The 57,207-nt window shown below is 40.2% G+C and carries 63 protein-coding genes (1 of these 63 running past the window's edge); 52 read left to right on the forward strand and 11 right to left on the reverse strand.

Annotated elements, in window-relative coordinates:
* The 3 genes from C1A12_RS08910 to C1A12_RS08920 all read left to right on the forward strand — a co-directional run.
* Positions 1–552: the 3' portion of an alkaline phosphatase gene (locus tag C1A12_RS08910; protein ID WP_101843528.1), read on the forward strand. Its footprint begins 936 nt before the window's first position; the window shows 552 of its 1,488 coding nt (coding positions 937–1,488); its start codon lies off the left edge, out of view; the stop codon is at positions 550–552.
* A 114-nt stretch (positions 553–666) separates the two neighbouring features.
* Complete coding sequence (locus tag C1A12_RS08915) at positions 667–1,350, forward strand: hypothetical protein (RefSeq protein WP_101843529.1); 684 nt, start codon at positions 667–669, stop codon at positions 1,348–1,350.
* A 75-nt stretch (positions 1,351–1,425) separates the two neighbouring features.
* The gene (locus C1A12_RS08920; RefSeq protein WP_101843530.1) at positions 1,426–2,034 is read left to right on the forward strand and encodes a DedA family protein; all 609 of its coding nucleotides are present in this window, start codon (positions 1,426–1,428) and stop codon (positions 2,032–2,034) included.
* Positions 2,035–2,540: 506 nt separating this feature from the next.
* Here the strand turns inward: C1A12_RS08920 and C1A12_RS08930 are convergent.
* Positions 2,541–3,494, reverse strand: a complete 954-nt coding sequence (locus C1A12_RS08930; RefSeq protein ID WP_101843532.1) for a ribose-phosphate diphosphokinase — start codon at positions 3,492–3,494, stop codon at positions 2,541–2,543.
* 383 nt (positions 3,495–3,877) lie between these two features.
* Positions 3,878–4,045 (reverse strand): aspartyl-phosphate phosphatase Spo0E family protein, encoded by a 168-nt coding sequence (locus tag C1A12_RS08935; protein WP_101843533.1) that lies wholly within the window; start codon positions 4,043–4,045, stop codon positions 3,878–3,880.
* Between the two features lie 587 nt (positions 4,046–4,632).
* Between C1A12_RS08935 and C1A12_RS08940 the strand changes: the two genes are divergently transcribed.
* From C1A12_RS08940 to C1A12_RS08960, 5 genes are all read left to right on the forward strand, one after another.
* Positions 4,633–5,475, forward strand: a complete 843-nt coding sequence (locus C1A12_RS08940; RefSeq protein ID WP_101843534.1) for an STAS domain-containing protein — start codon at positions 4,633–4,635, stop codon at positions 5,473–5,475.
* Positions 5,475–6,083: a hypothetical protein gene (locus tag C1A12_RS08945; RefSeq protein WP_101843535.1), complete on the forward strand. Its 609-nt coding sequence runs from the start codon at positions 5,475–5,477 to the stop codon at positions 6,081–6,083. The genes C1A12_RS08940 and C1A12_RS08945 overlap by 1 nt, the downstream gene beginning before the upstream one ends.
* A 143-nt stretch (positions 6,084–6,226) precedes the next feature.
* Positions 6,227–7,099, forward strand: coding sequence for an AraC family transcriptional regulator (locus C1A12_RS08950; protein ID WP_101843536.1), 873 nt, complete (start codon positions 6,227–6,229; stop codon positions 7,097–7,099).
* 393 nt (positions 7,100–7,492) lie between these two features.
* Complete coding sequence (locus tag C1A12_RS08955) at positions 7,493–8,119, forward strand: FMN-dependent NADH-azoreductase (RefSeq protein WP_101843537.1); 627 nt, start codon at positions 7,493–7,495, stop codon at positions 8,117–8,119.
* Between the two features lie 88 nt (positions 8,120–8,207).
* Positions 8,208–8,792 carry a cell wall hydrolase gene (locus tag C1A12_RS08960; protein WP_235001576.1) on the forward strand — a complete coding sequence of 195 codons (585 nt, stop codon included), beginning with the start codon at positions 8,208–8,210 and terminating at the stop codon, positions 8,790–8,792.
* A gap of 236 nt (positions 8,793–9,028) precedes the next feature.
* Here C1A12_RS08960 and metA read toward each other — a convergent pair whose 3' ends face one another.
* Positions 9,029–9,937: a homoserine O-succinyltransferase gene (gene metA / locus C1A12_RS08965; RefSeq protein ID WP_101843538.1), complete on the reverse strand. Its 909-nt coding sequence runs from the start codon at positions 9,935–9,937 to the stop codon at positions 9,029–9,031.
* Between the two features lie 246 nt (positions 9,938–10,183).
* Here metA and C1A12_RS08970 point away from each other — a divergent pair, with 246 nt between their 5' ends.
* Both C1A12_RS08970 and C1A12_RS08975 read left to right on the forward strand, forming a co-directional pair.
* Positions 10,184–10,657 carry a GNAT family N-acetyltransferase gene (locus tag C1A12_RS08970; RefSeq protein ID WP_101843539.1) on the forward strand — a complete coding sequence of 158 codons (474 nt, stop codon included), beginning with the start codon at positions 10,184–10,186 and terminating at the stop codon, positions 10,655–10,657.
* Between the two features lie 19 nt (positions 10,658–10,676).
* On the forward strand, positions 10,677–11,213 hold the full coding sequence (locus C1A12_RS08975) for a DUF1572 family protein (protein ID WP_101843540.1): 537 nt from the start codon (positions 10,677–10,679) through the stop codon (positions 11,211–11,213).
* Between the two features lie 54 nt (positions 11,214–11,267).
* Here the strand turns inward: C1A12_RS08975 and C1A12_RS08980 are convergent, their stop codons facing one another.
* Positions 11,268–11,927 (reverse strand): GntR family transcriptional regulator, encoded by a 660-nt coding sequence (locus C1A12_RS08980; protein WP_101843541.1) that lies wholly within the window; start codon positions 11,925–11,927, stop codon positions 11,268–11,270.
* Positions 11,928–12,202: 275 nt separating this feature from the next.
* On the opposite strand from C1A12_RS08980, the gene C1A12_RS08985 reads away from it, so the two are divergent.
* From C1A12_RS08985 to C1A12_RS09020, 8 genes are all read left to right on the forward strand, one after another.
* Entirely contained in the window at positions 12,203–13,399 is a 1,197-nt protein-coding gene (locus C1A12_RS08985; protein ID WP_101843542.1) for a CaiB/BaiF CoA-transferase family protein, read from the forward strand.
* A gap of 15 nt (positions 13,400–13,414) precedes the next feature.
* Complete coding sequence (locus C1A12_RS08990; protein ID WP_101843543.1) at positions 13,415–14,323, forward strand: hydroxymethylglutaryl-CoA lyase; 909 nt, start codon at positions 13,415–13,417, stop codon at positions 14,321–14,323.
* A gap of 32 nt (positions 14,324–14,355) precedes the next feature.
* Complete coding sequence (locus C1A12_RS08995) at positions 14,356–14,607, forward strand: hypothetical protein (RefSeq protein WP_101843544.1); 252 nt, start codon at positions 14,356–14,358, stop codon at positions 14,605–14,607.
* Positions 14,608–14,610: 3 nt separating this feature from the next.
* A complete protein-coding gene (locus tag C1A12_RS09000; protein WP_235001577.1) occupies positions 14,611–16,104 on the forward strand; it encodes a sodium:solute symporter in 1,494 nt (497 codons plus the stop codon).
* 58 nt (positions 16,105–16,162) lie between these two features.
* A complete protein-coding gene (locus C1A12_RS09005) occupies positions 16,163–17,422 on the forward strand; it encodes an MFS transporter (protein ID WP_235001578.1) in 1,260 nt (419 codons plus the stop codon).
* A gap of 17 nt (positions 17,423–17,439) precedes the next feature.
* A complete protein-coding gene (locus C1A12_RS09010; protein WP_101843545.1) occupies positions 17,440–18,048 on the forward strand; it encodes a flavin reductase family protein in 609 nt (202 codons plus the stop codon).
* An 886-nt stretch (positions 18,049–18,934) separates the two neighbouring features.
* Positions 18,935–19,222 carry a hypothetical protein gene (locus tag C1A12_RS09015; RefSeq protein WP_101843546.1) on the forward strand — a complete coding sequence of 96 codons (288 nt, stop codon included), beginning with the start codon at positions 18,935–18,937 and terminating at the stop codon, positions 19,220–19,222.
* 23 nt (positions 19,223–19,245) lie between these two features.
* The gene (locus tag C1A12_RS09020) at positions 19,246–20,052 is read left to right on the forward strand and encodes an AraC family transcriptional regulator (protein WP_159462171.1); all 807 of its coding nucleotides are present in this window, start codon (positions 19,246–19,248) and stop codon (positions 20,050–20,052) included.
* Here the strand turns inward: C1A12_RS09020 and C1A12_RS09025 are convergent.
* The gene (locus C1A12_RS09025; RefSeq protein ID WP_101843548.1) at positions 19,990–21,228 is read right to left on the reverse strand and encodes an MFS transporter; all 1,239 of its coding nucleotides are present in this window, start codon (positions 21,226–21,228) and stop codon (positions 19,990–19,992) included. The two genes, C1A12_RS09020 and C1A12_RS09025, sit on opposite strands and share 63 nt — an antisense overlap.
* A 216-nt stretch (positions 21,229–21,444) precedes the next feature.
* Between C1A12_RS09025 and C1A12_RS09030 the strand changes: the two genes are divergently transcribed.
* The 4 genes from C1A12_RS09030 (at position 21,445) to C1A12_RS09040 (ending at position 23,054) form a co-directional block, all read left to right on the forward strand.
* Positions 21,445–21,798 (forward strand): hypothetical protein, encoded by a 354-nt coding sequence (locus tag C1A12_RS09030; RefSeq protein ID WP_101843549.1) that lies wholly within the window; start codon positions 21,445–21,447, stop codon positions 21,796–21,798.
* A gap of 139 nt (positions 21,799–21,937) precedes the next feature.
* Positions 21,938–22,519, forward strand: coding sequence for a hypothetical protein (locus C1A12_RS09035; protein WP_101843550.1), 582 nt, complete (start codon positions 21,938–21,940; stop codon positions 22,517–22,519).
* A 99-nt stretch (positions 22,520–22,618) separates the two neighbouring features.
* A complete protein-coding gene (locus C1A12_RS21085) occupies positions 22,619–22,792 on the forward strand; it encodes a hypothetical protein (protein ID WP_159462172.1) in 174 nt (57 codons plus the stop codon).
* A gap of 37 nt (positions 22,793–22,829) precedes the next feature.
* Positions 22,830–23,054, forward strand: a complete 225-nt coding sequence (locus C1A12_RS09040) for a hypothetical protein (protein WP_101843551.1) — start codon at positions 22,830–22,832, stop codon at positions 23,052–23,054.
* Between the two features lie 521 nt (positions 23,055–23,575).
* Here C1A12_RS09040 and C1A12_RS09050 read toward each other — a convergent pair.
* Entirely contained in the window at positions 23,576–24,952 is a 1,377-nt protein-coding gene (locus tag C1A12_RS09050; protein ID WP_101843553.1) for an N-acetylmuramoyl-L-alanine amidase, read from the reverse strand.
* A 189-nt stretch (positions 24,953–25,141) separates the two neighbouring features.
* Here C1A12_RS09050 and C1A12_RS09055 point away from each other — a divergent pair, with 189 nt between their 5' ends.
* Entirely contained in the window at positions 25,142–25,888 is a 747-nt protein-coding gene (locus tag C1A12_RS09055) for a GNAT family N-acetyltransferase (RefSeq protein WP_101843554.1), read from the forward strand.
* A 76-nt stretch (positions 25,889–25,964) separates the two neighbouring features.
* Here C1A12_RS09055 and C1A12_RS09060 read toward each other — a convergent pair whose 3' ends face one another.
* Positions 25,965–26,114: a YjcZ family sporulation protein gene (locus tag C1A12_RS09060; RefSeq protein ID WP_101843555.1), complete on the reverse strand. Its 150-nt coding sequence runs from the start codon at positions 26,112–26,114 to the stop codon at positions 25,965–25,967.
* 306 nt (positions 26,115–26,420) lie between these two features.
* Here C1A12_RS09060 and hisC point away from each other — a divergent pair, with 306 nt between their 5' ends.
* The 9 genes from hisC to C1A12_RS09105 all read left to right on the forward strand — a co-directional run bounded on the left by hisC (position 26,421) and on the right by C1A12_RS09105 (position 35,170).
* A complete protein-coding gene (gene hisC, locus C1A12_RS09065; RefSeq protein WP_101843556.1) occupies positions 26,421–27,539 on the forward strand; it encodes a histidinol-phosphate transaminase in 1,119 nt (372 codons plus the stop codon).
* 2 nt (positions 27,540–27,541) lie between these two features.
* Complete coding sequence (gene pdhA / locus C1A12_RS09070) at positions 27,542–28,606, forward strand: pyruvate dehydrogenase (acetyl-transferring) E1 component subunit alpha (RefSeq protein ID WP_101844837.1); 1,065 nt, start codon at positions 27,542–27,544, stop codon at positions 28,604–28,606.
* A complete protein-coding gene (locus C1A12_RS09075; RefSeq protein ID WP_101843557.1) occupies positions 28,603–29,604 on the forward strand; it encodes an alpha-ketoacid dehydrogenase subunit beta in 1,002 nt (333 codons plus the stop codon). Before pdhA ends, C1A12_RS09075 begins: the two co-directional genes overlap by 4 nt.
* A gap of 16 nt (positions 29,605–29,620) precedes the next feature.
* Complete coding sequence (locus tag C1A12_RS09080; protein ID WP_101843558.1) at positions 29,621–30,823, forward strand: dihydrolipoamide acetyltransferase family protein; 1,203 nt, start codon at positions 29,621–29,623, stop codon at positions 30,821–30,823.
* A gap of 33 nt (positions 30,824–30,856) precedes the next feature.
* Positions 30,857–32,275: a Na+/H+ antiporter NhaC gene (nhaC, locus tag C1A12_RS09085; protein ID WP_101843559.1), complete on the forward strand. Its 1,419-nt coding sequence runs from the start codon at positions 30,857–30,859 to the stop codon at positions 32,273–32,275.
* Between the two features lie 15 nt (positions 32,276–32,290).
* Positions 32,291–33,145 carry a PHB depolymerase family esterase gene (locus tag C1A12_RS09090; RefSeq protein WP_159462173.1) on the forward strand — a complete coding sequence of 285 codons (855 nt, stop codon included), beginning with the start codon at positions 32,291–32,293 and terminating at the stop codon, positions 33,143–33,145.
* 139 nt (positions 33,146–33,284) lie between these two features.
* Entirely contained in the window at positions 33,285–34,046 is a 762-nt protein-coding gene (locus tag C1A12_RS09095; RefSeq protein WP_101843561.1) for a fumarylacetoacetate hydrolase family protein, read from the forward strand.
* A complete protein-coding gene (locus C1A12_RS09100) occupies positions 34,043–34,777 on the forward strand; it encodes a fumarylacetoacetate hydrolase family protein (RefSeq protein ID WP_101843562.1) in 735 nt (244 codons plus the stop codon). The genes C1A12_RS09095 and C1A12_RS09100 overlap by 4 nt, the downstream gene beginning before the upstream one ends.
* A gap of 12 nt (positions 34,778–34,789) precedes the next feature.
* Positions 34,790–35,170, forward strand: a complete 381-nt coding sequence (locus C1A12_RS09105; protein WP_101843563.1) for a 5-carboxymethyl-2-hydroxymuconate Delta-isomerase — start codon at positions 34,790–34,792, stop codon at positions 35,168–35,170.
* A 220-nt stretch (positions 35,171–35,390) separates the two neighbouring features.
* Here the strand turns inward: C1A12_RS09105 and C1A12_RS09110 are convergent, their stop codons facing one another.
* Positions 35,391–36,287, reverse strand: a complete 897-nt coding sequence (locus C1A12_RS09110) for a LysR family transcriptional regulator (protein WP_200816577.1) — start codon at positions 36,285–36,287, stop codon at positions 35,391–35,393.
* A gap of 205 nt (positions 36,288–36,492) precedes the next feature.
* Here C1A12_RS09110 and hpaE point away from each other — a divergent pair, with 205 nt between their 5' ends.
* The 6 genes from hpaE to C1A12_RS09140 all read left to right on the forward strand — a co-directional run bounded on the left by hpaE (position 36,493) and on the right by C1A12_RS09140 (position 42,816).
* Positions 36,493–38,001, forward strand: a complete 1,509-nt coding sequence (hpaE, locus tag C1A12_RS09115; RefSeq protein WP_101844839.1) for a 5-carboxymethyl-2-hydroxymuconate semialdehyde dehydrogenase — start codon at positions 36,493–36,495, stop codon at positions 37,999–38,001.
* A gap of 14 nt (positions 38,002–38,015) precedes the next feature.
* Entirely contained in the window at positions 38,016–39,485 is a 1,470-nt protein-coding gene (gene hpaB / locus C1A12_RS09120; RefSeq protein WP_101843565.1) for a 4-hydroxyphenylacetate 3-monooxygenase, oxygenase component, read from the forward strand.
* 11 nt (positions 39,486–39,496) lie between these two features.
* Positions 39,497–40,471: a 3,4-dihydroxyphenylacetate 2,3-dioxygenase gene (gene hpaD / locus C1A12_RS09125; protein ID WP_101843566.1), complete on the forward strand. Its 975-nt coding sequence runs from the start codon at positions 39,497–39,499 to the stop codon at positions 40,469–40,471.
* A 22-nt stretch (positions 40,472–40,493) separates the two neighbouring features.
* Positions 40,494–40,952: a flavin reductase family protein gene (locus C1A12_RS09130; RefSeq protein ID WP_101843567.1), complete on the forward strand. Its 459-nt coding sequence runs from the start codon at positions 40,494–40,496 to the stop codon at positions 40,950–40,952.
* 62 nt (positions 40,953–41,014) lie between these two features.
* The gene (gene hpaI / locus C1A12_RS09135; protein WP_101843568.1) at positions 41,015–41,935 is read left to right on the forward strand and encodes a 2,4-dihydroxyhept-2-ene-1,7-dioic acid aldolase; all 921 of its coding nucleotides are present in this window, start codon (positions 41,015–41,017) and stop codon (positions 41,933–41,935) included.
* 89 nt (positions 41,936–42,024) lie between these two features.
* Positions 42,025–42,816: an SDR family oxidoreductase gene (locus tag C1A12_RS09140; protein WP_101843569.1), complete on the forward strand. Its 792-nt coding sequence runs from the start codon at positions 42,025–42,027 to the stop codon at positions 42,814–42,816.
* Positions 42,817–42,864: 48 nt separating this feature from the next.
* Here C1A12_RS09140 and C1A12_RS09145 read toward each other — a convergent pair whose 3' ends face one another.
* Positions 42,865–43,059, reverse strand: coding sequence for a hypothetical protein (locus C1A12_RS09145; protein WP_101843570.1), 195 nt, complete (start codon positions 43,057–43,059; stop codon positions 42,865–42,867).
* 279 nt (positions 43,060–43,338) lie between these two features.
* Between C1A12_RS09145 and C1A12_RS09150 the strand changes: the two genes are divergently transcribed.
* The 6 genes from C1A12_RS09150 to C1A12_RS09175 all read left to right on the forward strand — a co-directional run bounded on the left by C1A12_RS09150 (position 43,339) and on the right by C1A12_RS09175 (position 50,065).
* Positions 43,339–45,402: a cation:proton antiporter gene (locus C1A12_RS09150; RefSeq protein WP_101843571.1), complete on the forward strand. Its 2,064-nt coding sequence runs from the start codon at positions 43,339–43,341 to the stop codon at positions 45,400–45,402.
* A gap of 289 nt (positions 45,403–45,691) precedes the next feature.
* The gene (locus C1A12_RS09155; RefSeq protein WP_101843572.1) at positions 45,692–47,194 is read left to right on the forward strand and encodes a potassium/proton antiporter; all 1,503 of its coding nucleotides are present in this window, start codon (positions 45,692–45,694) and stop codon (positions 47,192–47,194) included.
* Between the two features lie 333 nt (positions 47,195–47,527).
* The gene (locus tag C1A12_RS09160) at positions 47,528–47,725 is read left to right on the forward strand and encodes a hypothetical protein (RefSeq protein ID WP_101843573.1); all 198 of its coding nucleotides are present in this window, start codon (positions 47,528–47,530) and stop codon (positions 47,723–47,725) included.
* Positions 47,726–48,000: 275 nt separating this feature from the next.
* Complete coding sequence (locus C1A12_RS09165; RefSeq protein WP_101843574.1) at positions 48,001–48,189, forward strand: hypothetical protein; 189 nt, start codon at positions 48,001–48,003, stop codon at positions 48,187–48,189.
* Between the two features lie 41 nt (positions 48,190–48,230).
* Positions 48,231–48,428 (forward strand): hypothetical protein, encoded by a 198-nt coding sequence (locus tag C1A12_RS09170; RefSeq protein ID WP_101843575.1) that lies wholly within the window; start codon positions 48,231–48,233, stop codon positions 48,426–48,428.
* A gap of 437 nt (positions 48,429–48,865) precedes the next feature.
* Complete coding sequence (locus C1A12_RS09175; protein WP_101843576.1) at positions 48,866–50,065, forward strand: S8 family peptidase; 1,200 nt, start codon at positions 48,866–48,868, stop codon at positions 50,063–50,065.
* A 71-nt stretch (positions 50,066–50,136) separates the two neighbouring features.
* On the opposite strand, the gene C1A12_RS21240 is transcribed toward C1A12_RS09175, so the two are convergent.
* A complete protein-coding gene (locus C1A12_RS21240; protein WP_200816578.1) occupies positions 50,137–50,307 on the reverse strand; it encodes a hypothetical protein in 171 nt (56 codons plus the stop codon).
* A 391-nt stretch (positions 50,308–50,698) separates the two neighbouring features.
* On the opposite strand from C1A12_RS21240, the gene thpD reads away from it, so the two are divergent.
* From thpD to C1A12_RS09190, 3 genes are all read left to right on the forward strand, one after another.
* Positions 50,699–51,598, forward strand: a complete 900-nt coding sequence (gene thpD / locus C1A12_RS09180) for an ectoine hydroxylase (RefSeq protein WP_101843577.1) — start codon at positions 50,699–50,701, stop codon at positions 51,596–51,598.
* Positions 51,599–51,772: 174 nt separating this feature from the next.
* Entirely contained in the window at positions 51,773–52,174 is a 402-nt protein-coding gene (locus C1A12_RS09185) for a DUF4181 domain-containing protein (protein WP_101843578.1), read from the forward strand.
* Positions 52,175–52,258: 84 nt separating this feature from the next.
* Positions 52,259–52,666, forward strand: a complete 408-nt coding sequence (locus tag C1A12_RS09190; RefSeq protein WP_101843579.1) for an NUDIX hydrolase — start codon at positions 52,259–52,261, stop codon at positions 52,664–52,666.
* 49 nt (positions 52,667–52,715) lie between these two features.
* On the opposite strand, the gene C1A12_RS09195 is transcribed toward C1A12_RS09190, so the two are convergent.
* Positions 52,716–53,438 (reverse strand): 3-ketoacyl-ACP reductase, encoded by a 723-nt coding sequence (locus C1A12_RS09195; protein WP_101843580.1) that lies wholly within the window; start codon positions 53,436–53,438, stop codon positions 52,716–52,718.
* 192 nt (positions 53,439–53,630) lie between these two features.
* Here C1A12_RS09195 and C1A12_RS09200 point away from each other — a divergent pair, with 192 nt between their 5' ends.
* The 5 genes from C1A12_RS09200 to C1A12_RS09220 all read left to right on the forward strand — a co-directional run bounded on the left by C1A12_RS09200 (position 53,631) and on the right by C1A12_RS09220 (position 57,078).
* On the forward strand, positions 53,631–55,073 hold the full coding sequence (locus tag C1A12_RS09200; RefSeq protein ID WP_101843581.1) for an MDR family MFS transporter: 1,443 nt from the start codon (positions 53,631–53,633) through the stop codon (positions 55,071–55,073).
* A gap of 394 nt (positions 55,074–55,467) precedes the next feature.
* Positions 55,468–56,100 carry a DUF3267 domain-containing protein gene (locus C1A12_RS09205; RefSeq protein WP_101843582.1) on the forward strand — a complete coding sequence of 211 codons (633 nt, stop codon included), beginning with the start codon at positions 55,468–55,470 and terminating at the stop codon, positions 56,098–56,100.
* Positions 56,101–56,124: 24 nt separating this feature from the next.
* Positions 56,125–56,361 carry a hypothetical protein gene (locus C1A12_RS09210; RefSeq protein WP_101843583.1) on the forward strand — a complete coding sequence of 79 codons (237 nt, stop codon included), beginning with the start codon at positions 56,125–56,127 and terminating at the stop codon, positions 56,359–56,361.
* Between the two features lie 22 nt (positions 56,362–56,383).
* Entirely contained in the window at positions 56,384–56,551 is a 168-nt protein-coding gene (locus C1A12_RS09215) for a DUF3976 domain-containing protein (RefSeq protein WP_101843584.1), read from the forward strand.
* A gap of 11 nt (positions 56,552–56,562) precedes the next feature.
* Entirely contained in the window at positions 56,563–57,078 is a 516-nt protein-coding gene (locus tag C1A12_RS09220; RefSeq protein WP_101843585.1) for a GNAT family N-acetyltransferase, read from the forward strand.
* The last annotated feature ends 129 nt before the right edge of the window (positions 57,079–57,207 follow it).

The following is a 57,207-nucleotide window of genomic DNA, read 5'->3' on the forward strand; positions in this document are numbered from 1 at the left end:
GAAGATCGTGACGATACGATGGTAGTAGTACTAGCTGACCACGAAACGATGGGGATGTCTGCTACGGAACCAATGGATATAGAAGGATTAAAAGATATAGAAGTGTCACCTGAATATATGGCTCAGCAGCTGGCAACTGATGAAGAAACAGGCACTTTCTCTGTTGAAAGTGTAAAACAAGTATTTCAGGAATATGCCAATATAGACCTTACGGATCAAGAAGTAGATCAATTTCTAACAAAAATAGAAGACAATGATGGAGAAGTGTATGCAGCCTATCGAGTGGGATGGGAAATAGGTTCTGTGATAGCTGACCATTATAAAGTCGGAGCTTTAGATACAGATATCCGAGCTGAAAGCGGTACGGGCGGCCATACAGGAAATATGGTTCCCGTCTTTGCTACCGGTGCTGGAAGTGAAGACTTTGAAGGTGTAATGGATAATACAGATATCATTGAGCTAATTGCAAATTCAGCAAAAGACAATAATGGAAAAGGTCCTGAGAATAGTAATGGCAAAGGAAAAGACAAAGGAAAAGGTCCAAATAAGTAATGAATGTTAATAAAAAAACTGCCTTTTGAAGCAAAGGCAGTTTTTTTATGTTTTGTAAAACAATGGTTGTATTGGTAATATGAATGTAATAAAAAATTATGATCAGGAGGCACAATGGCCAAGATAGTTATTTTATTTACTTTAAGCGGTCTACTCGTTGCCTGTAGTCATAACCATAATAATGAGGCTAAGGAAACCCCATATGCTCACTATGAAGACGATGAAATGGTAGGCACCGTTTCAAAAATTGATAAGGATAATAACTTATTAGAGGTAGATATCTCTGAATGGGAAAAGCGTGATCGGTCAGGGCCAGATGCTGCAACAGATGAAGGGTATAGTTATGAAGCGGTTTATTCGGAACAAACAGAAATTCGTAAAGAGGACGGAGTTTCAGTAAATATTAATGATCTGAACCTTGGCCAAAAGATCTTAGTTAATCCGCCAAGAGACGATAAAGAGTTTAATGGAGAAACTGAAGAGATAGTTTTACTTGAAATGTCTGATGAAGAAAAATATTCAGAGGTCCTTTCTCATAGGGGAGATAAGTTCGATGTGGTTGTTATATATAATAGAACGATTCCGGATGAGCTGGATGAGAGTCTGCTAGAAGATTTGGATTCAAGCCCTGTAGGTTCGTGGATTAAATATGAAAAGAATTATGTAGTAGATTATAAGGATGAATTTGAAATTGAGAACTTCCCGGTGCTGTTAGTTTTTAACGATGAGAAGATGGTTTATAAAACCTATGATGCTGCTGATTTAAAGAAGTTTTTTAGAGATCATGCGGAAGAATAAAAGTTTCTGGTATTACTAACCCAAGACTTATTGGTGTCTTCTACTTGAAATTAAAGGGAATACAAGGGGCTGTCTATGGAAAATTGGCTGATCAATATAATTAACGAATATGGATACCTGGGGATTTTACTGTTAATTGCAGTAGAAAATGTATTTCCTCCCGTACCGTCTGAAGTAATCTTAACCTTTGGCGGATTTATAACTCATTCTTCCAGGCTGACTATTACGGGTGTTGTGATTGCTTCTACTGCCGGTTCAGTTATTGGAGCGGTCTTTCTTTATGGGATTGGCCTGCAAATCGATGTTTCTCGGCTGGAAAGTATAGTGGACAAGTGGGGCTCCTTTTTAAGGTTAACTAAAAAAGATATTTATCGAGCAGATGCTTGGTTTGATAAATATGGACCCTGGACTGTGTTTTTCTGTCGTTTCGTACCATTAATTCGAAGCTTAATTTCAATTCCAGCCGGCATGTCGAATATGAATCTACAGTTGTTTTTGGCGCTTACAACATTCGGCACGCTCATATGGAATGTAGTGTTGGTGAATTTAGGGGCGTCTGTTGGTTCTTCATGGGAAGATATTGTTCACTATATGGATCTGTATTCCAGAGTTATTTATGTGTTATTGGGTATCTTACTGATTTTACTTTTCGTGTTAATTGCGAAGAGAAGAAGAGGGAAATGAATTTTGAAAAAGGAAATCCAAAGAATGTAGTTAATGAGAGGAGAAGCTTCTTCTACCTTCGTAAGTTTCAGTTCAGTAATTGGGAGGGATAACAAGTTATTTACGAACCAACAAAAATGGCAATTCTAGTCGGGTTGCATTTGATCATTTCTATAATTTCTTTTATTGTCTCTAACAGCTATGAGAAATCTATCATTACCGACAAAGTGAACAAATACATTTTCGTTGGGATAAGCCTCTTGTATAGTATAATTGCTCCCTATATTATAGTCGGGAGTCTTCTAATGATAGAGCAACTAACCGCTGCAGCTTATCGATTGATGATTAGCGGCATGTTGTTGTTATTTTTATTTATCCAGGTGCTGGTATATAAATGCCTGAATACATTCGAAGCGGAATAGTTTATGGTTAGCAGCTATAATACACATGTGCTGTCTGGCAATACATCCTAATCTTGTAACCTAAAAAGCCGCCCTCCCCTGAAGAGGGGAGGACGGCTCTTATCATTAATCAAACAAAGGACTGACAGGCTCTTCGTTATGCACGCGCTTGATAGCTTCGCTTATAAGGGGTGCGATAGTCAATTGGGTCAGTTTGTCCATTTGTTTTTCTTCAGTGAGAGGGATGCTGTTCGTCACAATCAGCTCTTTCACTGGGGAGGCTTTAATCTTCTCAACGGCAGGTCCCGATAAGACAGGATGGGTACTGCACGCATAAACCTCTTTAGCTCCTCTTTCTAATAGAGCTTTCGTACCGCTGGTAATCCTTGTCCCTGTATCAACAATATCATCCATTAGGATAGCAGTTTTCCCTTCAATATCCCCCACGATGTTCATTTCACCTGGAAAATCTTTTCTAGGCTCGCGCTTATCAATAATAGCAATGTCTGTTTTAAGACGATCGGCCATTTGACGTGCACGTTTAACGCTTCCGTGATCAGGGGAAACAACGACTACGTCTTCTAAATTTTTTTCTGTAAAATATTTCGTAAGTATAGGCATAGCCAGCAGTAAATCAACTGGAATATTAAAGAATCCCTGTACCTGAGGTGCATGAATATCAATTGACATCACTCTCGTGGCTCCGGCCTGCTCAATTAGATCAGCTACAAGTTTTGCCGTAATCGGCTCTCTTGAACGCGCTTTGCGGTCCTGTCGCGCATAGCCATAATAAGGAATAACTACATTAATGGAAGCGGCAGAGGCACGTTTTAATGCATCAATCATTATGAGGAGCTCCATAATATGATCGTTTACTGAATCACTAGTTGATTGAATAACGAAAACATCGCATCCTCGAACACTTTCTTCTATGTTAATTTGTAACTCTCCATCACTAAATTCATTTACTGAACATTTTCCTAATTCAATACCCATGTTCTCAGCTATTTCTTTTGCAAGTTCATGGTTGGAATTCAGCGAGAAAACTTTTATATTATCTTCAGCTGCTGGAAATGACATGGCAGGTCCCCCTTAAATAAAAACGATCTTACTCATCTTCTCTATTATCACAAAAAACATTCCGATACACAAGAAACTTCCCTGTGAATAAATTATGAATGTGTTTAGAGTTTAAGGGGAGGTGATTTCGAGAAGGTTAAAAGGCGTTTTCCCACTAACCTTGCCAGAAAAAAAGTACACAATATGGGTGAGACAAACATATAATAGAAGACACCAAAGTGGCGCGGTTTCTTAACAAATAGAAGAGGCTGCGTCATTTTTTGGGTTGAATCCCATTCAGGTTTATCTCACCTAATTATGTATATTTATTGCCGGATGCTCTTGTGAAGAGGACTCAGCATCAACCGGTTGTAAGGATAGTTGCAAGCAAAATATAAGTTCTTCTAATTAGCCAGCCTGTTTAGCAGATGATCGAGCTGCTGACTGCATCTTACTGTACGCCTGTCAGTCAAGCCATAACGATTGCCTAATTCAATCATTTCTTTTTTCTTTACTTGTATGTCTTCAGCAAGTTTGTAATGATATTTAGGTGCGTGTATTTGTTTTGACATAGAAAATTCTCCTTAATTTTTAATTGTACGGACAACGTTAATGATTATCCTCAATTTGTATATGCAATTCAATAGGTTCGCCAAAAGTTGTCATAATTAGACAAAGGTTCTTATTAACTTACTAGCATATCTAAATTTCGTCCAATTCACCTGTTCCCCCTGGTAATATAGGGTTTTAGGCAGGATTATGTCATTTGTTGTTAAGATGAGTCACTAGTCAGTACTCCTCTTATTCGGTGGTTTTTTGCTGTTCTTAGCAATATGACTTATTACCTTGTTCAAGAAAATATTGGATAAAAGAAAGATAAGCCATATCTCTTGTGTAGGGTATTTATTTAAAATACAGTAAGGTGTGTCTAATAACCATTTCCCACTTTCTAATTTGCTCTTTCTTTAGACCTTTTTCACAGTCTTTCTATATTTATTTTATAAAAATATTAAATGGACCATCTATTTTCCTTAAATTACAAGGCGATTTCCCTATCCTACCTAATGTTTAATGCAGGAAATCAGGCAAATATATCGAATATAATTAAATAAAAGCAAAGAAAATCCGGCTGAGTATCTTATTTTGGAGGGATAATACAATGGAGTTTACCTTTGACTCGACATATAGTTTGAAGGAGTTTTTCGTAGAAAATAGTGAAAAATTTGAAAATACATTACTGTCTGAAGCAGTGAATGTTAAATCGAAAATATCTGAAATTCTGCAGATAGGAAATATCGACCTCGTTAATAATGCCCATAAGCTTGTGATCTTTATTATTGATGGCAAAAATGAAGAACTTAAGAGTTTTGCGAAGCAGGAAGGAATAGCATGGGCAACGCATTCTCTTGAGCTATCATTTAAATTAGAGTGGGTTCAGGCCATTCGTAGAACGTTATGGAACTTCATAGAAAAATATTATGAATTGGTCACTGAAAATGATCCAGAAGACTTCTTTCAGCTTGAACAAGAGTTTAATAATAGCGTAGATGAATTTTTAAATGCGTTTTTTATTAGTTTTTCAACGTATAAAGATTCCCTGATAAAGGTTCAAAAAGAGCTGGTGGAAAACTTGTCCGTTCCGATCATCCCTATTGACCCTAAGATTTGTATATTACCATTAATTGGATCTGTCGATTCACACCGGGCAGGAATTATTAAAGAAAAAGTGATGAGTGAGGTAGCCGAGCTGAGAATGGAAACATTGATAATGGATTTATCCGGTATCGGAAAGATGGAAAGTGGTATTCTTGTTGACTTAATGCAGATTATCGATGGAATATCCATGATGGGATGTAAAACAGTCATTACAGGTATGAGGAAGGAGATTGTTATGGATATAACGAAGTCCGGTATTGTTTTCAATTCGGAAACGACTACTTTAGGCACATTGCAGCAGGCGTTGAATGAGTATTTTGTTGAAGAAAAGCATCAGAAAGTGTGATGGGGAACGGGAATAAGGTAGAAAAAGCGAAGAATATACAGCAGTTAAGGCTGGAGTTAGCTTTAATTAATAAAAATGGTCTTCCCTTTCTTGGAGCAGCCTTTGTTGTATGGCTGATCATTACTTTGGTTTTTTCCCTGTCCTTTAATCTTAATGATAAGAATATAATTATGTTGTTTTCCACAGGGATAACGTTTCCTTTAGCTGTGCTCTTATCTAAGCTTTTGAAGGTGGACTGGAAGGATAAGAGTAATCCTTTAAGTATTTTGGGCCTGTATTTAAATGTCGCCCAATTCATTTATTTTCCATTGCTTTTTCTGGTTTTTGTAAAATATTCAGTAGATACTGTAACTGCTTTTGCCATTATTACCGGGGCTCATCTTTTTCCTTATGGCTGGCTGTACAACACAAAGGTATTCTATATAATGGCTCCTATAATTACGATAACTACTGCTGGCATAGGGATATTTATTTCCAGTGATGATTTATGGATCATTCCACTTTCCGTGGCTGTTTCGTTATTAATCCTTATTGTAATGCTGTATAGGGATTATAGAAGCAAAGTAAAAGAAAAAAGCAGGCTTATGAAAGCGACGATTTCTGTTTAATATAGTAGTTAAAAAGCGGACCTTCTCGATTGAGAGGTCCTTTTTAGCCTGTGTTAAGAATGAGACCCTCTAATTAAGGGCACGAAAAGTCGGACCGATTGATTTTATCACTGATACTCTTGATTGTAAGGGAGGTTATTGCAATGGATTCAATTGAGCAAGTTAATAAAGCCTTAAGCTACATTGAAGAACATATTACTGAGAAGGTTGATTATCAGGTCGTAGCACGAATCGCCTGCTGTTCTGAGTATCATTTTAAAAGAGTTTTTTCCTTCCTGGCTGGTATTCCGCTCTCCGAGTATATACGTCTAAGAAGGCTGACGTACGCTGCATATGAACTGAACCAAAGCCAGGCAAGAGTCATTGATATTGCGGTGAAATATGGGTATCGTTCAGCGGATTCATTTTCACGTGCCTTTCAAGAATGGCAGGGAATAACCCCTACAGAGGCAAGAAGGGAAGCTCAATTGTTAAAAGCCTATCCGCGCATGAACTTCCAACTAACCATTCAAGGAGGAAACGAAATGAATTATCGGATTGAGGAAAAAGAAGAATTTTACATTGTGGGTCTCAAAAAGCGTGTACCTATTATTTTTCATGGAGTCAATTCTGAGATAGCTGGTATGTGGAGAAGTTTAACAGCAAAAGATATCCAAAATTTGAAGAGTTTTTCTAATATAGAACCTGGAGGAATTATAAGCGCCTCCACTAACTTTTCCGAGGGAAGAATGGAAGAAAAAGGAGAGCTGGATCATTACATCGGTACAGCCACTACAATGGATTATTGTGAGTCTTTTGACAAACTAAAAGTTCCTGCTTCCACGTGGGCCGTATTTGAAGTGGAGGGCCCTTTTCCAGATACCCTGCAGAATGTATGGGGGCGTATATATTCGGAATGGTTTCCCTCCACTAATTATGAACAAAAAGAGGGTCCAGAAATCCTGTGGAACGAAGGTAAAGATACTTCATCTGCGACTTTTAAAAGTGAGATATGGATACCGGTCATTCACAGCTAGTACTCTTTGAACAATCATCAGACATTTACGCCAGTGTATATGGTGAGATTACGAATTATGGAAATAGAGTCGCTCCTGAGAGAAGAGTGGCTCTATTTTAAAGGAGTCAACCATGAAATGAGGGAGGCCAGGGTTATCCCATGATTACAGCCTTTCTCTGTTCCTCCACCTGCTGTAACTTTTATCGGCTGCCTGGTAAACCCGCTGCGACTTTCTATTAATTGTCTCACAGGGTATCAGTTTATGTGATTTGACAATATCCATCTTCCGTTATATATTATGCAAAGTAGAAAGTTTGCATAGCAACTAATTGCTTTTTTTTAGCTCTTATAGTTGCTGTAACAACATCTTTAATTCAGAGTTTTACAACTCTACTCTATGGAGGGATACGTAATGACTAAAGTATTATTTATTAAAGCTAATTCAAGACCAATTGAGCAATCTGTGAGTGTAAAACTATATCACAAATTCCTGGAAAATTATAAAGTAGCTCATCCTGATCATACAATCGAAGAACTGGATTTATTTGAGGAAAATCTAGCCTATTATGACACGGACAAAATAAATGGTATGTTCAAGCTCACGAGAGAAATGGAACTGACAGAAGAAGAGGAAAAAGCGACAGAAACAGTAACTCATTATTTGGATCAGTTCCTTGCTGCTGATAAGGTTGTCTTTGCATTTCCACTCTGGAACTTTACGATACCCGCTGTACTCCATACGTATTTTGATTATCTTGCTCAGGCAGGAAAGACTTTCAAGTATACGGAAGAAGGACCAGTTGGACTTTTACCTGACAAAAAAGTTGTGCTCTTAAATGCAAGAGGCGGGATTTACTCTGAGGGGCCTGCTCAATCTGCTGAAATGGCTGTAAACTACGTTAAGAATATTCTGCAATTCTGGGGTATTAAAGATATTAAAACTGTGGTGGTTGAAGGACATAACCAGTTTCCTGATAAGGCTGAGCAGATTGTAGAAGAAGGGTTGGATAAAGCCGCAGCAACAGCAGTTTCTTTCTAATTGGAAATACTGGAATTTATTAATAGTCCACCTTTTTCTCCTCCTATGTTACCTTGTAATAGATTAAAATTCAGGAGGTAGATTGAAAGTGTTAAAGAAAATGTCAATGTCAGTCCTTACGGCAGTGTGTTTAATAGCTTTTTCCTTTCCAGCACAAAGTTCTGCCCAAGCTAAAACCTATACCGTCCAGGAGGGCGACTCATTTTATACAATTGCTAAACAAATCGGAGTATCTGCTGATCAGCTGCAGGCTATGAATGATCGAGCAAACTCAGAAGAAGTATATCCTGGTGAAGTGCTAAAGCTTCCAGTAGTGCCAAGTGCTTCCGAGAAGGATCTTCTTAACCGACTGGTAGAGGCTGAAGCTAAAGGAGAGAGCTATGCAGGTAAGGTGGCTGTAGCTACTGTTGTTCTTAACAGAGTTGAAAGTGACCGTTTCCCTGATTCGATCTATAACGTAATCCATGATGGATACCAATTCTCTCCAGTGTTAAATGGCTCTATTAATGAACCAGCCAGCCAGGAATCCAAAGATGCAGTAGAAGAGGCTGTTAATTATCAAGGTTATGATCGTGATTCTATCTTTTTCTATAACCCGGATAAAGCCGAAAGCAGCTATCTTAGCAGTCAGGAAGAAACGACTGTAATTGGAAATCATGTATTCTTAAAATAAGGTAACTAAAAGCAGACACTCTTAGAGGAGAGTGCCTGCTTTTTTGTGTTCTTTGAAATTATAAAAAAAGCTGTGGAAAAATTCCTTGTAGAGCGACATCCTGCACAAGCGCCGAGACAGTCGCTACAAAAGACATCCAACCGATAGAAGGGAACACCACCTTCCTCCGGCCGTTTTACTTATGCGTGTCGTGTCTACCAAAGTGCATGCACCTTTGTTGCATATATGGAAAGTGTTTATTTCCATGCGTAAGGGGTTTGCTGGTAAACATAGTAATTCAGCCAGTTTGAAAACATAATATAGGCGTGGGAGCGCCATCGGTTCAATGGCTTTTGAGTAGGGTCATTGTCTTTGTAATAATCAATAGGAAGATCAGGTTTAAGTCCTTTGTTCCAATCTCTGTGATATTCATCTCCAAGCGTTGCAGCATCATACTCTACGTGCCCGGTAACCATGACGTGTTTACCATCCCTTGACTGAATGGTGAATGGGCCTGCTTCCTTAGAGGTGGAGAGAAGAATGAGCTCTTCATGTTTAAGGATTTCTTCTTCTGCTACATCTGTATGCCGCGAATGTGGAGCTGAAAATTCATCATCCCATCCTCTGACCAGCTGGTTATCTGGATGGAGCAGGTCATGGGTAAATATTCCTGTGCGCTTCTGGTTAAGTTTGAATTTATCAATGCCATAATGGTAATAAAGAGCTGCCTGGGCACCCCAGCAAATATGCATGACGGATGTCACGTGCGTTTTTGTCCATTCCATAATCTCTACTAATTCATCCCAGTAATATACGTCTTCGAATTGCAATTGTTCAACAGGTGCTCCTGTAATAATCATTCCATCATACCGGTGGTCTTTCACTTGATCGAAGCTTTTGTAAAACTGCTGCAAGTGAGATTTACTGACATTTTTCGATTCATAGGTGGCTGTATGCATGAAGTCTACATTGACTTGCAAAGGCGAATTACTAAGCAGGCGGAGAAGCTGGGTTTCTGTTCGCTGTTTCTCGGGCATCAAGTTTAATATTAAAATATTCAGAGGACGAATATCCTGGGTGATCGCCCGGTGCTCGTCCATTATAAAGATATTTTCGTTGGCTAAAACCTCGCCTGCAGGCAGGTTTTTTGGAATATTAATAGGCAATCACATTTCCTCCTTCATAACCAATATATTTATTATAAATAGGAAGCTTTAATGGTGCAACGGGGTGAAGTGTGCAACCTCCGTAATTTCTAGAATATTCAATGTTCTTATCCTATCACAAATTAAAAAACGATAGCCAGTTGTTAATCTTACTAGAATTATATTCTCTGCTTTTGTAGGATAAATATAGGTTCCTTGATACGAAAATACCGAGGTTTATAAGTATAAAGTGAAGGGGGCAGGTCAATGTATATTAGAAACATGGAGTCTGAAGATTATCATGAAGTATCTTCAATTATTAATGACTGGTGGAGAGGAAGAAATATGTCACTTCCAAGATTGTTTTTTGAGCATTTTCAAAATACTAGTTACATCATTAAAGAAGATAATAAAATCATCGGTTTTTTGATTGGTTTCTTATCACAGTCTTATCCAGATGAGGCTTACATTCATTTTGCAGGAATACATCCAGATTATCGCAGAGAGGGGCTGGGAAAGAAACTTTATCAATTATTTTTTGGAGAGGTACGCCAGCATGGAGTTTCTAAAATCCGTTGCATCACCTCAATCGAAAATAGAAAATCCATAGCTTATCACACACAAATTGGATTTAAGATTATCCCGGGTGATAAAACAGTTGAGGATATTAGAGTACACTCCGATTATGGTGGAGAGGGTGTCGATCGGGTTTTGTTTTTGAAAGAGCTTAAAGGAAAATAAGAAAGGAGGGAAGTTCTTTATGGGTGTGGAACTGGTATATTTGACAATCATTGAAAAAAGGTTCAAAAGTGTGAAGGAGCAAGGTGAAAAAGCGATTAAACAGCTGTCTGAAGAAGAAATTCACTGGTATCCTAATAAAGAATGTAACAGTGCGTCGGTGATTGTTAAACATTTAAACAGAAACATGAAGTCCAGGTGGATAGATTTCTTAACCTCTGATGGGGAAAAGGAGAATAGAAACCGGGACCAGGAATTTATAAATACCATTTCGTCGAAAGATGAACTTATGAAACTATGGGAAGAGGGGTGGGGCGTCCTGTTCAACGCATTAGGAGAGTTAACGTCTGAAGACTTAAATAAAGAAGTAACTATTAGAGGCGAAAGTCTTTCAGTTATCGATGCAATTGAACGCCAGCTGGTTCATTATGCTTCTCATATCGGCCAAATCGTTTACTTAAGCAAACAGCTTAAAGCGGAAAAATGGACCACCCTCAGCATCCCAAAAGGTAAATCAGAAGAATATTTTAGAAAAATGAAAGAAAGACATGACCTTTGAAGTTAATCCCAAGCCTTTTCACAGGGCTTGGGTTTCTTTTATATGATGAGCTGATTAGTTTGTGGTGTAGTGATGGTCGATTTCTTCTATGTGGTGCAGCACCTGATCTCTACCGTGGTAAATATGCTCATGCATTGCAGCACGAGCTCTCTCTGTGTCTTGCTCTTCGATCGCTTTTAATATGGTTTTATGAACTTCTAACGAGTGTCTCAACTGATATTCATTAAACCAATAAAAAGAACGGAAAATTAAAGGTACGACTACAACTTTCGATATGTGGGAGTGGATATGATGGTTTTGAGAAGCTCTGATTACAGCGTCGTGAAACCTGTGGTTGATGTTTACTATATACTCGATTGTTGTTTCTCCAGTCTCCAGGTAGGTTGTGATCACTTCTTCATATAATTTGTTAGCTTTCCGCATCTCCTCCAAATTTTCTTCTTTACGATGAAGAGCTGCCTGAGATGCTGCATAACCTTCCAGAAGGGTGCGTAAATCATAAATTTGCTCTATATCTTCTTTAGTAAAATGACGAACATATACACCACGCTTCTGCGATACAATAAGACCTTCGGATTCAAGCTTTCTTAATGCTTCTCGTATGGGTGTTCGACTTAAATTCAATTCTTTTGCTAAGTATTCTTCAGTTAATCGCATTTTTGGTGAGTATTCGCCATGCAGAATAGATCTTTTTATAAATTCGTATGCGTTCATAGTACAACTCCTCTCCTTTAAATTGTATCCATAAAACTACTTTCATAGCAAATGGTTTCGATCTTATGTATACAAACTGTAGTAATATTCCACGAATTTATTGAAAAACAAATAGTTTTGTTGACCTATTGTATACAAAGTGTTATTATTTCAACAAGATTCAGAAAGTTTAGAATATCAATTGCTTCCTTGCTTTCGTTGAGGAAGTAAATTTTTTTATCGTTTTACTTAAGCGTTTTCATAAAATTGTGATACTTATTAAGGTGGGATCATTTATGGTGCAAAGCTTGGAAGGGGTTAAAGTTCTAGAAATGGGCAGCCTTATTGCTGGACCTTTTGCAGGAAGGCTGATGGCTGAATTCGGAGCCGATGTTGTGAAAGTGGAACCTCCTGAAAAAGGAGACCCGTTAAGAGACTGGAGACACGTCTACGAGGGGACATCCTTATGGTGGAGACTTCAGGCGAGAAATAAGAAGTCCATTACGGTCAACTTAAAAAGTGAGGAAGGACAGAACCTTGTTAAATCTCTTGTAGAGCAATGTGACATTGTGATTGAGAACTTCCGGCCCGGTACATTAGAGAAATGGAACCTCGGCTATGAAGACTTAAAGGAAATCAACCCAGGTATTGTTATGGTTCGAGTATCTGGTTATGGACAAACCGGCCCTTATCGTAACAAGCCTGGGTTTGGAAGTATTGGAGAATCGATGGGCGGACTGAGACATATTACCGGACACCCTGAACTGCCTCCGACTCGTGTAGGTGTCAGTATAGGCGACTCTTTAGCAGCTATGTATTCTGTAATAGGAGCAATGATGGCTCTCTACCATAGAGATGTGCATGGAACCGGTAAAGGGCAGGTAGTAGATGTTGCCTTATATGAAGCTGTATTCAGTTTGCTGGAAGGGTCTCTTCCAGAGTACGACAAAATGGGAGCTGTTCGTGAACGCACGGGCTCAAGCCTTCCGGGAATTGCTCCTTCAAATACGTACCAATGCAGGGACGGAAAATACATTGTGATCGGTGGTAATGGAGACGCGATATTCAAACGGTTAATGGAAGCTATCGGCCATCCTGAACTGGCTGTTGATGAACGCTTTCAAACCAACAGCGGTCGAGCAAAGCAGGCAGCTCTATTAGATGAAACGATTGAGAATTGGACGAAAACAGTGGACTTTGACTATGCCTTGGAAGTACTTGATGGAGCCAATGTGCCAGCGGGACCGATTTATAGTATTGAGGACATTGTGAAAGATCCGCATTATTTAAGCAGAGAAATGATACAGAGCTTTAAGCTTAATGAAGAAGAAGACCTTAAAATCCCTGGTGTTGTCCCTAAAATGAGTGAAACTCCCGGCGCCACAAACTGGCTGGGGCCGGAACTTGGTCAGCATACTGAGGAGGTTATGAAGAACTGGTTAGCGTATGATCATGATAAAGTTCAGGAGCTTAGACATAAAGGCATTATTTGAAAGGAGGTTTTAGTAGTGGAAAGGATTTATATTCAAGAAGTAGCGACACGGGATGGATTTCAAATTGAAGAACAATTTGTTCCAACAGAAGAAAAGGTTAAGCTTCTAAATAAATTGAGTGAAACCGGACTCGATAAAATAGAAGTGACTTCCTTTGTTTCTCCAAAAGCGGTGCCGAATTTAAAAGATGCAGAAGAGGTGATGAACCGAATTAATCGTCATCCAGATGTTGCTTACACGGCCTTAATCCCTAACGTCAAAGGAGCGGAGCGAGCTCTTAACTGCCAGGCAGATGAAGTGAATTTAGTGGCTTCCGTTAGTGAGACACATAACTTAAAGAATGTTCGATCTACAACAGATGAATCTTTTAAAAATTTTAAGGAGATTTCTTCTTTCCTGAATGGAACTAAGATGAAGATTAATGGGACCTTGGCCACGACTTTCGGCTGTCCCTTTGAGGGAGCAGTTAATGAGAATCGGGTATTAACCTTAATTAATCGTTACCTTGACCTTGGGGCTGACGGCATAACTCTGGCGGATACCACAGGAATGGCCACCCCTAAGCAGGTCTATCGTTTGTGTGAGTATGTTCGTACCCGCTGGCCGGAGCTCCCGATTACACTGCATTTTCATAATACACGAGGAATGGGATTAGCAAATGTCATGGAAGGAATTCGGGCGGGGATAAATCAGTATGATGCTTCCTTAGGTGGTTTAGGAGGCTGTCCGTTTGCCCCAGGAGCAACAGGTAATATTTGTACAGAAGACCTTGTCCATATGCTGTCATTCATGGATTATGAGATGAACGTGGATCTCGATGGTTTAATAGAAACTTCTAAGCATCTAGAGACACTCTTAAACCATGAAATACCGGGACAAGTTATGAAAGCAGGAAAAATATCAGATTTGTACCCTGTAGGATAAAAGGGATTCTATATAATAGAGGAGGCTTCAAATTGGATAAGACAAAGAAAGAACCAATCAAGAATGGGAAGCTTTGGATTGTTTTTGGTTTGTTGTTTGCTATGATTACCCCCTGGTATTTTCCTGACAGCTTCGGAGAAATATTGATTTATGGGGTGCCGCTTTGGGCCGTAATAATTATTATTGCTTCTTTATTATTATCAGCTTTTCTCTCTTATGTTTTAAAGTATCATTGGATGCTCGAAGAAGATAAGGAAGAAGCCGAAAAGAGAGGAGTGAAATAACTTATGGATATGGATTTAGCATTCTCAGGCTGGTCAGGAATACTTATCCTGTTAATCTATGGGTTAATAATGCTTGGTGTAGGTATCGTAACCTTTTTAAGAAACAGGAAAATTCATCAAAGTCTGGATGAATATTATTTAGGCGGTCGTGGTCTAGGTGTAATGGTATTGTTTTTCACTTTTTTTGCCACTCAATACAGTGGAAATACGGTTGTTGGCTATCCTCCATCAGCCTACCGTCAAGGTTTTGAGTATTTAGTATCAGTGCCGTTTTTTATTATGATTATTATGGCCTATCTGCTCTTTGCTCCACGTCTCTATTCTTTAGGAAAAAAGCATAATTTGATTACCCCTGCACAATGGTTTGAAAAGCGGTTCAAATCAAAAGCAGTGACTATTCTAGCCTCCTTTCTTATGCTCTATGGGTTGGGGAATTATTTACTGGAACAATTAGTAGCCATCGGCCAGGGAGTGGATGGATTAACAGGAGGAACTGTTCCATATCAAGTGGGCGTAATCTTCTTTGTCATTATTATGATCATATATGGATGGCTGGGTGGAATGCGCTCAGTCGCTTATACGGATACAATGCAGGGAATTGCTCTATTATTTGGAGTATTTATGCTATTGCTTGGCTCTATTATTTACTTTGGTGGATTACCTACATCGGCCGATTACATGCAGGCGTATTCTCCGGAGAAACTAGGAGTCCCTGATGGGCCTGGTGTTGTCAATTGGTTCAGTCTCCTTGTGCTCATTGGAATAGGTGCTGCGGTTTACCCTCATGCCATTCAAAGAATATTCGCAGCAAAAAGCGAACGTGATTTAAAACGGTCATTTAGTCGAATGGCTTGGATGCCGTTTTTAACAGCTGGTGTCGTATTTATTATTGGGATTATCGGAATTAACGCTTTCCCTAATCTATCTACTGACGAATCAGAGCAGCTGGTAGGGATGATGGCCAGCGCGGTTGCAAACCAGCACGTGATCTTTTATTGGGCAATGATCCTTCTATTTGGTGGAGTAATTGCTGCAATTGTATCTACTGCAGACTCTGTATTATTAACTTTTTCTTCAATTATTTCGAACGATTTATATGGAAGCTATATAAACCCTGACGCTTCGGAAAAGAAAAAACTGCTCGTTGGTAAACTGACTGGTGTGGCTGCAGTAGGGATACTAGTTTTAATTGCATGGTTTCCACCGGGGACGCTGTATCAAATCTTCGTTTTAAAATTCGAATTGCTTATTCAGATTGCTCCTGCGCTAATACTCGGTCTTTATTGGAATCGGCTTCATACAAAGGCTGTATTCATAGGAATGCTGTCAGGCACGATTATAGCTTCCATTATGACAATTTTTGGTTTATCCTTTCTGGGAGTGGCTAATGGTTTATGGGGAGTTGTAGTTAATCTGTTAATTTGTGTTGTTGGAAGTCTTCTTATGAGTGTATCAGTAGTAGAAGAAAAGCAAGCCAAACAAGTGATAGGGATGTAAATGGAAATTATGCTATAGTGCTGCTACTTTTAGAAATAGAGAAAAGAGATGAATAATTATGAGAACCACCACTGCCATGGAATCAGCTCCGTATAGCAGATACCTGCCGTGGCGTATGCTCTTATGGCTGCTTATAGCACAAATTATGGTCGCTTTTATTGGACGTTCTCTCGGACCATTGGGCGTATTAATTGAGGAAGATTTATATTTAACAAAAGCTCAGGTGGGTTTGCTGCCGTCTGCTTTATTTTTAGGGCAGGCGCTGGCTTCCATCCCGACCGGTTTTCTGGCGGACCGAGTCGGCTCAAGACCGCTGCTGCTTATGCTTTCTTGCTGTTTAGGAGTCAGTTTCATCGTCATGACGTTTCTTCAATCATTTTGGTTGGTTCTATTGCTGATTATGGTTGGAGGTGTCGGTTATGGAGGCATGCACCCAACAACGAATCGAGGAATTGTTTATTGGCATGCTCAAAGGCAGCGAGGAACAGCGATGGGGATCAAACAAATGGGGATTACATTTGGATCCGCGTTATCAGCGGTTTTACTGCTTCCGCTGGCTGAAACACATGGATGGAGAATCGTAGTTTTGACAGCGAGTGTTGGACTAATTGCTGCAGGTTTTCTTGCTTTTTTTCTTTACAGAGATCCTGTTGAGAAAAATAAGAAACAACGCACTCCCCTGTCCATACACTCGACATTTTCTTCCATAACTATGATGGCGAAGAATAAACCTTTACTACTAATTAGCTTTAGCGCCATGGGCATCAACGGATCGCAAATGTGCTTGAATACGTACCTTGTATTGTTTACATACGAGCAGATCGGTATTAACCTGATTCTGGCCGGTATTTTGTTAGTCGTTTCGGAAGTTGGTGGTTCCGCTGGAAGGATAGGCTGGGGTGTGATTAGTGACCGTGTATTTGGAGGAAAAAGACTGACGGTTATGGCTATAATTGTAATGCTCACCCTTAGTGCAAGTCTTGTTGTTGCTTTCCTTCCTGCAGGGACACCCTATGAATGGCTCGTTCCCCTGTTTTTTGTTTTCGGATTTTCAGTCTCAGGGTTTAATGGAATTTGGATGAACCTGGCATCGGAACTCGTACCGAGGGAACAAGCTGGATTATCGAGTGGGTTCAGCATTACTCTCGGATCTCTGGGAGTAATTATGCTTCCCCCGTTATTTGGGTATATTGTAGATCAGACAGCCGGCTATACATTTGGCTGGCTGATGATCTCTACCATAATGGTGATAGTAATGCTTCTATTAAGGCAGTTAAATATATTAAAAAAGGAACAGCAAGCTTCCGGTACAAATTGAAAAAGGGGATGAACACAATGAAATTTGACCCTTCCAGGGTGGAGACAGATAAAGTTTATAAACTACTATCGGGGTCGGTAGTTCCACGGCCCATTGCCTGGGTGTCGTCTGTTTCTAATGAAGGTAACTTAAACCTGGCTCCGTTCAGCTTTTTCACCGTTGCTTCGAGAAATCCTCCTATGCTATGTATCTCGGTGGGGCCTGGTGTAGGAGAAAGAAGAGGAACAGTAAAAGACACATTGGAAAATATCAGGGAGACTAAAGAGTTTGTGATTAATATTTCATCCACACCATTAGGGAATAAAGTTCAACAAACATCAGAAAATTATCCAAGTGACGTGGATGAATTTACCGAGGCAGGTCTCACCCCTGTTTCCAGTGATAAAGTGAAACCGATGCGTATAAAGGAGACCCCCATTCAAATGGAATGCGTAGAAAATCAAATCATTAATCTGGGTACGGATCACTTAATTATTGGGGAAATGGTAATGTATCACATCAATAAGGAATTTTATCAACAAGATTATAAGGTAAATTTAGAGAGGCTCCGTCCTCTCGGGCGGTTAGCCAACCAATTTAGTGAAATAAAACACTTGTTTAAGCTGCCTGACGATACGCTGAAATGACTAGACAAGATTTTACTACAGCAATCGTCTTACAATTGGTCTTGCTGAACAGCGAAGTCAAGACTTTCTCACTTTACTTTATATAATAATTAAAGAGGATTGGACAAAACTGAATAAACATAAAATAATCCGAATGATTTTGTAGAAATCAGTTCGGATTATTTATGTTAAAGAGAATTCACACCATCGCTCCGTCAAAATGCTTCGCTTTTAAGTGGGCACGGCCTTAAGCTTCCTCAGAAAGCAAAGATCGCTTTCCTGCGGGATCTTCGGCTCGTGCTGTTCCCACAGGAGTCTTCGCATTTTAACTACGCTAATCATCTGCGCTTATATGAATGTTCGTTTTTTGACATCACTGCGTTATTTATGTCCCAGTCCCTTATGTACGTTTACCCTACAATTAAATAATGGTAGAATACATAACAACATTCTAGAACATATTTCCATAAACATGTTACGATTAGTTTTCAAGCTGAGAGGAATATTCAGTACAAAAAGGAGAAGGGATTTGTGATGACAAGATTTTCTTATATTGTATACAGGGTTGTTTTTGCAGCTGGATTATTTTCAATCGGATTCATGTTCCTTCTATAGTACGGAATTGTTTATACAATGTTGTTCACCTTTTTATACGGCTTTTTTGATGCTGTTTTAGCACTGGGATTCGGTAAGAGAAAATTAATTTACTTAAGCTTGGTTCTGGCGCTAAAGCCCGTTTATTGTATTATATTTACTCGATATAATTCGAGACTATGAATCTTTATATATAAGAAGATTCATAGTCTCTTAACATGGATAAGGAATACTCTTAAACGAAAACGAGTACTATTGAAAAGTGACACGTTTCACATAATCATATTTAAGAATAAATGGGAGGGGACGTCCGATGTTTGTTAAAGATGTGAAGAATCTTCAGTTTTATAGTCAGCTATCCTTAAAACAGGTTGAGGATCGAGTACTTATTACAGCGGATTTTCCTAAAGAATTTATGATTGAGCATGAGATGGAAGATCCTTTTTTATACGTTACTCTGTATGTTCGTGGAGGGGCAAGAGTTAAAATTATAGATGAAGGTAAAGTCAGAATATACAGCCCGGCAAAGAAAGACTTTGACCCTGATACTTTCAAAGAGATTGTGCAGTTTGCTAAGCGTCATGCGGCTCAGTTTAAGTAATCATGAGGATAGGGGATAAAGATATGATTGTTTCAAATGAGAATGGGTTATTTCTTATGAGGCACACCCAGTTAGGAGAAAGAGACTGGCGAAATGATGAATGCTATAAGATTATATTTTCCCCGTTTGGTGACGGGGTCTACCAGACATCTATTGGCGACATAGCCGTGAATCAAGGTTCTTTCTTTATATTTAATCCAAATGTTGCTCATAGACAGTTGAAAGCTGGAAGTGAAAAGTTGCTGGTTGAGTTAAACCCTTCCTTATTGTCCCAAGCAGCTGATCAAATTGGGGCTCACCGAAGAGCCCCTGAGTTTTCCTACATTCCCTACAAGCACCCGCAATTTCTACAGTGGATTCTTTTAGTGAGAGATTTTATCATTCATCAAAGCCCTGGCTCATCGGCTGCTCAACAGTTTTTTGATCATTCTCTTACCCAGCTGGCTATTTTAATGATGCAGTATGGACCGGGTTCAAACTTGCGGATGTTTCCTTCTACATCGAAAGAAGGTCCGGTAAAAGCAGTAATAGAAGCACTAAAGGAAAGCTTTACCTGTCAATGGTCACTTGATCAAATGGCACAGGTTGCAAAAGTTAACAAGTATCAGCTTTCTCACTTTTTTAAAGAAGAGACGGGACTATCTCCTTACTTATGGCTGCAGTTATACAGGCTTTTTCACAGTCAAAAATTCTTAGCGTATACAAATAAAACGATTGTTTCCATTGCCCTGGACCATGGTTTTTCAAGTGTAGCTGCGTATAATCATTTATTTAAAAAAGTGTATCGGAAAACGCCTACTGAGTTTAGAAAAATTCACGGTTATACATAATAAACCACCAGTACTAATTGTTATAATTGTAAAACCACTAACAATCATTAACGTTTGGATAGGAATAATTAGAGCAAGGAATCCATAGACTGCCAGAGAAATCGTGTTAGAAAGGTATAACAGGACTGCATTAAAACTAAAGGCTCGTCCCATTTTGTGCTCAGGGACAAGAGTCTGTATTAAATATACGCGGGTCAGTCCAGCAATTGGAAGCCCTACACCTGTAATTGCGCAACCAATAATAAAGTGCCCGAGATCGTAAAAAATGCCATAGTAAGTGATTCCTGCTCCCCAAATAAGCCCTCCTGTAAGGTAGATATGTAAACTCATTTTCTTAAAAATGTATGGCAGCAGAAGATTTGTAACTATCACAACCCCTCCGAATACCCCTTGTAGCACACTGTACCATTCTTCTCCGCTTGAAGTGATTTCAGTTAAAGCTAGTAACAAACCGACTTCCCACACCCATGTATTGAAGAAAACAGTGAGAAATGTGAAAAAGAAAAGTTGTTTAATAGTTGATTGAGTACTTAACCATATCACAAATTCTTTTACCGAACGAAATGCAGCTTCTATGGAATGATCAGTGACAGTGTTAATTTCATTGATATTCACCTGGCGCAGACAAAGTGCACTGAGGATATATGTAAAAGCATCTAATGTAAAAAAATGAATCACACCATGGCTGTTCAATAACCATAAGGACAGAAGCGGACTAAGAACCGAAACCCCTCTAGTCAGTGTATCGTAAATACTGTTTACATATGGACGTTCCTTCGGGCTTGTAATAGAGGGCAGTACTGACCGATGAGCCGGATTAAAGAAACACCCCACACTTTGGATGATAAAGCTGACTCCCAGTAAATAACCATAAGTAAGCCAGTCCATATAGTACAAACCTACGACGGATAGGATCAAGGGAACGCGTGCAGAATCTAAAAAAATCAGCAGTTTTTTTCTCGGTAACCAATCGGCTGTAACCCCTCCGACCAGCCCGAATAAGAGGTACGGAAGCGTTTCTGCAACAGCCATTCCTGTCGTAAGGGAACTTGAACCGGTTAAATCATAAGCCAAAAACAAAAAAGCCATTCCAGAGAGTCCATCCCCTAACCGGGACACACTTCCTGCTGCCAAATAATACCGGGTATTTTTATTTCTCCATATATGTATGTACATAGTAATCACCTCTTTTTTTTATCGTAGAAAAAAAGAGGTGGGTCGTCTTTCGAATTGTTGCTTAATTTTACAGCAATATGTTGAAGAAGTTGAATAAACCTTACAAGCTGAAGGGGGATAAAACCAGACCATGCTCGTTTAAAGACATTCATGATTCCCAAACTAGAGAAAGAATACATATGCTGAGGGTATGTGAGTCTAGGAGGGGATCGTAAAGTGTATTATGTATATCATTACCCTTGGTGTTACTATCCGTATTGCTGGCCTGTCCGCCTTTACGGAGAGGCAGACCCATCAATATTGACACAGTCCGCAAATGAATCCAGACAATTAATGAAAGATGCAAGCAAGGTACTTGATAAACTAGCGGAGTCAGAAGAATTTGATGCTCAGTTAATGGATGCAGCCCAGCAATCTAATGATGAAGAAGTAAAACGGCTGATTCACTCAATTGGTGTAAATTCCGAAGTCGAGGTGCATTATAACCCCGATGGTTTAAGAATTGAGTTTCGTACTTCGATTGAAGACGTGAACTGCTGTAAGCTTCATATTGCCCTCCGCTGGAGATAACAGGTAAAGTGTGCCGTTAGTAAAAGGAAGCGGCACTTTTTCTATGTTTACAGATATTCCGGCAGCCTATTTACATTAGAATGGAAGTCGATTACAGTAAAAGTATTAGAGTATTCTGAACAATAAGGAGTCGTGGGGTATGCCTAAGAAAAAGCTGGGGACAGCCATCATAATTACCGTAATCGTAGTACCCTTAATTTTAATGTTTGTATTTAAACCAAGTTTTACAGCTAAGGGAGCGGTGGAAAAACATTTTGAATATGACGATACCCTTCACTATATAAATCAGATAGAAGCTGGAGCATTTGAAGCATGGGTGTATGAAGACAGGCAGGAGGAATTATATAAAACATTTTTAGTAAAGAAGGAAGGATTTTTTTACGAAAGCAACCACTCCACCTACGTGGAGAAAAAGGATGACTCTGCCCTGGAAACCATCTCAGTAATTGATTTCACAGACGAAAAAGATGCAGTGACTTTATTAATCGTCCGTTCATCTGATGAAAGAATAAACAGTATCGAAGCCGGAAGAGAATCAAACCGTAAAGTAAAAGAGGTTGAAGAAGGAGACGTGGTTGTGTTCAGTTGGGATGAAAGTGTTCCTTTTGACGTGATGAACGCTGTAGCGTATGACGAACAAGAGGAAGCTTTATTTTATTATGGCTTTCCTGAAGATGAAGCAAATTTAGACGCCAGTGATGTAGGGTGGCATCAACAATAAAAACAAGGCATAGTATGACTTCTATAGTTGCAAGAAAAATGAAACCTTTGAAGAACTGATTCGTATACATACTAACTAGTTTTTTTAGGGGTGGATCGAATGATTGGTTTTTTCGTGCTCATTGGAGTATGGGTTGCTGGAGGGGTAATAGTCACAGTAGGCACACTCTTTATGATCAGCCAATGCATCTCAAGTTCTGATAAGGAAGTTAAAAATCGTCTGAATCACCTGGAGCATACAGTAAAACTGTTAAGGGACAGTAATAGATTCTAAGAGCCCATCCCCCCACTAAAAAAGGCGGTGAATAAGTATGACAGCATTGTGGGTGCTGCTAGCAATTATCGGAGTATGTGTATTACCGATGGGGATTGAGATTATCCTTAAACACTTAGGTTTAAAAAGTAAAGCAATAAATGCAAAAGAATTAGAGAAATCTAAATTTGATTCACGTGCTCAGCAGGACGCCAGAATTTCCATTGCTGCCGAAAAAATGAAAAATGACAGTTACCACAGCGGTGGAGGTCCGTTTGGATAAAAGGATAATGGGAAGGGTGCAGTGAGCCTGTACTGAAAGATGCAGGGGCTTATTTACCAACAATAAAATCAAAGGCTTAAAAGTAATGAAGACCAAATGCCAAAGAGAAAAGAAAGGGGCTGTGACCCGTTTGCGCTATTGAGAAGTTTGGATTTTTTTACTGCTCACCGACCATTATATATATGTCAGAAAGATAAACGCTTTCTGCATGACATCTTGGCAAAAATGTTTATTTTAACTAAGGGGGCCAGAGAGAAATATATGCCTGGACATTTTATATTTACTGTATGTTTCGGAATATTCGCTGTTCTCATTATAATCAGCGGGGGTGACCATTTAAATTGGAGCCTGCTCTTTCTGGCTTTAATCTCTGGAACGTTAATAGATGGTTTAAGGTTTTTAATCATCCATAAGGGTGATAGGAAACATTCCAATCATTCTAGCTCATGATTCCATTTGAATACCAGTCATTCTACCAGCAAAAAACCTGACTGGAAGTTCGCTCCCGGTCAGGTTCGTTATTATTCAAGTTCGTCTAATATATCACTTAATTCCTCTTTTTGCTTATTTAACTGATCAACGGCGTGATTTACATTTCTTTTAAAAATACTTATAATACTTTGACCATACGTCGTCCCCGGAACCGCCCATTTACCGTTAAGCTGTGTCCAGGTAACAGCACTGCCCCGTGTAACAAGATCAAACCGAGGATCAATTTTGTTGAATTGTTCAGGGATATTATCTGTAAAAGCATAAGCAAACAAGTGTTGGATGTGAGCGTGGACGCCGTCCTTTGGTGTATCAAAGCTGTGACCGGAATTATCTGGACCTGTTGCGCCGATGCCGGCATAGTTGTTTTGTTCTTTGTCGACTACGCCTGTAAATCGGAAATAATCGGTTTCATGAATGGCTTGCGCATAAGCAACGTCAGCGCGAATACCATAAGCGTTTCCAAACTTTACATAATGGGCACCTAGTCTGGGTGCCTGCGGGTTTACTGTTTTTACAAAGTTATCCAGCTGATGAGCAAGTAAATGTGTGTCTCCTTCAATCGAAAATTGTTCCTCCGGAGTCGGAGGCGGCGGAGCGGGATCTTCACTTTCCCCGTCTGTAATGATGAAAGCATCTTGAATTCCAACGTTATTCAACCGCTTCACTTGTTCTTCGGCTCTAGATTTTTCAGAAAAGGCTCCGGCTTGAACGCGGTAAAATGTTTCACCTGAAATTGACGCGGTCCGTATGAATGCATCGATATTTCGTCTAGCGAGATCCTGTACCCTTTGTTCTGCATTGTCTCTATTTTTAAACGAACCGGCAATTACCCGATAGAGTACATCAGGTGTCGATTTGACTGGTAATTTTAAGGCATCGGCGACGCCCTGAGCGATGGCTACTGATACTTCTTCGATAAATGCCGGATTTCTAAGCTTTGCTAAATCGTTTGGGTGGTCCACAAACAATACTTCAAGTAATAATGCCGGCATTCTTGTTTCCCTTAATACATGGAAATTGGCTCTTTTTTTACCTCGATCACGAATATTATATTTCGTTCGGACCGCACTCATAATTTTATCGTGGATAACTGTTTGATAAGTTCTTGTAGGAGTTGAAACTGTGCCATTATAAATATAGCTTTCAAATCCCTGTCCTCCGGCTGCATTGTTATGAATCGATAAGAAAAAGTCTGCATCTTCATTGTTGGCCAGCTGGGTTCGAGCATTTAAGGATAAGTTTATATCCCTTGAACGTGTCATCACAATATCTGCCTCATAATTTTCTTCCAGGTGACTTTGCACTTTTAATGCAATGGTTAAATTAAAGTTCTTCTCATAATAGCCTTGATACGAAGCACCTGAGTCAGAACCACCATGACCTGGGTCTATGACGATTTTTTTCATATAATTAGCCTCCTTATAAGACTACCTCATTATATGTGAGTTTAAGAGATTATGTATGGACAACAACAGTAGGTCTCTGCGGGTTTTATTATTTTTATCATTTTATGGGGGACAATGGAGGAGAATGATCTGAATGAATGAATTAAACGCGCAGTTTCTTTGTACTATGTTTTAGGGGGGAGGCTTTTTATGGTCACATTTAAAAACATTTATAGAATAGGGCACTTGATCGATGATAACATGCTGTACAAGCACATTCATTATCCAGAAATGCTCACGCGTTATGATAGCAATTATCTTGAGTTTAAAAAAATGCCATCAGTAACAGAATTTAGGGAAGCCCATCATTTTTTGCGATCGTTCCATTTAAAGAATGGCCAAAAGCATGTAAAGTTTTATCTGCCCAAAAATCAGGAGCCTGATCACCAGCTTATCGCTTATTTTAAGGAACACCATCTGGAGACAGGTTTTCAGGAATTATACCAGATTTCACCGGAAGAATTCCCGAAAATTGGACCTTTAAGCAGTATTAAAATTGAATGGGTGAACGAACAAAATTTTCATTTATTTTTACAACTGCACTACGCAGGAGATTTGGAGTTTGGACAAGAGTTTGCTGGCCAAAAAATTGATTTTAACCGAAGATTATTTAATGCTCGGGAGATAGAAATGCTTCTTGCATATTATAAAGGAGAACCTGCCGGAACAGTGACAATAATTCATTCAGGCCCTCTGCTTGAAATTGACCATTTAGTAGTTGAGGAGCGGTTCCAGCGTAAAGGAATCGGGGCTCGTCTCCAGCAGCAGATAATGGATCGATACCCGGAGAAAAGGGTAGTCCTTGTCGCTGACGGGGAGGATACACCACGCCATATGTATCGCAAACAGAACTACCAATTTAGCGGATTTCAATATGAGGTTCAGAAGATTGATTAAAAGCCAGGCGACCCAGCCTGGCTTTTTTTGGTGAGATAATGTTCTGAAGGAATGGATGTGGGTGGTTCATTCTTCTTTACTTAACATATGACGTACCTACAATAATCAACAGAATGAACAGCACTACAATCAACGCAAAACCTTTACCTTTATATCCATAGCCTCCATAACCACCGAATGGACCGCCGAAGCCTCCTGCTCCGTAATATCCTCCGTAATAACTCATCAGATCACCTCCTATTTATCTAATACTCTACTTTATGTGCAATAGATTTATTGTGGAAAGGCTTTCGACTTATTCTCGAAAAAGATTCAGGCGTTTCTATATTAATTTCGTATGCTGCTTATATTAAAACTGCACAGTTCTTCTTTAGCTATTGGAGCAACGGTGTTTTTAACCACAATAAAAGCATGTAATTTTAACACGTAAAAGCAATATCACTTTAAATAACATTCTTGATAGAAAATTTAGACAATTCTAAACTGAAATTGGTATTGTTTTTTTAAAACAAATAGTAAAGGAGGATCAATCGTGATTAAACCTCGACCACAACTGAAAGGAATTACGATGTATTCCCCCGGGAAACCAATTGAGGAAGTTAAGCTGCAAATGGGGCTTACTAAAATCTATAAAATGGCATCCAATGAAAATCCGTTTGGATGTTCACCAATGGCTGAGGAAGCAATACGCCAGGAAATAGAGGAAATCACCAGGTATCCTGAAACCACTTCTCCAGCTTTAACTGTTAAGTTAGCGGCACGGCTGGGTATTTCATCAGATCAAATAATATTTGGAAATGGTTCGGATGAGATTATTCGGTTATTGACCAGATGTTACATAAACGAGGGAGATCATGCAGTTATGGCTGGGGTGACGTTCCCTCGTTATAAAACGAACGTACTCATTGATGGGGGAGAAGTTATAGAAGTAGAAATGACGGAGGGCAAACATGATCTTAATGCCATGCTTGCTGCTATAACCAGTAAAACAAAAATGATATTTGTGTGTAATCCGAATAACCCGACTGGGACTATTGTCGGTCGTCGTGAATTACTCTCATTTATCGAACAAGTGCCGGAAGATGTGCTTCTTATCATGGATGAAGCCTACTATGAGTATGCCGAGAGTGAAGAGTACCTGGATACTCTGCCTCTGCTGCCTGATCATCCAAACATGGTAATACTGCGAACGTTTTCAAAAGTGTATGGACTAGCGGCTCTCCGCATTGGTTATGGAATGATGAATCCTGAAATTGTGCAGCAATTACAAAAAGTAAAAGACCCGTTTAATGTGAATCGGCTGGCTGCTGTTGCAGCCTCGGCTTCTTTGGACGATGATTCATTTTTAATCGATACTATCGTTAAGAACAGGGAAGGCCGCCAATACTTAATTCAATATTTTGACGAAATGAACCTAAGGTACTTTATAACTCAAACGAATTTTATCATGGTTGATACAGGGTGTCCTTCAAAGGAGGTTTATCAGAAGTTATTGAATAAAGGAGTGATCATTAGACCCGGCCATTTAATGGGATACCCGACCATGATACGTGTGACCATCGGGCAGGAAGAAGAGAATGAAGTATTGGTACGGGAATTGAGGAAGATTCTTGATTCAACACCATTGACATGGAAAGGGGTAGAAAAATGAGGATGGAAGATCGGTTTCCTGTCATTCAATATGTCAGGGAAGATGGGAATGTGACCACCAACACGATCAAAATTGAAAAAAAGCAAATGTATCATTTTTACAAAGCCATGCTTCGGGCCCGCATGATGGATAAGAAGTGTCTAAATTTACAACGTCAGGGACGCATTGGAACATATGTCCAATATGAGGGCCAGGAAGCTGCACAAGTGGGAAGTGCCCTTGCTGTGGAAGACGGGGACTGGATGTTTCCCACTTATCGCGATCATGCGGCTACTATGACGTTTGGACACTCGCTTTGCAGCTTATTTCTATATTGGAAGGGTAGGATAGAAGGGAGTGTTCCCCCAGAGGGAAAGAATATATTCCCGCCGGCAGTACCGATAGCTTCCCAACTTTTGCATGCGACGGGTACAGCCTGGGCGGAAAAAAAGAAAAACAGTGATCGAGTGTCGATTGTCTATTTCGGTGATGGAGCAACATCGGAAGGGGATTTTCATGAGGGGTTAAACTTTGCCAGCGTTTTTAATGTTCCTGTTGTCTTCTTTAATCAAAATAATGGGTATGCCATCAGTGTTCCAGTAGAAAAACAGATGAAATCTAAAACGATTGCTCAAAAAGGCCTTGCTTATGACGTTCCAAGTTTAAGAGTGGACGGAAATGATATACTGGCTGTTTACTTTGAGACAAAGAAGGCAGTAACACGGGCCCGGAATGGAGAAGGCCCGACCCTTATCGAAGCTGTCACGTGGAGATATGGAGCCCATACAACTGCCGATGACCCCTCCAAATATCGTGACCAGGAGGTTAGCGCTAGACGTCGTCACACAACTGATCCCCTTTTGCGCGTGGAACGGCTGTTAAAGAATCAGGATTGGTGGGATGAAGCAGAGAAAGTCGTAATGGAGGAAGAGATTACGAAAGAAATTAATGAATCTCTCGAAAAGGCGGAAAATCTAAAAGAGGCAGACATTGATCAGCTGTTTGATCATGTATTTAAAAAACCAACGTGGATCATGGAGAAGCAAAGAACCCGCCATCATCAAATAAACAAGGAGGTAAGCCAATGACGATAGTGGCAGCTGATTTGAAGAAAATGACGATGGTGCAGGCAATTACTGATGCAATGAAAACGATGATGAGAGAAGATGATTCTGTACTAGTATTGGGGGAGGACGTCGGAGTAAACGGAGGTGTTTTTCGAGCGACTGATGGGTTGTTTGAGGAATTTGGGGAAGATAGAGTAATTGACACGCCATTAGCAGAATCGGGAATAATTGGAACATCCGTAGGACTCGCGGTTAATGGCTACAAACCAATTTGCGAGATGCAGTTCTTTGGTTTTATTTATCCAGCGTTTAACCAGATTATGACCCATGCGACAAGAATGAGACAGCGTTCGCTGGGACGATATACCGTTCCTATGGTTATACGGGCACCTTATGGGGCAGGAGTAAAAGCACCCGAAATTCATTCAGATAGTGTAGAAGCCCTCTTCACCCATGTTCCCGGTTTAAAAGTTGTAACCCCTTCCAATGCTTATGACGCTAAAGGACTGCTTATTGCGAGTATTGAAGACCCGGATCCCGTATTGTTCATTGAACCGATGCGATGCTACCGAACAGGTAGACTCGAAGTACCTGAAGAGAAGTATTCTATAGAAATAGGCAGGGCAGCAAAGGTAAAAGAAGGAAGTGATGTAACGATCTTCACCTGGGGTGCTATGGTTCAGGATACTATGAAGGCCGTGAAGAAGTGGGAAACCGAAAACAGTTCATCTTGTGAAATTATAGATTTACGCACCCTTTATCCATTAGATAAAAAAGCGATACAGCAGTCAGTTGAGAAAACAGGCAGAGTGGTAGTTGTGCATGAAGCACCCGAAACGGGAGGGGTAAGTGGTGAAATAATTTCATTAATAAATGACGTGGCGTTTTTCTATTTAAAAGCTCCTGTTCAAAAAGTGACAGGGTTTGATACGCCGGTCCCTGTATACTCTCTGGAGAAGGATTATCTGCCAAGCCAAGCTAAAATAGCTGAAGCAATCGGAAGAGCATTACAGTATTAGGGAAGGAGAAAATCAGATGGAAGTTAAGTTACATGATATTGGAGAAGGAATGCACGAAGCTGAAATCCTTAATTTCTATGTAAGTACCGGGCAGCACGTAAAGAATGATGAACCTCTTGTAGAAGTTCAAACCGATAAAATGACAGCAGAACTTACTTCCCCTGCTGAAGGAATAGTCCAGGAGATACGATTTGAAATTGGAGATATTATTAAGGTAGGAACAACTATTCTTTCCTTAGATACCAGTAGTTTCGTTTCTGAGCGGCAGGAGCAAAAGGAGCATTCTTTCCTTGCTGCGGGGAGCTCATCAGTCAGCACGAAGCCTTACAAGACCGAGAATCCAACCCGAAGAGTTCAAGCATCTCCGCATACAAGAAGGATTGCCAGAGAACATGATGTGAATATAGAAGAAGTAACGGGAACAGGACCATCCGGAAGAATAACAGAAGTAGATATATACCGATTTATGAAAGCGCATACAAAAACAAAAAATCAAGAGGAAGTGACGGACTCTGATCTAAAGGAGACTCAAAAGGAATTTATTCCATTTCAGGGCCGCAGGAAACAAATTGCGCAGAAGATGGCACATTCATTATATACCGCACCTCATGTAACTCATTTTGATGAAGTAATAATGAGCGATTTAATTAAACTGAAAGATCAATTGAAGTTTGAGGGGACTTCAATATCTCTAGCTGCATTTTTTATTAAAGCTCTTCAACTGGCCCTTAAAGAACACGCAATTTTTAATTCAAAGCTTAATGAGGAAGAAGGAAGAATAGAGCTTGAACAAGAATATAATATTGGGATTGCCACAGACACAGGCGAAGGATTAATCGTGCCGGTTATAAAAAATGTGGAACAGAAGACCGTAGAATCCATTCACAAGGAAATGAAAGAGCTGACGGCAAAAGCGAAGGACAATCAGCTAAAAGCTGTGGACTTGACAGATGGAACGTTTACCATTAGTAATGTGGGACCGCTTGGAAGTACAGGGGCAACCCCGATTTTAAATTATCCTGAAACCGGGTTAATGGCTTTTCATAAAACAAAGCGGGCCCCTGTAGTGGTTAATGAGGAAATTGTTATTCGTGATGTAATGAATATATCGTTTACTTTCGATCATCGTGTGGCTGATGGAGCCCAATCTGCTGCCTTTGTGAATCTTTTCATCGATTATATCCAGCATCCGGAAAAGATGTTAATTAAACTCGTGTAATTTATAGCTCTTAATAACGTGAGGAGGCGTATCGTGGAAAAAAGAACCCCTTCGTTCGGAATGTCGGTCGTCATTTTCTTATCGATAGTGGCTTTACTAGGAGTCAGTATCCTTGTCTTTGGAGCAGCGCCGCATATTCCAATCATACTCGCTGCCATTATTGTCACGGTCTATGGATTCAGGCTTGGCTATACGTGGAAAGAACTTGAGAAAGCCGTAACGAAAGGGGTATCTCATGGGGTCCCCGCTATTCTCATTTTAAGTTTAATTGGAATTCTTGTCGGGGTCTGGGTGCTAAACGGCACCGTGCAGACAATAACTTTTTATGGACTGCACGTTTTGTCACCATCCATATTTCTAGTATCTGCTGTTATTATTACGGCTGTGGTAGCAACAATGACGGGGAGTTCCTGGAGTGCTATCAGTACAATAGGTATAGCATTAATGGGGGTTTCCTACGGAATGGGAATCCCATCCTCCATCGCGGCTGGAGCAGTAGTCTGCGGGGCAATTTTTGGTGACAAAATGTCTCCCCTCTCCGATACAACCAACTTAACAGCAGCAACAGCGAAGGTTGACATCTTTCAACATATTAAGCATATGCTCTGGACGACTATTCCGAGTTTAATAATTACGCTTATTATTTTCAGTGTGATCAGTTTTACGACGAACCCGAATACAGTAAGCACGGAAAATGTAGAGGCTATGATGGCAACGCTGGAAACGGAGTATAATTTATCTCCTATTGCACTTCTATCGCCATTATTAATCATTGTACTTGCTTTTTGGCGTGTCAGTTCGATCCCTGCCCTCGTGATTGGATTGCTGGCAGCTGTTATGACCACTTTCTTCACCGTCCCAGGGGTTACTTTTGGCGAAATCATGAGCACGGCTCACTTCGGGTATACCGCTGAAACAGGCGACGAAGCAATTGACAGTCTTCTTTCGTTAGGCGGTCTTGACAGTATGCTTTTTGGAGTCTCTCTTATATTAATCGCGTTATCATTTGGGGGGATTATTAAAGAAATTGGCATTGCTTATGCAATCATTGATGGAATGCGGAACTTCTTGATAAGCCGTGGAAATGTTGTGTTAGCTACGGTATTGTCCTGTCTTGGAATTAATATCACTGTAGGGGAACAATATCTATCCATTATATTGCCGGGACAAATGCTTGAAGACAGCTATAGGAATGCTGGTCTGCATCCAAAAAACTTATCCCGGACTTTAGAGGATGCAGGGACGATTATTCATCCACTCATTCCATGGGGAGTTACAGGGGTTTTCATCATGTCCACCTTGAATATCGGGGTGGGGTATATTCCATTTGCCTTTATTTGTTTTATTACTCCTTTAATCGCTATTCTCTATGGTTACACGGGATTTGCCCTTCCTGCCCTTCGCGAAGACAAACTACAAGCAGAAGATCACATGTTAGAAAAAGACGCATAAATGGAGAGGTTTAGTATGGACGCACAAGTACAAGTTGTCAAGGATACCCTCCCATCAATGGATGGGGAGCGAACATTTTACTACACGCTTCCGAATAAAATAGAAGGCCGGATTCCTTTAGTGTTTTGTTTTCACGGAGCGGGGAGCAGTGCTAAACATCATATGAGGATGACAGGTTTACTTGAGTTGTCAGAAATACAAGCGGCGTGCTTTGTTTTTCCGGAAGCAATGAACATGGAATCAGGTAATCCAATGACCAAACAATTTAATGAAGGAAGGTCGAAAAATCCTTCGTGCCAAAAGGAAGTGGACGATGCCGGTTTTGTGATCGATATGATTGATTATTTTCGATCTATAACGGCTATTGATGAAAAACGGATATATGTTACAGGATTCTCGAATGGTTCTGCTTTCGCTATGAAGATGGCGATCGACCACCCTGATTTGTTTGCAGGGGTTGGAGGAGTGGGAGGCCCGGTTGTTGACTATATAGGCAATAATGTGAAATGGAAGCACGCTATGCCCCTCATATTCTTTATGGGTAAAGCAGATCCGGTTGTACCGTTTGATGGTCACTACCAGTCAAACTATATGATTGATCAATTATTATCGGCAAGACAGACAGCATTAACTTTTGTACGCTCCCTATCTTTTCCGGTGGAAGAAGAGGTGTTCAAAAAGGATGGCTATACCCGATTCCGCTATTTTTCACGGAATGATACAGCTGAAGTTGTTTTTTACGAGATCAACGAATCTGGACATACGTGGCCTGGAGGCCCCTTTCAGTCAAACCAGCCATTCGGAAAAGTGTGTACTGCGTTACATGCAACGGAACTTATGTGGGAGTTCTTAAAGAAACATCGTAGATAAACTTTTTTAAATAAACCCGAATTAAATCGGGTTTTACATATTGCTCTCATATGAAATAACTATGTTATGAATATTTTATATATAGGACGGCGGGTGGTATTTTATATTTATCAAATAAAGTACTGAAGGAGGAAGCAGGATGAATATTAAAGTACGGGCTCGTGTTAATGGAAATTATTACGATCAGTTTCTCCCTGCTGCTTTAAAGGAAGGGGTGATAGATGCAGAGGAATCAATGATTCATTCCTGGGCATCACCAGTTTGCGGCACTGTTTATGGAACGCTGTTAAATGATCTTCAGTCATTAAAGGCGATGGGCGACCTTCTCAATAAGCCTCCATATGAACAGCCGCCAAAAGCTCCCGTTCTCTATATAAAACCAATCAATACAATAACTGGACACCATACAGAAGTAATCATTCCTGGAGAAGCTGCGCAATTGAAAGTAGGAGCAAGTGTCGGAATTGTGATTGGAAAAAGAACAGCTAAGGTCAAAGCTGAAGATGCTTATGAATTTATAGAAGGCTATACACTCGTTAATGATTTAAGTCTCCCCCATGCCAGTATTTTCCGCCCAGCTATTAAGGAGAAGGTGAGAGATGGGTTCTGCCCGATCGGACCCTGGGTTGTTCCACAAAAATATATTCCGAATCCGGAAAAAATAAAGATTTCTGTTTATATAAATGGTGAAAAAAAGCATCATTATTCATTGGAGAAACTAGTCCGTCCTATTCCCCAGCTCCTACAGGACGTTTCGGAATTTATGACCCTTGATCAAGGTGATTTATTAATGGCGGGGTGCGGCGCCAACCTGCCGACTGCTGAATCAGGAGACATCGTAAGGATAGAGGCTGCAGAAATTGGTGCTCTTGAAAATAAGCTCAGGAGGTGGTGGACTTGAAAACTGCACGGGTAGCCTTTGAAGGGGATATTTTTTACGCGGTCCCATTGGAGGGCAAATTGAAACTTGCCAATGGCAGGATAGTTGAAGAAGAACAGGTCGCCTGGCTTCCTCCTGTAAAGCCTGGCACTTGCTTCGCACTCGGGTTAAATTATATGGATCATGCAACAGAGCTTAAGTTCAAAGCGCCGGAAGAACCACTCGTGTTTCTAAAAGGACCAAATACATTTGTGGGTCACCGCGGCCGAACGAAACGTCCAGAGGATGTAACAAACATGCACTATGAATGTGAGCTTGCTGTTATTATCGGCAGGCAGGCAAGAGCGGTAAGCAAGGCGGAAGCTTACGATTATGTGGCTGGCTACACTATAGCGAATGATTATGCTTTTCGTGATTATTTAGAAAACTATTATCGTCCGAACTTACGTGTTAAAAATCGTGATCACAGTACGCCGCTTGGTCCCTGGTTTGTGGATGCTGCGGATATTAAAGACCCAATGAATCTCTCGCTGCGTACGTTTATCAATGGGGAAAAGGTCCAGGAAGGCACAACGAACGACATGATATTCAAGGTAGATGATCTAATTGAGTATTTAAGCGGGTTTATGACATTAAATCCGGGAGATTTATTATTAACAGGAACGCCTAAAGGTACTATAGATACAAAGGTAGGAGATGAGGTAGTCACTGAGATTGAAGGATTAGGAAAGTTAATAAACACGATTGTATAAGGGGGAGGAAACATGCCTCATATTATAGTGGAGTATACAGCTAATTTGTCGAATCATATAGACATTGAAAATCTCCTGAAAAAAATCAATGAAGCTGTGATCGCCCATAAAGAAATCTTTCCTATCGGCGGAATCCGCAGCCGGGCTTATAAAGTAAACCATTATCAAGTAGCGGACGGAAAAGAAAATGACGCTTTTGTTCATACAACTTTAAAAATAGGGAAAGGACGGACTGAGAAGGAGAAAAGCGATTTCTGCGAAAGTATCTTTGAAGTCATAAAAGATCACTTTAATGCTTATGCAGCTCATAGCTATCTTGCGTTGTCACTTGAACTTTTTGAATTTCACCATAAGACGTATAAATCGAATAATATTCACCACCGATTTTCCTAAGTAAGCGTTTAATGCGCATGCTTTTTCAATTTAATTTCATAGCGGGGAATTCCTGCGGGATCTACGACTTGTACTGCTCCCACAGGAGTATTAAGTATTTAGACTAAGCTAATGGGCTGCATTATTATGCGATGCAAATGGTGGATCCGAAGTTATAGTAGAGTGCAGTTTATGCAGATTTGCGGGGTGTACTTCTACGGGAAATGTCTGTCTAATAGTGTTACACAAAACAAAATTGATCTTCAAACGTCTGAATCAGACGCTGGGAGGCTTTTGTTAAATAGCGATCTTTTTGCCAGATGACTGCAGATTCAGCTTTGACAGATGCCTTATCAAGTTGATAACTCTTTATATTCTTAAAGGCAAATGCTTTTAGAGTAGACTCTGGTACGATGGTGGCACCTACACCGCTCGCTACGAGAGATAAAAGCATCGTTGCATCAGGGCATTCACATGTAATATTTGGTTCGATCCCGTGATCTCGGCATTCCTCAATAATCAATTCAAATTGGCCGCGGCCGCTGATGCGGTGCAGGAGCATTAAAGGCATATCGTGCAATTCTTCAAACTTAACGGTATTCCCTTTACTGCTTACTACATTCCATGATTCAGGAGCAACAAGCACATATGGTTCTGAAGGTAATTTTAAAATATTGAATTCCTCAGACTGCATCGGCATACGTACAATGGCCAATTCAATTTCACGGTTTTTAATACATTCTTCCAAAAAATATGTATCTCCTTCCCGAAGTTGATACCTCATGTTTGGATGTTGAGTTTTAAATATATTCATCGCCGTACTTAAATACGAAAAACAGGACTTTGTGGATCCAATGTGCATTTTTCCACGCATTCCTTCACTTGTTTCACGTACTTCCACCAGAGTTTCTTCAAATTCGGTCAGCAGACGGCCGCCTTTCTCATACAGTATTTCTCCAGCTTTTGTTAATTCCAGTTTTCTTCCTTGCCGGTCGAATAATTTTAAATTTAATTCTTCTTCCATCAGTTTGATTTGCTGACTGAGAGGGGGCTGAGCCATGTGTAAACGTTTAGCTGCTTTTGTAACTTGTTGTTCCTCAGCTACCATTCGAAAATAGCGCAATTGTTTTAAATCCATGATCTTTCTCCTTTCAAATTCCTTATATTTTATATATATGCAAAGTAAATAATATAGATATTTCTCATATATTTATTGTTGTGGTAACTTGAATATACAAAGTTTATTGAATATTTGCAAATTTCCGTTGGAGAGGTTTCCCTTTTTGAAAAATAAAATGTAAGCGATTTCAAAAAATGGTAAGGAGGAGTGTAAATTGAGTGAAATGGAGACAGCTGCTGACATGAAGCAAAAAGCTTTGGCTAATGTATACGATGTGCAGCTCTACATCGACGGCCAATTTGTAGATGCAGAATCCAATCAACAATTCGATAACATAAGCCCGTTTACGAATGAAAAAATAAATAGTGTGGCAGCAGGAAGCAAGGAAGATATTGATAAGGCAGCCAAAGCTGCTAAAACAGCTTTCAAAGGTGCATGGGGAAAGATGAAGCAAAGTGAACGAATTTACTATATAAATAGAATTGCAGATTTGATCGATGAACATATAGAAGAACTAGCACCGCTCGAATCATATGATACCGGGCTGCCAATCAGTATTACAACGAAAATGGTAAGCCGTGCATCACAAAACTTTCGTTTTTACGCTGAGATGGTAGCGAGTCGGATGGTGGGGGAGGCCTATCAGGTAGATGATGAGTTTCTAAACTATACCATTCACAAGCCCGTGGGAGTTGCAGGGTTAATCACGCCATGGAATGCACCCTTTATGCTGGAGACTTGGAAAATCGCACCAGCGCTTGCGACAGGTAATACGGTCATATTAAAACCGGCAGAATGGTCGCCTCTTACTGCTAATAAACTAGCTGAGATTATTGATAAGGCTGGTCTTCCAAAAGGGGTATTTAATGTGGTTCATGGATATGGCGAAACAGCCGGTGCCTCACTCGTACAGCATGAAGAGGTTCAGCTTATCTCCTTTACCGGTGAAACGACAACAGGTTCAGAAATTATGAAAAATGGAGCCGACGCCTTGAAGCGTTTTTCAATGGAACTTGGTGGGAAATCACCGATCATTATATTTGAGGACGCGGATATGGAGCGTGCGTTAGATGCCTGTACCTGGGGGATTTTCTCCTTTAATGGTGAAAGGTGTACAGCGAATTCACGTCTTTATATCCATGAGGATGCAGCAGAAAAATTTATAGCTGCCTTGAAAGAACGTGTGGATAACATACAGGTGGGTGATCCGCTGGATAAATCTACTCAAGTCGGTCCGTTAATCCATATCGATCATTATAAGACAGTAAAAAGTTACCTGAATCTTGCTGTGAAAGAAGGCTGCGAAGTTTACCAGGGCAGCATTCCTGAACAGTTTATGCGCGGCAACTACATTCCACCGACGATCTTACTGAATGCCGATCATTCCATGCAGGTTGTTCAAGAGGAAATCTTTGGCCCTGTTTTAGCTGTTATGACATTTCGCGATGAAGAAGAAGTGATTGAACTAGCGAATGATACACGCTACGGGTTAGCTGGTTATGTTTGGACAAAAGACATTCAAAGAGGTCATCGTGTGTCGCAGGCAATTGATTCAGGGATGCTTTGGATTAACTCACAAAATGTTCGTGACTTAAGAACTCCATTTGGGGGGGCTAGGCACAGTGGTATCGGAAGAGAAGGCGGATATTACGCATTTGATTTTTATACAGAGATGCAAGTCATCCACGTTGCACTTGGTGATCACCGAATTCCGCAGTTTGGAAAAAAATAAAGGAGGGTTTCAAAATGCCTGCAAAAACAGGGGCTCAATATATTGATCGATTAAAGCAAGCGAAAAATAACGTTTATATTGGAGGAAAGAAAGTAGAAGATCCAACAACTCACCCTGCTTTTAGAAATGTTATTCAGTCGATGGCAAAGCTTTATGATACACAATATAAAAAGCCTGACAAAATGCTTTATTCCTCACCTCAAACCGGGGATCCAGTCGGGATGACCTTTTACCGTCCGGAAACCATTGAGGATTTAATCAAAAGAAGAGAGGCTATTCAAGAATGGGCCCGCCTTTCCGGAGGGATGATGGGAAGGTCTCCTGATTATTTGAATGCGGAAGTAATGGCCATGGGGGTGGCGAATGATCTGTTTGCAGAAGACGATCAAATGTTTGCTGAAAATGCGAAAAACTACTATGACTATGCTCGCGAAAATGATATTAGTTTAACGCATACGCTTATTCATCCACAAGTCAACAGGGAGAAAGCTCAGCACGAGCAGAAAGATGCAAATGCAGCCTTACATTTAGTGAAGAAGAAAAGTGATGGAATTATTGTAGATGGAGCACGGTTGCTTGCAACGCAGGGCGGTATCACAGATGAAATTCTTGTATTTCCTTCTACAGTAAAGATGGCCGGGGAGCTTGACGATCCTTATTCACTGGCTTTTGTGGTGCCAAACAATACACCTGGGTTGAAATTTTTGAGTCGTGAATCATTTGATTATGGCAGGGAGGAATGGGATCATCCGCTGGGCAGCCGCTTTGAAGAGGGGGATGCAATCGTATATTTTGATCACGTATTTGTTCCCTGGGATAAAGTTTTTGTGTGCGGCAATTCGTCGATTTGCAACCGGACTTTCCTTGAAACAAATGCAGTAGTGCATATGTCTCACCAGGTAGTAGCTAAAAATATTATTAAAACTGAGTTTGTACTTGGCATTATTTTAAGTGTAATGGATGCAATCGGTATTGATAAATTTCAGCACGTAATGGATAAAGGTACGGAAGTGATGCTGATTCTTGAAAATATGAAATCCCATCTCTTCAAGGCGGAGTACAATGCAAAGCTCGATAAATGGGGAACAATGACACCGGATTTTGAAGCATTAAACGCAGCACGCAACTGGTACCCGAGAGTGTACCCGCGAATAACAGAGATTTTAAGAATTCTTGGGGCCTCTGGTTTAATGGGGATCCCATCTGAAGCAGATTTTCATCATAAGGAAGTTGGTCCGTTACTGGATCGCGCCCTACAGTCAAAGAATCTACAAGGCTATGACCGCGTGAAACTATTTCGATTAGCCTGGGACGTAACAATGAGCGCATTCGGAAGCAGACAGACGCATTATGAGTATTATTTCTTTGGCGACCCAGTCAAAATGGGGATGACTTATTTTGAACAGTTTGATAAGGAATCACTTAAAAGTTATGTGCAGGACTTTTTAAATAATGTTCAGTCATCAAAACCAACAAAAGTGTGAGGGGTGGGACCATGAGCTTTGATATTATCCGTGCCGGCCGTGCAGTACTACATGTAACAGATTTAGAAAAATCCCGGCAATTTTACGATGCGCTCGGTTTCATAGAAACCGAATCGGATGAGAATCAAATTTTTCTTAGAGGTTTGGAAGAGCACAATCATCATAGTCTGTTATTGAAAAAAAAGGGTGAACCAGCACTTGAAGTAATCAGTTACAAAGTTCGTTCCGATTCAGACTTAGATATGATCGCTGCAAAGCTTGAAGGTGAAGGATCCGCCGTTAAATGGCTGGATGAGCAGAAAGCTCTTGGACGCACATTACGCTATCAGGATATTTCAGGACTTCCAATTGAATTCTATGCTCACATGGAGCCCGTTGAACGTAAGCTTCAACAATATCAATTGTATAAAGGGGCTAAGGTGCAGCGCATAGATCACTTTAATTGTATGGTAACCGACGTAGAATCCGCGCAGCATTATTATATGAAAGAACTTGGATTTGGCTGCTCTGAATATACGGCGGTAGAAGAAGAAAAAGTATGGGCTGCCTGGCTTCATCGGAAGCCAAGTGTACATGACGTCGCTTTTATGAACGGGGAAGGTCCGCGCCTTCACCATGTGGGTTTCTGGCTGAAGGATCCTATGAGTATAATCGATGGCTGTGACGTCCTTGCTTCGCTCGGTTATGGACCAAACATTGAAAGAGGCCCTGGCCGGCATGGATTGTCGAATGCTTTCTTCCTTTACCTGCGCGACCCTGATGGACACCGGGTTGAGCTCTATAACGGTGATTACTTAACGAGCGATCCTGATTTTAAACCCATTCGCTGGGATTTAAATGATCCAATGCGTCAAACATTCTGGGGGCATGCAGCGCCTGATTGCTGGTTTGAAGAAGCAACTGAAGTTTTAAATGTGCATAGCAGTGAGAAAGTGACTATACGCACAGCGAAGCTTAAGAAAAGCAAACCCACCTTTGTGATCTAAAAAAGTGAAAGAGGTGTTCCATATGGATGATCGGATGTTTCGTACAGCTATGGGGAAGTTTACGACAGGGGTTACGGTTATTGCTTCTGAGCACAATGGGGAGGTGCACGGAATGACTGCGAATGCCTTTATGTCGGTATCTCTTGATCCTAAGCTTATCCTCATATCTGTCGGTGAAAATGCAAAAATGAATGAAATCCTCCAGGAAGCCCAAAAATTTACCGTGAATATTTTAACGGAAAACCAGCAAGAACTGTCGATGATCTTTGCAGGTCAGATTAAAGATCGTAAAGTTATTTTTAATACATTTGAAGGAATGCCGGTTTTAGAAGACGCTCTCGTCAGCCTTGCATGCAGAGTATACGATTCATATGCAGCAGGGGACCATATCTTATATATCGGTGAGGTGATCAATCTAAGCGTGCAGGATGGTGAACCACTCACCTTCTATGAAGGAAAATATAATCAGGTCACCTCTTAACAGGGGGATTTTCAGGTATTGGGAGTATTAAGCCTATAACGCTGGTAAGGAGGAAATGGATAATGAAGAGGGACTATAGTGAAATAAAATCTAGACTAAGAGGATCGATTACCCCTGTAGTTACTCCGTTTAAAGCTGATGGTTCAATTGATTTTGAAACTATGACTAAGTTGATAGAATTTCAGCTTAGGAATGGGACTCATGGGATTTCTGTCACCGGAACATCCGGAGAGCCGAGCTCTTTAACTTTAGAAGAGAGAGAGCAAGTGATGGAAAACTCGTATAAAACAATTAACAGGCGCGTTCCATTTGTGCCAGGAACTGGATCCACAAATCATGCAGAAACCATGAGATTAACAAAAAAAGCAGAGCAAATAGGTGCGGATGCTGCAATGGTTATCGTACCATACTATAACAAACCAAATCAGCATGCGCTTTACAAGCATTTTAAAACAGTTGCAGATTCGGTGGAAATACCTATCATCATTTACAATATCCCCGGACGCACTGCTCAGAATTTACACGTCGATACACTTGCAAGGCTCAGTAAGGACTGTTCAAATATTATTGGTGTGAAAGAATCAAATAAAGACTTCGAGCATGTAAATCGAGTGCTTCAGCGCTGCGGACGCGATTTCCTTTTATTCTCGGGAATTGAACTTCTCTGTTACCCCATGCTTGCGATTGGGGGAGCGGGGTCTGTCAGTGCCACGGCGAATGTATTACCGGGAAAAGTAGCAGAAATGCATGATGCCTGGTTTAATGGGGAGGGGCAGAGAGCTCAGCAAATTCATTATGAATTAATGGAATTAAATGACGTATTGTTTAAAGATACGAACCCCGCTCCAGTAAAAGCCGCATTAGGAATGATGGGCATGATAGACCCTCATCTTCGTCTGCCGATGGATCTTCCATCCAAAGAATTACAGCAGGAAATTCGTACCACGCTAAACAAATATAATATTACTCTTCCATACGCTTAAGAAAAATGAAGCTTAGATTCGAAGCTGATTCAGCCGTCTAAGCTTCATTTTTGTTATACTGAACAAAAATGGTGGAGAGGAATGATTTCATGGACCTACATCTACAAGGAAAATCGGTGATTGTGACAGCTGCGAGCAAAGGACTGGGAAAAGCAGTGGCGCTGGAGTTCGCGAAGGAAGGAGCTTGTGTGCTAATCTCGAGCCGGAGTGAAGCGGAGCTTAAAAAAACAAAACAAGATATTGTGGCTCAATCAGGGAACAATCAAGTTGATTATACTGTATGTGATATGACTAAACCTGAACAAATAGAAAGCTTAATAAAGAGAGCGGCGGATTGGAATGGTGCTGTAGATGTGCTGATTAATAATGCGGGGGGTCCTCCTGCTGGTACATTTGAAGACTTTTCCGATGAGGATTGGCAGCAGGCGTTTGAGTTGAATCTGCTTAGTTTTACTCGGACGATTAGAGAAGTGCTGCCTTCCATGAAAAAGCAGAAAAGCGGTCATATCATTAATATTGCTTCATCTTCCATTAAGCAGACCCTGGATAACTTGATTCTTTCGAATACATTTCGGGCTGGCATTGTTGGGTTGGCTAAAAGCTTATCCCAGGAATTAGCCCCTCATAATATCTTAATTAACACGGTTGGTCCGGGGAGAATTGCAACAGATCGAGTGGAGAGCCTTGATCAAAAGAAAGCGGATGAACTTGGTATTACTATAGAAGAAGTTAAAGACAAAGCTGCCCAGGCAATACCGATGCAGCGGTATGGTGAGCCGGAAGAATTTGCCCGGGCTGTAGTATTCCTGGCTTCAGGAGGCAACACTTATGTAACAGGACAAGCGGTCGTCGTTGACGGCGGGTTGGTTAAAGCCCTTTAAAACATGCAAAACGGCATCCCTTCCATTAATGGATGGGATGCCGTTATTTTAATGGTTTTTCTTTCCTTCGCTGATAAGACCGATCGCTTTCTTTAAATAAAAGAAACTGAGATACCCGAATCCAAGGATAAGCAATATACTTAATGCAATCCAAAAGTAGCTTAACAGGTCAGGTAAAAACAGAGTAACCAAAGTAAATATAACTGCACCGATCATAAAAAACGTGACTAAACGTATCGCCATCTTTATAAACCTCCTGATGCTCTTAGTATAAAATAAGAAAGAATCCGTTTACAACCTTAATTTCCTCTAAACACTTTGTTATTTACGTATCGTTAAAATTGTATGAATGTGAGTTTATGTATTGTCTTTTGAGAAAGAAATATAGTATATTATTGACTCATATAGTGAAATCTTGAATGCCGAGAATTCTCTACTAACAAAATAAAAATCGACCCATATATGATATGTAGTTGACTCTTAGCGTCAGTGATGGTCTGTATAGATTGTGAGGGTTTAACGATGAACATCCCTTTACAGGAACCAGTTATTATTTTTGGTTTAGCTGTATTGATTTTTCTCTTTTTTCCTTTATTAATGGGAAAACTAAGAATTCCTGCTATCATCGGGCCGATTATAGCCGGTATTATTATAGGACCAAATGGATTGAATTGGTTAGCTCGTGACTCAACAATTGAGCTGCTTGGAACTGTCGGTCTGCTTTTTATTATTTTTATAGCCGGGCTAGAGCTCGATATAGACGGATTTAAGAAATATCGTAATCGAAGTATTGTCTTCGGGCTGCTATCATTCTCCATTCCTCTGACATTAGGTACTGCAATAGGGATTTATTTAGGATTTAGTGTGCCGGCTTCCATTTTGCTAGGGTCCATCGTGGGATCTCATACGCTTTTGGGCTACCCTATCGTCAGCCGTCTCGGTGTAACGAAAAATAAAGCTGTCACGACTGCTATCGGGGGGACTTTGTTAACTGATACTCTAGCTATGCTGGTTCTGGCTGTGATTACAGGGGCCGCCGAAGGAGAGTTATCAGTTGGATTCTGGGCCCAGCTTATTATCGCCACTGCTTTATTTGCAGGGGGGATTTTTATAGTGACTCCGTATATTTCCCGATGGTTTTTCCGAAATTCCAACAATGATGGAGCAACTGAATTTAACTTTGTCATGGTGATCTTGTTCGTAGCAGGCAGCGTGGCTTTATTCGCAGGGCTTCAGCCTATTATTGGAGCTTTCCTGGCCGGGTTGGCTTTGAACCGTTATATTTATGATCATGGTCCATTAATGAACCGAATTCGTTTTACTGCGAACGCGCTTTTTATTCCGTTTTTCTTATTGTCAGTAGGAATGTTAATGGACTTAAGTGTATTAGTATCGAATCCCGAAGCGTGGGTTGTGACAGGGTTAATTCTGTTTTCGGTCGTATTTGGCAAAGCAGCAGCTGGTTTTTTAACGGCCAGGATCTACAATTATTCAATAAATGAACGTAAAGTTATTTTCGGATTATCGATATCACAAGCAGCCGCAACCCTTGCTTCAACGTTGGTCGGCTATGAAATTGGCTTGCTCAATCAGCAGACAGTTAATGCGGTAATCGTTATGATTTTAATGACTTGTATTCTGGGCCCGTACTTTTCAGAGAAATATGCTCGGCAACTTTCAACATCACAAGCACGGTCACCGCAAATGGAAAGTATGCCTGAAAGAATTCTTATTCCTTTGGCAAACCCCGGAACGATGGAATCATTAATGGACTTAGGGTTTATTATAAAGAAAGCCAAAAGAACGGAAGAGCCCCTGTATCCTTTAAGTGTAGTGCAGAAAGATTTGAAAAAAGCAAGCACAGAGGTTGCTCAAGCAGAAAGAATGCTTGGTCACTCTGTTATCTACGCCTCGGGAGCTGATGTACCAGTGAAGCTGTTAACGCGAGTGGACCGCAACATCGGACGAGGAATCGAAAGAGCGGTGGCTGAAGAACGAATCACCACTATCATAGCCGGCTGGAATGGACAGCGGGTGGGGAGTCAGAAGATCTTTGGCGGAATTATTGATAACTTTTTAGAACACACTTACCAGCGTTCATTAATTACGCGAATCCGTCATCCTTTAAATACCACTGAACGAATCATTATGATTGTTCCGAATAACGTGGCCTTTAAGCCGGGGTTTGATGATTCGGTTTCCATTATTAAAGACATTGCTGCTCAATTAAATGCTTCGTTAAGAAGTTATGTAGTCCGCGATAATCTTGATACGTATGAAGCGGTATCAAAACGTGTAAGGCCAGGCATTCCTATCGATTTTTATTCTTCAGAAAGCTGGGAATCGCTTTATGAACAAGATCTTAAAGGAATTAAGTCCAATGACCTTATTATATTAATCAGTGCACGTCGAGGGACGGTTGCATGGCATCCTGAACTTGAAGTACTCCCTAAAAAGCTTGCTGAGATGAATAAAGGAAGTCTTATTGTGTTTTATCCTACAGAAATGAAGGAAGCGGACTTACGTGGAACGAGAGGAACAGAAGTGCCGAAAGAGTTATTGTTTAGAAGTGATTTTCATAACTAAAGCAGAAGGTCAAATTAACTTGCTGTCGAGTGTCTCGACAGCATTTTTGTCTATTATAGTTAACTTAGAGGAAGAGGTCTGCTTTATGCAGCCTGCCATTAAGAAGAATAAAATAGGCTTTGTGCTGGACAACTTGAAGTCTACCCGAAGACAGCCATAGGCGTGGTGAAACACTTTGAGTTCCACTTGTGATAAAATTTTAACTATACTTACTTCTTTTAACACTCCTCGTTAAAGTTTATGCTCATTATTTCACTTCGATTGAATTCATAAGGAGACTCAAAATTATATGTTATTTGAATCATTTGGCACAGATTCATTTCTTCTAATTACAGCATTATTATTTTTCAGCGGAATTATAGTTGCACGTTTTTCCAGTCGCCTGGGAATCCCTTCACTCGTATTGTTTATTCTTGTAGGAATGCTTGTTGGTAGTGACGGCTTAGGGCTGATTTACTTTGATAATGCTCGAGTAGCTCAAATTATTGGGGTATTTGCTCTTGTTATTATACTTTTTGAAGGGGGTCTTCATACGAAGTGGGCGACTGTTCGCTCAGTTGCTGGAGCTTCTTTATCTCTTGCCACTCTAGGAGTATTAATAACCTCAGGTATTGTTGGAATGGCTGCTTACTTCATATTAGATATTACGATGCTTGAGGGACTGCTGTTTGGCGCAATTGTTGGTTCCACAGATGCTGCGGCCGTATTTGCAGCTCTTAAAGAACGTAATATTAAAGCAAAAATGGGTGCAACCCTTGAAGCAGAGTCGGGCACGAACGATCCGATGGCCGTGTTCTTAACCTTGTCATTAATTGAGCTCATTGTTATAGAAGACAGCACTATTTTTATGATGATCCCCACTTTTTTTCTGCAAATGGGATTAGGGTTACTGCTGGGATTTGTGTTTGGGAAAGCTGCATCCTTCTCCATCAACCATATAAAACTTGACTCTAGCGCCTTGTATCCTATTTTCTCGGTAGCCTTCGCATTAATTACATATAGTGCGACTTCTATTATCGGAGGAAGCGGATTTCTGGCAGTATATGTTGCAGCTTTAGTAATTGGTAACTCAGAGCTGACCTATCGTTATTCCATCTTTCAATTTAATGAGGGATTTGCCTGGATGGCTCAAATCCTTATGTTTATCATTCTTGGTCTGCTTGTTTTTCCAAAACAGCTTTTCACCATGAATATTATTATTTACGGTTTGCTGCTTTCTGCTATCTTAATGCTGGCTGCACGTCCAATAGCAGTATTTGTATCTACTATTAGAATGAATTATTCAATCAAAGAAAAGGTGTTCATTTCCTGGGCTGGTCTTCGCGGTGCCGTACCTATTGTCTTGGCAACCTTTCCGATTGTGGAGGGGCTGACAAATAGTCAAACCTTGTTTAATATCGTATTTTTCGTCGTACTCACTTCTACTCTTGTCCAAGGGTCGACGATTTCGTACGCTGCGAAAAAGTTAAATCTCGTGGGTCCAAAGAAAGATATTCCTCACCATTCAATTGAGTTAATTTCAATGGGGAAAGCATCAGCCGAGATGATCCAATACCAAACAAATGCAGAATCGGCAATCGTTGGGAAGAAACTGCATGAGGTAGCGTTCCCGAACAGAGCAAATATTAGCGCGATTATAAGGGATAATCAAGTAATTACCCCTTATGGAGAAACAGTTATAAAAGAAGGTGATTTTCTTTATATACTGGTGGAGAGCAGGCATAAAGAGGAGCTCCGTAAAGTGCTTGAAAAAAAATCAAAGAATAAGCAGGCTGCTCAAAGTGGTGAATGAAGTCTTACTCAAATCGTTAAATGAATAAAATCACCTTTCTTCTCAAAAGATAAACAGAGCAAATGTTGAAAGGATGACTGATGAAATTGCCAAAAAAGGATAAAAAGGTCAATAATCAATTCAAAGAAAATAAAAATCACGGGGAACACCGAAATGGGAGATTAAGCCAGTTTAAAAATCACAACAGTCAAGGAGGAGAAGAACCTAACGAGTACGTCACTAAAAGGGAAGAATAAAGCTTTGCACTTATTTATTCTGAAAATTAACGTATAATTCTTTAACGTGCCGCCTATACTGTCTAAATATAGACTGACGGAAAAGGAGAGAGATTCATTGGATCGAGAATGGCTCCATCAGCAGGTGGTCAGCGTAAAAGGGCAGATTTGTTCAGGTAAATTACGATTTAAGTGCAAAGATGATTATTTTCTTCAACAGCTTGATAAAGTCAAAGAATGCGAAGACGGATTAGTTGATATGAACACAGTTTCACCTACATTAATGACTTTAATACATGCCATAAATAAGTCATAAGACATCCTATACCAAGGGTGTCTTTTTTGTTATGGAAAAGGTTAATCCCGATAATTTCAGCTCGTGCTTTAACTTTTTTAATGTGGTTTATGGCCTGTAACGCTACAGAGATACTTTTTTCTTTTAAGAAAGGACATTTACACTGATTTTTTTACAAAAACATTTTTTAAAAGAAAAATTTTCTTGTAAAGGGAGGAAAATGTATAATTTTGTCGAAATAGTCCGATATAATAGGTATAGGTATAGGGAGAGGCAGGCCGAAGGAGGGAAGCCGTTTGACAGAAGCTTTACAACATGATTTTCACTCGTACATTTTTGCGATTACGGATCGTTATATTTGTAGATGCAGCGGAGGTCATTCAATGGAACCGAGGCACATTTCCTTTATAGATAAAGATATGGCAGATGTGTTAATCCAGTGCAGCAGATGTGCTGCGACTGAATATATAAAAATCGTAAAGTAAGTTGATTCCTATGGTTAAGGTAAGATAATGGAGGTGTCATTTTGTTTGGAGAGGTAGGTAATGGTTCTATAAATTATGTAATGTTCCATCTATTCTCTTTAGGCACTTGTATGGTTGTGGCTGGTATGATAAGCGTAGCGCTGCTTAGAGAGCTAAAGATCCCATCCAGACTTACAGGGTCGGTTGCGTCCATGCTGTCGATTGCCGTCGCTTATGTTTATTACCAGACATTCTTTTAGCAGCAATAATGGCTGACGGAAAATGATTACGAAAGGAAAGAGTAGCCATCGAACCGATTAAAGAGTTATACTTTGGAAAAAAGAAATTAAAAATAAGCGGAAGATTCAGCGTAAGAATTGACGAGACCATCGTCATTGAACCAAGTAAGGCACCAGAGGCTAAAATTAACCAGTACATAGGGGAGAATAAAAAAGCAGATAAAGTGTTCGTAAAATCATACTATGGGGTGCCTCCTCGTGAATTAAAAGGCCCCTATTTTATGAAACAAATGCACGGACTCCTTGTACTTGGAAAAGAGTAATATTGCCCAAGTAACGGGCTTGAAGTGCTCTTTAATATACAAAGACCTGTATAGCTTTCCCAAGTCGAAACGGCAGGAATTCCTCCATATTTTGGTGAATATTTCTATATACCAAAATAAAGGAGGAATTTTTTTATGAAGTGGAAAGGTTTAGCAACTTTATCACTTGCCGTCGCGCTAGCTTTAATGCCAAATGCCGGAGAAGCTTCGGCAGATAAAGAAGATGAACTTCCGAAGGTGGAACCAAAAACTGAGGCGGGGAATGGGGATTATGTTAAAGGGGAGGTTGTTGTTAAGTTTAAAGAAGCAAAAGGAAAGGCCGCATCACGTTCGGTTGTCAAAGATATAAATGCGAGTGAAGTAGAAGATAAGGATCCCGTAGAATCAGATTTTAAAGTTCTTAAAGTAGGAAACGTAGAACAGGCTGTAAAAGCACTGAACAAAAACCCTAATGTGGAATACGCAGAGCCGAACTACGAATTTGATACGACATGGACGCCTAATGATACTTACTATAATAGTGCACAATATGGACCGCAACATACAAATACTGAAGCGGCCTGGGACATAACAAGAGGGAACAGCAGCCAGCAGATTGCGATCGTTGATTCAGGGGTGGACTATAACCATCCTGACTTAGACGGTAAAACTATACGTGGTTATGACTTCATAGATTACGATGATAATCCAATGGATGAAAACGGACATGGTACCCACGTGGCTGGAACAGCAGCCGCGGAAACAAATAATTCTCAAGGGGTAGCGGGGATGGCGCCTGACACGGACATTCTGGCAGTACGTGCACTGGATGCTAATGGAAGTGGGTCACTCGCAGCCATTGCTGATGCCATTCGCTACTCAGCTGATCAAGGCGCAGAAGTGATCAATCTGTCGTTGGGATGTGATTGTGATACTCAAACGCTGGAAAATGCTGTGAATTATGCCTGGAATCAAGGGTCAGTTGTGATTGCGGCAGCAGGAAACGATGGGGTATCTACTACATTCGAACCTGCTTCCTATAATAATGTAATTGCGGTGGGAGCTGTTGATCAATATGATAATAAAGCTTCCTTCTCTAATTACGGCACTTGGGTCGATGTAGCTGCGCCAGGAGTGGATATCGCATCAACAGTTCCAAATGGCGGCTATGCTTATATGTCTGGAACTTCAATGGCATCCCCGCATGTAGCAGGGTTAGCCGGATTATTAGCCAGTCAAGGACGTACTAACGCTGAGATTCGCTCAGCCATCGAGAACACTGCTGATCCTATTTATGGTACAGGGTATTACTATAATGACGGACGAATTAACTCATATGCGGCATTAAACTACTAATCTATTAATTAAAAAAAGCTGACTCTTAAAAGGTGGGGGCCTTTAGAAGAGTCAGCTTTTTAACTTTGAAATTATTCCTCTTTCTCAGCTGTTTTTTTATCGAGCTTAAGTTTTTCGATTTCAAGCCTCTGATATTCAAGCTCCACTTCTTTTACTTTTAATTCATAACTTTTCTTTTTGTCATAACCGTAATAAATAAGAGATAAAGCCACAATAATTGTTATATAAAAAAACAAATCCATACGCTTCAACCCTCCAATAAACTAAACTTAGCGTATCCTATGCGGGATTGGAAAAGAGTAGAAGTTTGACTTGTGATAATTATATTAAAATAGTAGATCAGTATAATGAAATAACACAGTTGAGGTACGGTAACTACTATCACTCAACACGAATGTGAAGTGATGAGAAGCGCTTTATAGAAATGAGGAGAAAATAGAGCCTTATATCTCCTTTTATCTTCTTCTATCTAATTTTATCGAAATTTATTTAAATTTTCGTAAAATAGTAGTTTAAGCATAAACACAGTGGGAAGAAGTAGCGTACGAGGGGAAGTTTTTGGCTTTGGAACAGCATAGAAAAGGGATTCAATTTAGGAAAAAATCTTTATCAAATAGTAAGGAGTGTTTAGAAATGAAAGACCTTTATCCTTCGAGACAAAATAACAAACCCGAAATTTTGGAAAGACAGGATCCTGTCATTCATACAGACCGCTCAAAAGATAATGAAGCACCGATTTCTAAGGATCAGCTTGATTTTTATGAATCAAATGGTTTCCTTCAAATTGAAAATTTCTTCTCTGAAGAAGAGGTTTCACAAATGCAAAAAGGGATCTTTGAGCTGCAGGACGACAGTCGGGATACTTTTTCTGATAAAGTAATCCGTGAACCACAAAGTGATGAAATTCGTTCCATTTTCCATGTGCATGAGGATGATAATTACTTCAAAGACGTAGCTAACGATCAGCGTATATTAGACATAGTAAATCATTTACTTGGAAGTGACGTTTATATCCATCAATCCCGTATTAATTACAAACCAGGCTTTACAGGAAAAGAATTCGACTGGCATTCAGATTTCGAAACGTGGCACGTAGAAGACGGCATGCCGCGTATGAGAGCAGTAAGCTTGTCCATCGCCCTATCTGATAACTACACATTTAACGGGCCTTTGATGCTCATACCGGGGTCCCACAACTATTATGTTAGTTGCATAGGTGAAACTCCAGATGATAACTATAAAGAATCCTTGAAGAAACAAAAGCTTGGTGTACCTGATAATGACAGCTTGCGTTGGCTCGCAGAAAAAGGCGGCGGTATCTCAGTTCCGACCGGAAAAGCGGGTTCTATTACTTTATTTGAAAGTAATACTATGCATGGATCTAACGGGAATATAACCCCATACAGCCGAAACAATCTGTTCATGGTTTACAATAGCGTTGAAAACCAGCTTGTAAAACCATTCTCAGGTGGAAAAGAGCGTCCGGAATTTATCGCTGTTCGTGAAGGAGCTAAATCTTTCAGTCATAGTTAAGCTTAATAAAACTTCCCCGCTTTCTAAAAAAGCTCGAGATCTCTTGAAGAGTTCTCGAGCTTTTTATATCCACTTAAGGTGGCGAATACTATGCCAACCACTAATATTTTTTGAAACTCAGTCGGAGAGGTGGTCGTATAACAAGTAAGAAATGAATAACTGGAGTTGATATCTTTGGGTCCTTACGGAATACAGGAAGGATTTTGGAATGAATTCTTTCCCTTTATTGTGGCGGCAGCATTCCTATTAATTGGCATTCCGGCCATTTTACGTTATAGAATGGGGGCGGATAAAAAGAAGTGGTTTTTGAACGAACATATTAATGAATTTCATAAAAAAGGTGATTGGATAATAAGAGCCAATTTTTTCTTCTTTCTTATTACTGCCTCTATTATTTTTTATCCCCATTCTTCTGTAACCCTCATTGTGTCTATGTTATTTGCAATCATTCAAATAGGTTTTACCACTTATGTAGAGTGGAAATTTGCTGCCAATCGGCAAAATTTTAAAGTATCGTTTGCTGAAATGATATTATTTTTTGTGACGTTCATTGGAGTTATGATATGGCTTGAATAAAATTAAAGGTGTACGGTGATTAAAAAAAATTACGTGATGTCGCTGTTATAACACTAATAATATGAATAAAAGGAGAATACTGATTTGAAACCGCCCAAGCATATAGTATCAGCCGCTACAGTAGTTATGGACGAAACCAATACTATGTTATTAATCAAAGGGCCGAAAAGAGGATGGGAAATGCCGGGAGGACAAGTTGAAGAAGGAGAACCTTTAAAAGAAGCGGCCATACGGGAAACAAAGGAAGAGTGCGGTTTGGACATTGAGATTACTCGCTATTGCGGGGTCTTTCAAAATGTGAATCATTCCATTTGTAATCATTTATTTGTAGGCAGACCTTCGGGAGGACAACTTAAGACTACGTCAGAAGCTCTTGAAGTCGGTTTTTTTCCGATTGAAGAAGCTTTGAAGATGATTACATGGGGAAACTTTCGTCAGCGTGTGGAGTACTGTCTCGATGAAAAAATTCAACCTTTTTGCGTAAGTTTTTAAATCTCTCTAAAGATGGTACCAGGTGCATAGTGTCCTGGTACCATTAAAATTAAAACGGGTTTGTGGCCCACTGGAGAGATGTTTTTATAAAAATTCTTTGATGCAGCTTCAACTGAGAAACCATGTATTCTGCTAAATCTTCAGGCTGCATAAATTTTTCTTTATCCTGCTCGTCAAGCTTATCACCAAATGCAAGCTCAGTAGCTACTAAACTAGGGTTCATCGTAAAAACTCTAATATTATTATGACGTACCTCCTGCATGAGTGCTTCGGTCATACCTTGAATAGCGAACTTAGAACCACTGTAGGCCGTAGACCCTGCAGTTCCTTTTAGACCGTTACTTGAAGAAATGTTGATAATATCGCCTTTATCTTTCTCAATCAGGTCAGGCAGTACGGCACGTGTTACGTGGTAGGTGCCAAATACGTTGACTTCAAATGTTTTCTTCCAATCTTCAGGTTCTATCTCCAAAAAAGCTCCCCGGGAACTGATAGCAGCGTTGTTGATTAAAATATCTGCAGCACCCAGGTCACTTTTTAGATCAGCGACTGCTTTAGTTACTTCATCCATTACCGATATGTCAGCTATTGCGTAGCTTACATTCACGCCGAGACTCTTTGCTTCTGCAGCTACTTCTTTCAATCGACTTTCTGTCCGGGCAATCAGTCCAACGTGCACTCCTTCTCGAGCCAGCTCTAGAGCTGCTGCACGACCAATTCCTCTGCCGGCCCCGGTAATATATGCGGTCTTACCTTTCACTTCTTGTCCCATTTTGGACCCTTCCTTTCTCTTTAAGTAACTAATTTCAGTGTACGTTTAACTTGCCTCTTAATCAAAAAATTAGATTGTACAAATAATTTACTTAGGAACCTAAACAAAATTCTTTCGGATTACGAAATAATATGGTATGATTTCTTGTTGTGATAAAGAATTTGAAACTACACCTTGGAAAGAAGGATTAAAATGGGTGAACAACAGAAACCAACCAATTCAGAAGAAGAAATTAACCGTGGACCTTTAATGCTTGTCCTAATTTCCGGGGCCTTTGCCGCTATTTTAAATCAGACGTTGCTGGCGACTGCTTTACCTCATATTATGAGGGACCTAAGTTTAGAAGCCAGCACAGCACAATGGCTCACCTCCATATTTATGCTGGTAAACGGAATTATGATTCCTATTACAGCGTTTTTGATTGAACGATTTACTACGAGGTCGTTATTTCTGACTGCGATGGGTCTGTTTGCGGCAGGGACAGTTATTTGCGCAATAGCTCCCAATTTCTCCATTTTAATGGTAGGACGAATTACGCAAGCTTCAGGGGCAGGTATTATTATGCCGCTTATGCAGACGATTCTTATGATGGTCTATCCAATTGAAAAGAGAGGGTCAGCCATGGGAATGTTTGGGTTAGTGATCTCTTTCGCACCAGCTATCGGACCAACCCTTTCCGGATGGCTCGTGGAACAGTTTCCGTGGCGGAGTCTGTTTTATGTCATATTGCCTGTTGTGATTATTGACTTCATTGTGGCTTACTTTATTCTTAAAAATGTTACGAAACAAACTTTTCCTAAAGTAGATATATTATCTATTATTCTATCCTCCCTGGGATTTGGCGGATTACTGTATGGTTTTAGTACTGCTGGAAATAAAGGCTGGGGAGACGAGCAGGTCATGATCTCTATGTTTGTTGGAGCCGTGGCTCTTACCTGGTTTATTTTACGGCAATTCAAGCTTAAACAACCCATATTGGAATTCAGGGTATTTAAAATTAAGGTATTTACACTGACCACAGTGCTTGGTATGGTCATGTTCATTGCTCTTATTGGCGGTGCGACTGTCCTTCCGCTTCTGATGCAAAACATGCTTGGCTTTACAGCGCTCGAATCAGGCTTAATGTTGCTTCCCGGAGCATTGGTTATGGGCTTCATGAACCCGATTACAGGACGTCTGTTTGATAAGTTTGGGGCCCGGTGGCTTGCTATCAGCGGACTCATTGTTGTAACGATTACTACGTTTATGTTCACGAACCTTACCTCAGATACAACGTTCACTTATTTGGCCGTTGTTAATGCGGTAAGAATGTTTGGAGTGGCAATGGTTATGATGCCGGTGACTACAGCAGGGTTAAATCAACTGCCAACACACCTGATTCCTCACGGTACGGCTATGAACAATACGATGCGTCAAGTATCAGGAGCCGTCGGTACAGCATTACTTGTTACGGTTATGGCTAATGGGGCTATCCCTGACGAAGGAGTGGAAGGGATGATTCATGGAGTCAATGTATCCTTTATTGTTGCTGGGATTACAGCATTAATTGGTCTTGGGTTATCCTTTTTTATAAAAAAGAACCCGGCTCAGTCTAATAATATTCAAGTCCAGAGAACGGCTGCGGGGACTAAATAATGAAATAAAGAAAGCCGTAACAAACTTATAATCTCCAGTGTTAAAGTCGAACCATAATTGTGACTATACTAATAACCCGGACTATCTTGAATTTTCTGAGGAAAATTTGAATGATAGTTCGGGTTTGTTGTGAACTGAAACATTTTTCCGCTATTATCCTGTGCTAAACTAAGAGACCTTAAATAATGGAGAAATTATCTTCGTAATGCGGAAGGTAAACAATATTATTGCCTGGGAAATGGTGGGGATAGAGTTGGTCAAAAAGTAAAAGAATGCTGGAATATATTGAAACCTCTGAAGCTACAGAAACGTTTTGAAAGAAGGAATCTAAATCTTGAATAACGCAGCCTTAGAATTAACCGAAAGTATAGGAAGGATGGGGAGGAATTGATTTATGAAATTCACAACACAGCTGCCTGTTTTTAATGAGCAGTTGCATAAAAGTCTAGTCAATGAAGGATGGACTCCGTTTAAAGAACCAAAAAAGTTAACAACAGCTATTTTGTTATCCGTCCCCTTCATGATTTTAAATGTTGCGATTGCTATCGGAGTAATGTATTTAGCAACCCGGGTAACCCCAGGGCAGTTGCCGGAGCAGACTTTTACCATTACGATCAATTTAATGAGTCTGATTTACCTTGTTCTTCTGCTTATTGTACATGAATTAATTCATCTTATATTTGTGCCGAATTTTTTAAAATCCAGGGAAACCTTTATCGGAGTACACTGGCTTGCGGGATTCGTTTATACGAGGCAGCTGATATCGAAAGGAAGGTTTCTATTAATATCATTTGCACCTTTCTTTATTTTATCTATCGCTGCGCCGTTTGTTTTAGGGATGTTCAACCTTTTAACCACGGGCGTGGCAATATTGGTAATCATCAACGCGGCTGCTTCTTCTGTAGATCTATTAAACTCAGCTATTATTATTTTTCAAGCACCGAGCCGGTCGAAAATTGCCAGTAACGGGGTGCTGTCCTATTGGAAAAAAGACGAAAGTTCTTCGGGGGAAGCTTTTGTAAAATAACCTGTGTGACAAGGAGGCGGAAGCATGAAAACAGGATTTATTCTTGGATTTATTGCAGTCATAGGAACTCTTTTTGTAACTGTATGGACAGCCGGTCAAGCGTTTAATAAAAAGAAGACAACAGGATATGCTGCTTCCTTACTTATACCATTTATTATTGGCTTAATGTTTCAAAGCACTCTAGTTATGTGGCTGAGCCTGGTTGCTGTATTCAGTTTAACAATTTACCATTTTTCTTATCGGAGAGTTATGGAAGGTTGAAATTTTAGAGGAGTGAAATAGGATGTGGTTTTTTCCTGTTATAGTTATAGCGGGCTTTCTTGGAATCTATTTATGGGCGAAGGATGACATAAAGGGGTCTTCAATTACAAAACGAGGTTTTATAAAAATGCTGGTCGGCTTCGTGGTCATATTTATATTAGCATTTTTAACGGTGGCTTTTACGAATTAGGAGGGTAATAAATGATTACTGTTCAATTGGCAGCTTCATCACACGTAAAGGGAATTAAAAGAGTATGCATTGACGCTAACAGAACTACATATAAAGATTTATGTAAAGAAGGTTACATTGAAAAGGTGATACGTGAGTTTTATAACGAAGAAAGAATACATAAAGAAGTGTTGACCTCGACGAAAGATTGGGGAGGGTACTTTGTGGCTTTAGATAGTGACCGTGTAGTTGGAGCGGCAGGAGGGGGAATGATCAGTGATAATGAAGCTGAACTGTATGTGCTTTATTTGGACCCGGATCGAAGAAATGAAGGAATCGGGTCAAAGTTACTGGAGGCCGTGACTAAACAGCAGAAATCGTTTGGAGCAATAGAGCAATGGGTTTCCGTACTGAAAGGAAACCAAAAAGGAATTCCTTTTTATGAAGCAAGAGGCTTTCACCTCCAATACGAAAAGCCATCCTTTGGCAACAGTGAAGAAGATAATTATTGCTCACTTCGATATAAACGCAACATTGAGGGAATATGAGTTATTTGGTACCAGGTACACCAAAGTTCCTTTGGTGTACCTGGTACCAAAAAAGAGTTGAAAATTCAATTTTTAATATGTGTGTGAGTCAGTTCAATATTTTTCTTTTTTGCGGATCCTCGTAAAGGT

Origin of the sequence: Halobacillus sp. Marseille-P3879, from assembly GCF_900240285.1 — a bacterium.
Taxonomy (GTDB): Bacteria; Bacillota; Bacilli; order Bacillales; family Halobacillaceae; genus Halobacillus_A.

Bases quoted from the DNA above. Each gene is read 5' to 3' on its own strand.
- C1A12_RS08980 (WP_101843541.1), bottom strand. From the start codon at position 11,927: ATGAACGCATACGAATTTATAAAAAGATCTATTCTGCATGGCGAATAC.
- C1A12_RS08950 (WP_101843536.1), top strand. From the start codon at position 6,227: ATGGATTCAATTGAGCAAGTTAATAAAGCCTTAAGCTACATTGAAGAA.
- C1A12_RS08915 (WP_101843529.1), top strand. From the start codon at position 667: ATGGCCAAGATAGTTATTTTATTTACTTTAAGCGGTCTACTCGTTGCC.
- C1A12_RS09200 (WP_101843581.1), top strand. From the start codon at position 53,631: ATGGGTGAACAACAGAAACCAACCAATTCAGAAGAAGAAATTAACCGT.
- C1A12_RS08975 (WP_101843540.1), top strand. From the start codon at position 10,677: ATGGGTGTGGAACTGGTATATTTGACAATCATTGAAAAAAGGTTCAAA.
- C1A12_RS09220 (WP_101843585.1), top strand. From the start codon at position 56,563: ATGATTACTGTTCAATTGGCAGCTTCATCACACGTAAAGGGAATTAAA.
- C1A12_RS09075 (WP_101843557.1), top strand. From the start codon at position 28,603: ATGACGATAGTGGCAGCTGATTTGAAGAAAATGACGATGGTGCAGGCA.
- C1A12_RS09140 (WP_101843569.1), top strand. From the start codon at position 42,025: ATGGACCTACATCTACAAGGAAAATCGGTGATTGTGACAGCTGCGAGC.
- C1A12_RS08945 (WP_101843535.1), top strand. From the start codon at position 5,475: ATGGGGAACGGGAATAAGGTAGAAAAAGCGAAGAATATACAGCAGTTA.
- C1A12_RS09055 (WP_101843554.1), top strand. From the start codon at position 25,142: ATGGTCACATTTAAAAACATTTATAGAATAGGGCACTTGATCGATGAT.
- C1A12_RS09205 (WP_101843582.1), top strand. From the start codon at position 55,468: ATGAAATTCACAACACAGCTGCCTGTTTTTAATGAGCAGTTGCATAAA.
- C1A12_RS08930 (WP_101843532.1), bottom strand. From the start codon at position 3,494: ATGTCATTTCCAGCAGCTGAAGATAATATAAAAGTTTTCTCGCTGAAT.
- C1A12_RS09040 (WP_101843551.1), top strand. From the start codon at position 22,830: ATGACAGCATTGTGGGTGCTGCTAGCAATTATCGGAGTATGTGTATTA.
- C1A12_RS09080 (WP_101843558.1), top strand. From the start codon at position 29,621: ATGGAAGTTAAGTTACATGATATTGGAGAAGGAATGCACGAAGCTGAA.
- C1A12_RS09005 (WP_235001578.1), top strand. From the start codon at position 16,163: ATGAGAACCACCACTGCCATGGAATCAGCTCCGTATAGCAGATACCTG.
- C1A12_RS09010 (WP_101843545.1), top strand. From the start codon at position 17,440: ATGAAATTTGACCCTTCCAGGGTGGAGACAGATAAAGTTTATAAACTA.
- C1A12_RS21240 (WP_200816578.1), bottom strand. From the start codon at position 50,307: ATGGATTTGTTTTTTTATATAACAATTATTGTGGCTTTATCTCTTATT.
- pdhA (WP_101844837.1), top strand. From the start codon at position 27,542: ATGGAAGATCGGTTTCCTGTCATTCAATATGTCAGGGAAGATGGGAAT.
- C1A12_RS09195 (WP_101843580.1), bottom strand. From the start codon at position 53,438: ATGGGACAAGAAGTGAAAGGTAAGACCGCATATATTACCGGGGCCGGC.
- C1A12_RS08955 (WP_101843537.1), top strand. From the start codon at position 7,493: ATGACTAAAGTATTATTTATTAAAGCTAATTCAAGACCAATTGAGCAA.
- C1A12_RS09105 (WP_101843563.1), top strand. From the start codon at position 34,790: ATGCCTCATATTATAGTGGAGTATACAGCTAATTTGTCGAATCATATA.
- C1A12_RS08920 (WP_101843530.1), top strand. From the start codon at position 1,426: ATGGAAAATTGGCTGATCAATATAATTAACGAATATGGATACCTGGGG.
- C1A12_RS09145 (WP_101843570.1), bottom strand. From the start codon at position 43,059: ATGGCGATACGTTTAGTCACGTTTTTTATGATCGGTGCAGTTATATTT.
- C1A12_RS09050 (WP_101843553.1), bottom strand. From the start codon at position 24,952: ATGAAAAAAATCGTCATAGACCCAGGTCATGGTGGTTCTGACTCAGGT.
- C1A12_RS09060 (WP_101843555.1), bottom strand. From the start codon at position 26,114: ATGAGTTATTACGGAGGATATTACGGAGCAGGAGGCTTCGGCGGTCCA.
- C1A12_RS09130 (WP_101843567.1), top strand. From the start codon at position 40,494: ATGGATGATCGGATGTTTCGTACAGCTATGGGGAAGTTTACGACAGGG.
- C1A12_RS09210 (WP_101843583.1), top strand. From the start codon at position 56,125: ATGAAAACAGGATTTATTCTTGGATTTATTGCAGTCATAGGAACTCTT.
- hpaI (WP_101843568.1), top strand. From the start codon at position 41,015: ATGAAGAGGGACTATAGTGAAATAAAATCTAGACTAAGAGGATCGATT.
- C1A12_RS09150 (WP_101843571.1), top strand. From the start codon at position 43,339: ATGAACATCCCTTTACAGGAACCAGTTATTATTTTTGGTTTAGCTGTA.
- C1A12_RS09110 (WP_200816577.1), bottom strand. From the start codon at position 36,287: ATGGATTTAAAACAATTGCGCTATTTTCGAATGGTAGCTGAGGAACAA.
- C1A12_RS09155 (WP_101843572.1), top strand. From the start codon at position 45,692: ATGTTATTTGAATCATTTGGCACAGATTCATTTCTTCTAATTACAGCA.
- C1A12_RS09015 (WP_101843546.1), top strand. From the start codon at position 18,935: ATGTTTGTTAAAGATGTGAAGAATCTTCAGTTTTATAGTCAGCTATCC.
- hpaD (WP_101843566.1), top strand. From the start codon at position 39,497: ATGAGCTTTGATATTATCCGTGCCGGCCGTGCAGTACTACATGTAACA.
- C1A12_RS08970 (WP_101843539.1), top strand. From the start codon at position 10,184: ATGTATATTAGAAACATGGAGTCTGAAGATTATCATGAAGTATCTTCA.
- hpaB (WP_101843565.1), top strand. From the start codon at position 38,016: ATGCCTGCAAAAACAGGGGCTCAATATATTGATCGATTAAAGCAAGCG.
- C1A12_RS09035 (WP_101843550.1), top strand. From the start codon at position 21,938: ATGCCTAAGAAAAAGCTGGGGACAGCCATCATAATTACCGTAATCGTA.
- C1A12_RS09095 (WP_101843561.1), top strand. From the start codon at position 33,285: ATGAATATTAAAGTACGGGCTCGTGTTAATGGAAATTATTACGATCAG.
- C1A12_RS09215 (WP_101843584.1), top strand. From the start codon at position 56,384: ATGTGGTTTTTTCCTGTTATAGTTATAGCGGGCTTTCTTGGAATCTAT.
- C1A12_RS09020 (WP_159462171.1), top strand. From the start codon at position 19,246: ATGATTGTTTCAAATGAGAATGGGTTATTTCTTATGAGGCACACCCAG.
- C1A12_RS08940 (WP_101843534.1), top strand. From the start codon at position 4,633: ATGGAGTTTACCTTTGACTCGACATATAGTTTGAAGGAGTTTTTCGTA.
- C1A12_RS08935 (WP_101843533.1), bottom strand. From the start codon at position 4,045: ATGTCAAAACAAATACACGCACCTAAATATCATTACAAACTTGCTGAA.
- C1A12_RS09000 (WP_235001577.1), top strand. From the start codon at position 14,611: ATGGATATGGATTTAGCATTCTCAGGCTGGTCAGGAATACTTATCCTG.
- hpaE (WP_101844839.1), top strand. From the start codon at position 36,493: ATGGAGACAGCTGCTGACATGAAGCAAAAAGCTTTGGCTAATGTATAC.
- C1A12_RS09025 (WP_101843548.1), bottom strand. From the start codon at position 21,228: ATGTACATACATATATGGAGAAATAAAAATACCCGGTATTATTTGGCA.
- C1A12_RS09090 (WP_159462173.1), top strand. From the start codon at position 32,291: ATGGACGCACAAGTACAAGTTGTCAAGGATACCCTCCCATCAATGGAT.
- C1A12_RS21085 (WP_159462172.1), top strand. From the start codon at position 22,619: ATGATTGGTTTTTTCGTGCTCATTGGAGTATGGGTTGCTGGAGGGGTA.
- C1A12_RS08985 (WP_101843542.1), top strand. From the start codon at position 12,203: ATGGTGCAAAGCTTGGAAGGGGTTAAAGTTCTAGAAATGGGCAGCCTT.
- C1A12_RS09175 (WP_101843576.1), top strand. From the start codon at position 48,866: ATGAAGTGGAAAGGTTTAGCAACTTTATCACTTGCCGTCGCGCTAGCT.
- thpD (WP_101843577.1), top strand. From the start codon at position 50,699: ATGAAAGACCTTTATCCTTCGAGACAAAATAACAAACCCGAAATTTTG.